This is a genomic window from Micromonospora sp. NPDC048839 (assembly GCF_040649915.1).
Taxonomy (GTDB): Bacteria; Actinomycetota; Actinomycetes; order Mycobacteriales; family Micromonosporaceae; genus Micromonospora.
The window spans coordinates 288204-344993 of the sequence record NZ_JBEZGL010000002.1; the positions used below are offsets into that span (position 1 = coordinate 288204).

Below are 56790 nucleotides of genomic sequence, written 5' to 3' on the forward strand. Positions count from 1 at the left end.
CATCCCGCCGCGCGCCCGGATCCGGTGAGCGCGGACGCGGACCTTCCGCGCCGACCCGTCACGCCCGCCGACCAGGACGCTGCCGGCGCCGACGACGGATCGCCGCCGGGGCCGGGACTGGTCCGACCGGCCGACCGGCAGGCGCACCTGCGCGCCGGGCAACTCCGCGACCTCGTGCCACTTCTCGTCGAGAGCCGCGCTCCGGCCCCGATCGCCCGCCCCGGCTGAGGCGGGTCGACCGACCCGGGTGGTTGGCCCGCGCGGCCGTCGCACCCTCCGGTCTGGTCGACCAGTGCCCGTGCCCGTCCGTCATACGGGTGCCACGGGCCATGCCTATCCGTCCGTCGCGCACGACCGCCCTGACCAAACCCGTGCATGTTCCGGGATCGGTGGCCGGTGTGACGCGTACCTGAGATCGGAGAAACGTGGTGATCCACGTTGTCGTCGCCGAGGACATGGGTTTGTTGCGCGGTGCGCTCTGCGCCGCGTTGTCAGGTGAGGAGGACATGAAGGTGGTGGCCGACGTCGACGGCGTCGGAGAACTGTTGACTGTGGTCCGGCGGTGCCAGCCCCAGGTGGTGGTGCTGGCGCTGACGCCGGAGTTGCCCGACCCGGTGGAGGTGGTGGCGCGGATCTGTGCCGATGTGCCGCGCACCGCCGTGCTGGCGATGAGCCCTCGGTGGAGCCCGACGCTTGTGGAGGCGGCGCTGGCGGCTGGCGCGCGCGGCCTGGTCGGGAAGGACAGCTCCCTCGCGGAGCTGGTACGGGCGATCCGTGCGCTGGCGGCCGGGGAACGGGCGATCGACCCGGCCGCGGCGGTGGCGGTGCTGAGCCCACCGGAGGTTCCGTTGACACCCCGGGAGATGGACGTGCTGCGGATGGCCGCCGAGGGGCTGCCCCTGAAGGAGATCGCGGCCCGCCTCTACCTGGCACACGGAACGGTGCGCAACTACCTGTCGGTGATCCTGCGCAAGACGGGGGCCCGCAACCGGTTGGAGGCAGTGTGGCACGCGCGGAATAACGGCTGGCTGTAGTCGTCGGGGCGGGTCCGGCGGAGAGGTCCGGGCCCGCCCCTCGCCGTGCGGACCCACCGGATGCGTGTTTGAATATTGACGTTGAGTGATCATCATCGGAGTGCGGGAAGGTCATCGTGATCCGTACCCTGCTCGCCTTGGACGGTGCCCTGGTGCTGGGCGCACTGTCGTTCGTCCTCGCCGCCGAGGACGACATCGATGTCGTGGCGGAGGTCGGCCGCGGCGACGCGGTCTCCGCGGCCGTCCACGCCCAACGCCCCGACGTGGTGGTGGCCGACCTCGACGTCGTCGAGGCGGTCGAGCCGAGCCGACTCGGCCTGTGCCCCGTCCTGGTGCTTGCCCATCCACAGCGGGCGCGGCGGCTGCGCGGCATGCTCTGCCCGACCCGGACGGTCGGCATCCTGCGCAGCGACGCCGGCCCGCAGCGGGTCATCGACGGGATCCGCCGGCTCGCCCGCCGCGAGCCGGTGCTCGACGCTGATCTCGTCGTCGCGGCGCTGCGCTCGGACGGCCCGCTGACCAGCCGTGAGACCGAGGTGTTGACGCTGACGGCGGCGGGGGCGCCGGTCGCGGAGGTAGCGGTGTCGCTCGGGCTCAGCCGTGGCACCGTCCGCAACCATCTGGGTCGGATCGCCCGCAAGGTGGGCGCGCGCACCCGGGTGGAGGCCGTGCGGATGGCCGGCGAGGCGGGCTGGATCTGAGCGGTGCCGTCGGCTCGGCCGGGGCCTCAGCCCCGCCGTGCCGGTGCCGTCCGCGGCGGCAGCACCGGATCGTCCCAGCAGCCGACGAGCGCCCGGTAGGTGGCCGAGCGAGCCAGCAACTCCCGGTGCGTCCCGAGCACGGGCTCGTCGCCGTCGAGGACCAGCACCCGGTCGGCCCGCAGCGCGGAACTGATCCGGTGCGCGATCACCACGAGGCTGCCGGGACGCCGGGCGAAGGCACTCTCGACCGTCGCCTCCAGCGCCGGGTCCAGGTGACCTGTCGCCTCGTCGAGGATCACCAGCGGGGCGGGTGCCAGCCAGGCCCGGACCGCCGCGATGAGCTGCTGCTCCCCGGCGGAGAGCACGGCCGGCGTGACCAGCCCGCCCAGCCCGCCCAGGCGGGTCGCCAGCGGACGCGCGCCGAGGGCGTCGAGAGTGACCTCCAGCGTCTGGTCGTCGACGTCCGGCCGCAGGTAGCGGAGGTTGTCGGCGAGACTGCCGGTGAAGACGTACGCCTCCTGGGGCACCAGCACCCGCAGGCCGGCCAGCACGTCCGGCTCAGCGTCGCGGACCGGCGCACCGGCCAGGTGGATGGTGCCGGTGTGCGGCGGCACCAGACCTGCCATCAGTGCGGCCAGTGTGGACTTGCCCGCGCCGCTCGGCCCCACCACGGCGAGGTGCTCCCCGTCGGCCACCGTCAGCGAGAAGTTGCGGACGACCGGGCGGGCGCGCGGGCCGTAGCCGAAGGTCAGCCCCTGGACCTCGACGGCCGGCCGGCGGCCGACCGGACCGGTTGTCGGGGAGCGGGGTGTCCGGGTGGCGGGGCCGGACCGACGGGGGCCGGCGGTTACCGGACCGGCGCGCAGGATGTTCTCCAGGGTGACCACGTACCGCAGCCCGCCGCCGCCGAGGCCCTGCACGAGGGTGTGCAGGGCGGGTTGCAGGCCGGTGGAGACGTAGATCAGCGCGCCCAGCACCGCGCCCGCGGTCAACCCGCGCTCGACCAGCCACGGAGCAGCCGCGAGCAGCACCACGAGCGGCAACCACCCGCCGATGCCGAGGCTGAGGCTGCGGATCGCGGCCATCCGGGCGAGGGTGCGTTCGGCCGCGGCCTGCACCGACACCAGGCGTTCCACGTCGGCCGTCACGCGTGTCTGGGCGCCGCAGGCCAGCACGTCGCGGTGCCCGGCCAGCGCCGTCGCGGCCGACTGGCCGAGCTGCTCGCCAGCGCGGACGTACGCGCGCTGGTGCGCGGCCATCGCCGGCAGCGCGGCGAGGAACACGGCCAGTCCGGCGACCATCGGCGCGGCGGCCAGCACCGCCACCACCGGTGCCAGGGCGAGGAGGCCGAGCAGGGCCGCGCCAGCGGAGAAGAGGAAGCCGCGGGTCACCATCAGCAGACCGGCGAAGGTGTCGCGGACGATTTCCATCTGGTGGGTCAGCCGGGTCACGGCTGCGCTGTCCGGGCGACCACCCACCCGGGTGGCGTCGCGCAACGATCCCCGGACCACCTGGGCGGCCACCTCGTCGCGGAACGGCTCGACCACGGCGCCCAGGCACCGGTACGTCCGACCGGTCGCCACCGCGCCGACCAACACGGCCACGGCGAGGGCCGCCAACCATGCCAGGCCGTCGAGGAGACGTCCGGCCAGGAAGCCGTCGTCGACGGCGCGGGCGACCAGGAGGCCGGCGAGCAGGGCGGGCAGGGCCTCGACAAGCGACCAGGCGCAGAGCCGGGCGACATCGCGCCGGCGGGCCCGCAGCGCGAGCCAGGTCACCCGCCGTACGCCGGGCCGGCTCACGAACCACCACCGGCCGGCTGGAAGACAGCCCGGTAGTCCGGGTCGGCCCAGAGCCGCAGGTGCGGCGCCAGTCCGCGCAGCCGACCGCCGTCCAGCCAGGCGACGAGGTCGGCCGCCGCGGCCACCGCCGGCCGGTGGGTGACCACCAGTCGGGTACGCGAGCCGACCCACCCGGTCACCGCCTCGGTGATCAGGTGTTCGGTCGCGGTGTCCAGGCTGGACGTCGCGTCGTCCAGGATGAGCAGCCGCTCCGCGGCGAACGCCCGAGCCAGGCCGAGGCGTTGCGCCTCGCCGCCGGAGAGCGGTGTGTCCACAAGCGGGGTGCGGTAACCGTCGGGCAGCCGTTCGATCACATCGGCGACCGCCGCCAGGTGGGCCGCCCGGAGGACCGCCGGTGTGGCCGGACTCCGGTCGGGCGCGGGCGCCGGGCCGACGGGCAGCGCCATCCCGATCGCGTCGTGGACTGTCGCGCCGACGAGTACCGGCCGGTCGAAGGCGTAGCCGACGGCTCGGCGCAGCGCCGACGGGTCGAGGTCGCGCAGCGGCACCCCGTCGAGTCGCACGTCACCGCCGTCGGGGTCGTGCAGTCGTCCCGCCACGGCGGCCAGTGTCGACTTGCCGGCGCCGGACGCGCCGACGACGGCGACCGTCGCGCCGGCCGGTACGTCCAGGTCGATGCCGTCCAGGATCGGTCGGCCGTCATCGGCGTACACGCGCACCCCGCGCAGTCTCAGGGCGCCGCCGCCGGGTGGAAGGGGCCGGTCGCCGGCCGGCGCGACGGGCTGTTGCAGCAGCTCGGCGACCCGGTGTGCCCCCGCACGGCTGCGCACCAGGTGGTTCAGGGTGGCGAGCACTCCGCCGAGCCCGGCGCCCATGGCCGCGTACCGGACGGCGGCGACCAGTTGGCCCGGGGTGAGCCAGCCGGCGGTCAGGGCGTACCCGCCGACCGCGACGACGCTCAGGTGCAGCAGCGGTGCCACGGCGGAGGTGCGCGCACTGGCCCGGGCCAGCAGGTCCCAACCGCGCCGGCCGTGGCGGCCCAGCTCCGGCAGGGCCGCGAGCACCCGGTCCTCCTCGCGGTGGGTGGTGGCGGCGGCGGCGATGGTCCGGGCACCGGTCAGCGACTCCAGCAGTCGGCCGGCGATGGTGCCGAGAACCCGTTGGTACCCGGCGGTCGCGGCCGAGGCGTCGGTCACGAAGGCGCGCATGAGGACGGCGAGCAGGACGAGACCGGCGAACAGGGTGATCCCGAGGACCGGTTCCATGATGGCGAGCGCGACGACGCTGCCGAGCGGTGGAAGCACCGCCACGACGGTCAGCACCATCGCGTTGCCGGCCTGCCCCGCGTCGGCGGCCTGGCCGACCAGCCGGCCGACGAGATCACCCACCGGGTGGCGGCGGGTGGCGCGGACGTCCAACGCGAACACGTGCCGCAGCAGGCGCCGGCGCAGCCCGGCGGTGGCGCGTGCCGCGCCGAATCCGCTGGCCACGTCCGTGAGGGTGTCGACGCCGATGAGGACGACAACCAGGCCACCGGCGGTCACCGCCCACCAGCCGGAGCCGCCGCCGAGGGCGGCGTCGACGGCGAGGCCGAGGACCGCGGGTAGCGCCAGTTCGGCAGCCGCGCCGAGCAGCGCGACCGCCGCGAGGGCGCCGGTCCAGCCGCCGCCGGCCCGGGCCGTCCGCCGGAGCAGTCGATCCCCCGAGGCGAACGTCGGCATCGGCCCTCCCCGGGGTACGCGGTTGCCCTGGGTGGGCACGTCTGCCCACCCAGGGCCTCGCTTGTGCGGCGGATCAGTTGCAGGTCGTGACGGAGAGCGAGCTGTCGCCGCAGAGCAGCAGGCTCGCCCGGCTACCGCCACCCGTGCGGTCGGCCGGAGCCATCTCCAGGCCCTGGAGGTCCAGAAGCGCCATGTCGTTCACCTCCCTTCCTTCCGTTCGCCGATCAGGTCGCCCCCGCTGTTGCGGGGGAGTCTCGTCGCGCCCGGTAGGGGCGCGAGGAAGGGCAGCACCGGCGGCCGGTCGTGCTGTGCGCAGGCCAGCGCGAAGAGCACGCCGGCGGTGCCGGTGCCGAAGTCCATGGAGAGCCGTAGCAACTGCTCACCGGGGAACGCGATCCCGTCCCGGTACGGCAGTGCGTGCCAGGTCAGCCGATCCAGTTGCGCGCCGAGTTCCCGACGGTCGGCGTCGTCGGTCGAGGCGGCGAGGTAGGTGATGATGCCGGCGCGGCCGGCGAAGAGCCCGGACTGCGCGTAGAACGGTGACCGCGCCGCGCGGCGGATCCCCGCGCTCGCCTCGGCGAACCGGTCGTCGGCGCGGTGCCGCAGGTACTGGTCGAGGACCAGCCCGATACCGACGCTGCCGTGCGCCAGGTACGGCATGGTCCGCCAGCCCTCGTTGACCTCCAGGGCACCGTCCGGGCGCAGCACACACCGGCGCAGGTCCTGGCGCAGCGCCGTGGCGGCGTGCTCCAGGAGTTCCTCGTCGCCGCTGAGTTCGTAGAGCCGCACCAGCATCAGGGCCGGTCCGGTCCGGCCGCGCAGCAACCCGGCATACGGATTGCGTCCGCCGCTGATGTCGGGTCCCGGGTCGTCGGCCAGTTGCCCGATCACCCGTTCGGCGACCCGCCACGCGGCGTCGCGCACCGACACCTCCCCGGTACGCGCGGCAGCCTCGGCCAGGTTGAGCGCGATCCCGGAGAGTCCGCTCGCCAGGCTGTGGTCGAGCCCGTCCAGGGGCTCGCGCAGGCAGATGTCGAGCACGTCCAGCGCGTCCTGCCGGCGTCCGAGGTGTTCGAGCGCGTAGGCGACGCCGTGCAGCCCGTCGTAGAAGCCGCAGCGGGTGCCGGACGGCGGCGCCGTCGCCCGCCGCACCAGCCAGTCCTCGTGCTCGGGCCACCTCCCGGCACCGCTGCCGTCGAGCGCGTACAGCACTCCTGCCGCCCCGTGGGCGAGGTTGAGGCCGCCACTGCGGAACTGTTCGATGTCACCGGGGAAGAGCCGGTCGTCGCGGGTCGGAGTGGCGCTGGCCAGGATGGCCGTCGCCAGCTTCTCCCGCGGGACGGACGCGTGGTGTTCGTCCGCGTCGCGGGGACCACCGGTGATCTCCTCCACCGCGGGGTCGAGGAAGGACCTCGGCACCGGGAAGTTCGCGGCGATGATGTCGGCCAGGTGCGTCACCTTCGCCGGTGCGAGCCGGACCAACTGGGTCAGGGGCAGGAAGAGCGCCAGCCGCAGGCATGCCAGGGCGTACCTGTCGACCGCCGGCCCGGTCCGGTCCCGGGGGGCCGCGAAGCCCTGGTTGCGCAGCCCGGGTCGGCGGTGCCCGGCGATCGGGGCGGCCACCTCGAAGTCGACGAGGGCGACCCGGTCGTCCGGCCGGATCATGATGTTGAACAGGTGCAGGTCGCCGTAGACCAGGCCGCGCTCGTGGATGGCCGCGACGACCGACTCGACCTGTTCGTAGGTCTGGCGGGCCCACTCGGCGTACGCGGCCCGGTCGTCGTCGGTCGCGTCGGCGTCGATGAGCGGGTACCTGTCGACGAGCACCTTGTTCAGCGGTCGACCCTCGATGAACTCGAGTGCGAGGAACCGGTGCTCGCCCAGGACGAACTCGTCGTGCACCCGGGGCACCTGCGGCAGGTCCGCGAGGTGCCGCAGGGCGTCCGCCTCGCGGGCCAGCCGGGCGACGGCGTCGGTGCCGTCCGCGTCCAGGCCGGCGTGCGGCCGAGCCTCCTTCAGCACCACCTCGGTGTCGGTACGCAGGTCCCGGCCCACGTACAGCCCACCGCCGTTGGAGAAGTGGATCACCCGCTCGATCCGGTACGGCACCTGGTCGGTGCTGGTGCCGCTGCGGGCCGCCAGGTGCGGGCCGAGGAAGTCGGGCAGGGTGATCCAGGACGGTACGTGGAAGACCGGGTCCCGGCGGTCCGGCACCAGCGTGCCGGACTCGTCCTCGATCGCCGGCACCACCTGACCGTCGGGTGAGTGGCAGTAGCGGGCGGCGAAGCCGCCGTAGCGCACGTGGACCGGGCCGTTGCCGTAGCGGAGGTCACTGAGGATGTACGGCCCGGTCTCGCCGGTGAGCAGTTCGTCGAGTTCCTTGCAGGTCAGCTCCAGCTCCGCGTCGTCGCGGGGGTAGACCGTGACGAACTTGCCACTGGCGGCCCGGGCGGCGTACTTGGAGTTGCGCAGCAGCAGCGTGCGGGGTCCACGCAGGAACTTGAAGGACAGACCCCGGGGGACGCAGTAGTCCCAGACGGTGTCCAGCACCCGCTCGGCGTTCGCCAGACCCGCCGACACGTGGATCTTCCAGCCCTGCTGCGGCAGCGAGCCGCCGTCCGGCGCGTAGATCAGCCAGTCGTCGAGCGGCTCGCGGCGCCAGCCGGTGGGCAGTGGCCGTTCGGCGGCCGGGAAGACGGGCTGCGCGACGGCGCTGCCGAGTGAGTCGTAGAACAGCGGATCCGCGGCGCAGTAGCTGTCGTAGCGTTCGTCCACTGTCCCCACCACCCCTTCGACTCGACCGGCTGATGTTCCGGCGTTGCATCGAGTCTCTTCCACGGGACGTGGTGGATCCCAGTGCGCATAGTCACGATGTTCGATGTGGGGTGCACGGGCGCTCAGTGACAATAGTCAGGGTCACCGGGACTACTTTGATCAGCGTCGTACGATGGGTGGATTGCGATACACCCGTTGCAAGGAGCTGCCGTGCCCCGCCCTCGTAGTGCCGTCCGGACCGTCGAGCACCCCGACGTGTCCGAGGTTTCCTTGCAGCAGGTCATGGAGGCGCTGGCGGACCCGGTGCGGCGAGCCGTGGTGTCCCAGTTGGCCGACCGGGGTGCGGACATGACCTGCGGGTCGTTCGAGACGCCCGTGTCGGTTTCGACCCTGACGCACCATTTCAACACCCTGCGCGAGGCCGGCGTGATCCGCCAGTACTACGTGGGGACGGCCAAGATGAACGCGCTGCGAGCGGACGAGATCGAGCGTCGTTTCCCCGGCCTGCTTGCCGCAGTGGTGGCCGCCGCCGGCACCGAGGCGCGGACAGACCCGGCCTGAGCCACGACACCTAATCCGACGATGGTCGAAGTTTGACCACCATCGAACCTTGGAGTAGCGTACGGGGGCCATCGAGGTGGCGTTTCCGTGACCCCTAGCGCTAGGACTCATGCACCGTGGCGAAACTCGTACAGTTCGACCGGCTCGGCGGTCCCGAGGTACTGACCCTGCGCGACGTCGAGGTGGCCGCTCCGGGCGCGGGCGAGGTCCGGATCCGCGTCGACGCCATCGGTCTGAACCGGGCCGAGATCATGTACCGCGAGGGCGTCTACTTCGACAAGCCCGCGCTCCCCTCCGCCCTCGGCTACGAGGCCGCCGGCGTGATCGAGGCGGTCGGCGCGGACGTGGACCACCTCGCCGAGGGCGACACGGTCGCGGTCGTACCGGCGTTCCTGCAGAGCAGGTACGGCACGTACGGCACCCACGTCATCGTCCCGGCCGCGGCTGTCGTGCCCCGCCCCGCCCACGTCGACCCGGTCCAGGCGGCGGCCACGTGGATGGCCTACATCACCGCCTACGGGTCCCTCGTCGAGTCCGGGAAGGTGCGTCCCGGCGACCACGTGCTGATCACCGCCGCCTCCAGCAGTGTCGGCCTGGCCGCCATCCAGATCACCCGCCATCTCGGTGCGATCCCGGTCGCCACCACGCGTCGCTCCGACAAGAAGCAGCGGCTGCTGGACGCCGGCGCGGCCGACGTCATCGTCACCGACGACGAGGACCTCCCCGCCCGACTCAAGGAGATCACCGGCGGCGAGGGCGTCCGCCTGGCCTTCGACCCGATCGCCGGCCCGGGCGTCGAGACCATCGCCCTGGGCATCGCCCCCGGCGGCTTCCTGGTGGTCTACGGAGCACTCGACCAGCGCCTCACTCCGCTGCCCAACGCACAGTCCTACCCGGCGCTGACCAGCAGCACCTACACCCTCTTCGAGATCACCATGAACCCGGAGCGCCTGCGTCGCGCCGTCGCGTTCGTCAACGCCGGGATCGCCTCGGGTTCCCTCACCCCGGTCGTCGACCGCACCTTCGACCTCACCGACATCGCCGAGGCCCACCGCTACCTGGAGGCCAACGGCCAGGTCGGCAAGGTCGTCGTCACCGTCACCCACGACGACGCGACCGGCTGAGCCCGCGCGCCCGCCGGCAAGCGAGAGTACGCGCCGCCGCGCCACCACCCGCCGAACCCGAGGATGCCCGTCCACCTCGTCGGCACCGGTGGCGCGGCGGCACTGTTCCATGCGACACGCAGAGTGGCCACCCGCTCACTGAGCTGCTCGTTCTTGACCCCTGGCGACGGCAGAACTTAGACTCCCGTGATTGTTAACGTTAACAGTTACGTCACTCGATCGTAATCGACAGGTCATCGCCACCGGGGTCCCCGTCAACCCCGATGGCGACGCGACAGACCGGTGCCGACCGGGCCGATGGGACCGCGAAGGCGCGTACCACCACCAGCCAGGAGGACGAGACATGACGCACGAGCAGATCGAGCCGGTGAGCGGCGAGCGGAAGTTGCTGAGCCGGCGAACCGTCCTGACGACGATGGGGGCCGTACCGGTCGCTGCGGCCGCCGCGGTCGCGGTGCCCACGGCGGCCTTCGCCGCACCGGCGAGCATCAATCCGTCCGCCACCCGGCAGACGATCCGGGGCTTCGGCGCCATGGCCCACGCCGCCTGGATCGGCGACCTGACGGCCGCCCAGCGGGACACGGCCTTCGGCACCGGCCAGGGCCAGTTGGGGTTCTCCCTGCTGCGGATCCCCGTCAACGAGAACCAGGCGGACTGGAGCGCCGATCTGGCGACGGCGCAACGCGCGGTCGCGCTCGGAGCGACGGTCTTCGCATCCCCGTGGAACCCCCCGGCCAGCATGATCGAGACGTTCACCCGCGGCAGCCAGACCAACGCCCGGCGCCTGCGGTACAGCTCGTACGCCGCCTACGCCACGCACCTGAACAACTTCACCACACACCTGCGCAACAACGGGGTGAACCTGTACGCCATCTCGGTCCAGAACGAGCCCGACTACGCGGCCGAGTGGACGTGGTGGACCAGCACCGAGATGCTCCGGTTCCTGCGGGAGAACGCCGGCTCGATCAGCACCAGGGTCATCGCGCCCGAGTCCTTCCAGTACGTGAAGTCCGTGTCGGACCCGATCCTCAACGACTCCACGGCGCTGGCCAACGTGGACATCATCGGGGCGCACCTCTACGGCACCTCGTACTCGAACTTCGCGTACCCCCTGTTCAAGCAGAGGGGCGCGGGCAAAGAACTCTGGATGACCGAGGTCTACTACCCGAACAGCAACACGAACTCGGGCGACGCCTGGCCCGAGGCGCTCGACGTGGGCGAGCACATCCACCGCGCCATGGTCGACGCCGAGTTCCAGGCGTACGTCTGGTGGTACCTCCGGCGCAGCTACGGCCCCATGCGCGAGGACGGCCAGATCAGCAAGCGCGGAGCCATGATGGCGCACTTCGCCAGGTTCGTCCGCCCCGGATACCAGCGGATCGACGCGACGGCGAACCCGACGTCGAACGTCTACGTCTCGGCGTACCGCGGCGGTAACACCGTCGTGATCGTCGCCGTCAACAAGAACACCTCGGCGGTGAGCCAGCAGTTCACCCTGTCCAACACCACCGCGACCGGCAGCGTCTCGAACTGGCTGACCGATGGGAGCAGGACTGTCGCGCCCCAGGGCGCGCTCACCATGTCGAACGGCTCGCTCACCGTCACGCTCCCCGCCCGCAGTGTGATGACCTTCGTGACCACCGTGAGCGGCGGCACGAACCCGGCGGGAGACACCTACAAGCTGGTGAACGTCGACACCGGTGTCGTCCTCGGCGTACAGAACATGTCCACCGCCGACGGTGGCCTGGCCGTGGTGTGGGGCGACACCGGCACCGCCGACCACAACTGGGTCCGGGTCACCGACGGCAACGCGTTCCGGTTCCGCAACGTCAACAGCGGCAAGGTCCTCGGTGTCGAGAACATGTCCACCGCCGACAACGCCCGGGTCATGCAGTGGAGCGACAACGGCACCGCCGACCACCGCTGGACCCTGGTGGCCAACAGCGACGGTTCCTACCGGATCCGCAACGCCAACAGCGGCAAGGTGCTCTCCATCCTCAACGGCTCCAGCACCTGGGGCGCCCAGGCCGTCCAGTACACCGACAACGGCAGCAGCAGGAACAACTGGCGGCTGGTCCAGGTCGGCTGACGGTCCACCGGTGCGGCTCCGGTGGGGATCAGACCGATCACCTGATCCCCACCGGGCCGGCCACCTCGGTCAGCCCAGGTACTTCTCCCACGGACCGGTGATGGCCAGGGTGAGGCCCGGGTCCTGCATGTTGACGAAGAGCACCCGGCCGTCGGCCGTGAAGGTCGGCCCGCAGAACTCCGAATCGTTGAGCTGGTTGCGGGCGATCGCGTACGTCGGCCCACCCGGGGTCGTGCTGAGCACGTGGGAGGCCCCGGTGCCGTCCTCGGCGAGCACCAGACTGCCCCATGGCGTGACGGAGACGTTGTCCGGGCCGTCGAAGGTGAGGTCGGTGTACTTGACCGGGGTGCCCTCCTCCGAGGCCGTCTGGTGCGGGAAGTACGTCACCAACTGGATGGTCTGGGCCTTGAAGTTGTAGAACCAGACCATGCCGTCGTGCGGCGCGGCGTCGGCCGGCAGGTCACCCTCGTCCCAGGCGTAGGAGTTGACCACGTACACGCCCTCGTCGGTGCTCCACACACCCTCGAACTTGCGTCCCCGGGTGACCTGTCCGTCGGCGAACTGCTCGCGCACGGACGTGTGCCGCGCGTCGCGGTCCGGCACCTCGATCCACCGTACGGGGAAGGGGCGGCCCAACTGGGCGGAGGTCAGGTAGGCGACGTCCGGCAGCACCGAGCCGTCGTCCAGGATGATCTGCATGGCGGCGAGGACGCCCGCGTTCGGTGCGAGGCGGGTGAGCACGCCGGGGCCGAGCTTGACGCCGCGGGGCGCCGACCAGCGGTAGAAGAGGCCGTTGGGCTCGTCGGCGTCCTCGGAGAGGTAGATGGCGGTGCGGTCCTTGTCGACCGCCAGGGCCTCGTGGGAGTAGCGACCCAGGCACTTGATCGGCTTCGGGTCCGCGCTGCCGTCGGCCCAGACCTCGAAGACGTACCCGTGGTCCTTCTGGTAGACGCCGGACCGGCCGCCCTCTTCCCACTCGTCGCCGGCCCGGTCCTCGGTCTCCTCACAGGTGAGCCAGGTGCCCCAGGGGGTCGGCCCGCCGGCACAGTTGGAGATGGTGCCGGAGAGGGCGACGAACTCACCCAGGTTACGGCCCGCGCGGTCCGTCTTGATCACGGTGCAGCCGCCGGCGTCGACGGCGCCCGCGTCGTACACCGTGCCCTTGACGTGCGGTACGCCGAACTCGGCGCCCGGGTCGATCTCGTGGTTCTGGATCAGGGTGTAACGGCCCTGGCCGGCGTCGTAGACGGCCATGCCGTCATGGTCCGACGGCGTCACGCCCTGACCACGGTCGAGCCGGGTGACGCCGGTCCGGGTCACCACGGTGTAGCTGAAGCCCTTCGGCAGGGCCAGGATCCCCTTCGGGTCGTCCACGAGCGGCGGGAAGGGCGTGGGACCGCCCAAGACCGGCGGGTGCGGTCGGCCGGGGCTGGCCTGCGCGAGGGATGGCAGCCCACCGGCGACGGCAAGGCCCACGCCGGCGGCGGCGCCGCCCGCGAGGAAGGTACGACGGGAGGAAGGCACTCGAATCAGCTCCTGGTCAGGGTACGTGCGACGGCTGACAGCACACTCCGGCGGGCAGTCACCGACACGTCGCCTGAGGGTTTGAGAGGTGACATCGGAGTGAAGAATCAGCGCCGCGCACCCGATCGACTGGTCGTTCCCGGACCTCGGTCCGGCGGCGCGGGCGGTGTGCCACGGCAGGAGCGTGTCCTGCCGTGGGAGGTCACCACACCGGCGGACATGGAGCGGTCGACGACGACGTGCCGGTGCGCCGCCGACCTGCCGGACGCCGAGCACATGCCGCCCGCTTCCACGGCGACCGGCGCTGGGGCTTAGAGGTATTGACGCCATTGATGTAGTTGGATAGAAACGGAACGTGGCTGTGGCTGGTGATCACCGTCGCTGACGATGGCACACCGAAGCCTGGGTCACGGCGACAGCGGTGGACCGGTGATCGCCTACGAGTCCGGCATCGGCTTCAGGGCGTTGGGCATCATCAGTGCCATCGCGACCGGGGACAATTTCGAGGGTCCATGCCAGGGCTACTCCCCCGCCGGACGGCTGTGCTCCTCGTACGCGCTGCACATCAACATCGGCAGCATCCTGTCGCAGTTCAATCTGACCATCGCCACCGGCTAGAACGGTGGCGCTCAGCCGCTGGGTCGCGCATCGACGTGGCCCAGCGGCTAATCCCGCAACTATGCTGGAACATGCCATGCGTATACAAAAAATTCTTCTTGTCGCGGCCAGCATCCTGGCGGCGACCGCAGGGTGCGCCCAACAACCCGCCGGCGACGCAGCGCAGCCAGCGCCGCCGGTCCCTACCACCACCCACTCCCGGCATCTGGCTACCGGGCCGGCCGCCGTCCCTGGTGACTCCCGGCGAGAGACGCTGATCCGCGACGCCGAACGCGCCTACCCCACCAACTCGTACGCCGGCCTGACCGTGGACGGCGTGACCTTTGTCGTCCACCGCGTGCCCCTGTCGCAGGTGGAGCAGATTGACGCAGCCCTGCGCAGCCGACACCCGGAACTCCAACTCACCTTCGCCGACGCGCGGCACGCACGTACCGTCCTCAACCAGGTCACCGAGAAAATCAAGAAGGACATCCCGTACTGGCGAGCCAACGGAGTGGCGGTCGCGGCGGTGGCACCTCGCGCCGACGGATCGGGGGTCACTGTGATGGTGCGACAAGCCCCCGCCGACCTGGCAGCGGCAATGCGGCAACGATACGAATTCCCGAACCTGGAGCTCAAGGAGGGTGAGATCATTCCTGCCTGACGCCCCGGCGTTTCAGCAGTCATGCGCTGCCCGGTTTCAGTCGGGGTCGGCGTGGTCGGGGTTGTCCGCAGGTCCAGCGGATGAGCACGCCAGGCCCGCCGGCCCCGAACGAACGGCCATCGCCACATCGGCAGGTGCAATCCGTCGGCACCGCTAATCGCGTGGAAGTCAATTCACCATTCGGCGAGGTGACCCTTCCACTCCTCGACCGGAGTGAGCGGAACTGGCGCGGGCCGCTACACCCCACTCGTCAGCTCGATACGGCCTTCGGCTGCCGACTGGAGCAGGGTGGTCTTCGTTGCGAGTACGTGCAGCGCGATACCCCCGCCAGCGCGGGGCCGACGTTGGTCGTCGGCCTGGATGAAGTCGATCAGACCGATGTGCCGGGAACCCTCGGCGTAACCGGACTGCGGTTCGAGAACGCGCCACTCGGTGCGGCCGAGCGCGAAGAGGCGGACCTCGTACAGGCCCACAAGGTTGGTGCTCTTCAGCTGCCGCATCCCGTTCTTGTCAATACAACACCAAGCTAGGCTGACCGTGTGACGCCCCGCCACCACGCCCAACTGCGCATCGCGGTTGATCTTGCGATCCTGACCGTTCGTGACGACGCGCTGCACGCGCTCGTCATCACCCGTGGCAACAAACCGTTCGCGGGCCAGTTCGCACTACCCGGCGGTTTCGTGCGCACGGACGAGGACCTCGACGCCGCCGCAGTACGCGAGTTGCGGGAGGAGACCGACCTCAACGGCGACAGTCTGCATCTTGAGCAGTTCAGAGTCTACGGCGAGCCGCACCGCGACCCTCGCGGTCGAGTGGTCAGCGTGGCCTACCTGGCCATCATGCCCGATCTCCCGCGGCCCGTGGCCGGATCGGACGCGAGCGATGCCGCATGGGTGCCGGTCGATCAGACAAGAGGGAAGCTTGCCTTCGACCATGACCGAATCCTCGACGACGCTGTGGAGCGAGCACGCCGACGGCTGGAGCTGACCACCTTGGCGACGGCCTTCTGTCCGTCCGAGTTCACCATCGGCGACCTGCGCTCGGTCTACGAGGTCGTCTGGGGTGAGACGTTGGACCCGCGCAACTTCAGCCGCAAGGTGATCAATACGGAGGGCTTCATCAAGCCCACCGGCAGAAAGCGCATCCCCACGACCGGCCGACCCGCCGCGCTCTACCGCGCCGGGAGCGTCACCACGCTCAATCCCCCGATCCTTCGCCCGCGCACCAACTCCTAGTTATTGTCATTGAGACATTAAGCCGGTACGCTCAGTGTGTTGGTGACACTGACCGTCTCCGAGGTGGTGCAGGATGTCTCGCGTACGTCAACTCGACCTGGTCATCACCGTCGCCGTGGCCATCGCCGTCGGCCTGCTCGGCGCCTTCGGCTTGGTCGGTCCGACAGTCACCGGCGGGGCCACGCTCACCACGCTGGGCCTCCTCGCGATCAGTTCCCTGCACGGCCGGTCGGCGCTGACCCGCCTCACCCGCTCCGTCAAGCAGCTCGGCTGGGAGATCGGAGACCGGGCCAGCGCCGACCGCCTCCTGGGCCTGTCGACACCCGGAGTGGGCTTCGATCTCCACTCAGCCGCCGACATCCGAATGACGGGAGTTACCCTCGCGCGGACCCTGCGCAATCACTACGCCGCCCTGCAGGCGCGGTTGGCGGCGGGCGCCACCGTACGAATAGCCCTCATCGCGCCGCACGAGGCCACCCTTGCCGAGGCGGCCCGACGCAGTACCGTCGCAAGCAACCCTGCGATGTTCGAGCACCGACTACACGCCACCCTCGACCTGATCGACGCCTTGGCCGAGCAGGCGGCTACTGGCACTGGCCGCCTCGAGGTCCGTCTTCTGGACTTCGTTCCGGCGTTCGGCCTGTTGGCCATCGACCCGAAGACCTCGAACGGCGAGGCCCAGGTCGATATCTATTCCCATCGATGCGGCGTTGCCGAGCCGACGCTGTCGCTGCACGCCGACCGCGACCCACGCTGGTTCGGCCACTTCCTTGCCGAGTTCGACCGCATCTGGGCCATCGGCAGACCCTACGAGCACGCCCGCCGCTGAAACGGGTCTACGGCTTTCCCACCGCGCCCTTCCGTCACGACCCGCCCCTGCCCGGACCAGTTCAGCCGACGGGCGCTTCGACGATCATTCATATCGACACGAGCAATGGACGGTCTGATGCCCCTGCAGACGCTCCACTCTCCCTCGCCAAACCTGGTGGCCGCTTCGCCCTCGCCCGTCGAAGCGACCTCCGCCACCCGCTACCTCAGCGCTGGCGCGTACCTCAACCCCATCTTCCGGGACCGCTGCCTGCGCGAGGTCTACTACCAGGAACGGCGCTTCACGGCGCCGTCCTACGGGTTCGACCTCGTCACCGTTCTCGAGCACTGCCTGCGGGCCCGCAATCTCGCAATGTGGCGAGACGGCTCGATCGTCCTCGTGCTCGTCGTGGGCGCCTACCTCAACTGGGTGTCCGCCGCATTGGTCGGCATCGCACTCGTCTGCCTTCGCGTGACAGCCGCCGCATGGCGGCTCATCCGCGCCTTCCTGGAACGGGTGCGCACCGGTACGGCGGTCGACACGACCAGAAGTCCGAGCCGGGGTCTGCTCCTCCTGCTCCGATGGGCAGCTGCGTGGATCGTCTTCATCATCCTGTCCGGCAAGGCCCTCTCGGCCGCTGCTGATTCCACCGGCCTGCGCGTGGGCTTGACGCTGCTGGTGGCACCTACCGCACTTCTGCTCCCCGTGGTCTTCGCGCTCTGGCGGCAGAAGCGGATCGAGGACTTCACCGTCTACGGCGAGCCACCGCCGATTCGTTGGAACAAGCGCAAGCAGGTGATCAGCGAGCAGCAGGGCGGCAACACCATCGTCTATGGCAACTTCGAGCCCTTCATCGGCGCCGGAGATGTCGTGTCGAGCTGGGCCTTCGCCCAGCGACTCGTCCGCAAGCAGCCCACCAGCCCGGCCGGCGCGTTCGGCGAGCCGACCGAGGGGCAGCGCGAGTTCGACGCGCCGCCCTTCAACGCCGACCAGATCGTCGGCTATGTCCGGCAGCACCTGAGAGAGCTGACCACGGAGGCGCTGCCGGAGATGTCCATCCCGGACCTGACTGTCGAGGATCGTGTCTTCCAGTCCGCCCGGGAGGACGGCCCGCGAACCACCCTCACCACCCCTGAGGAGATGGCCGAGATCATCCGAAATCCTACCAATCCGGCCCGGCACTACCTCGCGTGTCAGGTCGTCTCCTGGGGAGGTGACGTAGTTACCACCGTCTACGTCCACATCGCCCTGCAAGGCCGCTCGCTGTACCTGGAGGTCACCAGTACCACCATGGCGCCCTGCAACGAGCGCTACCGGCTCGTCGACGCCGACGGCGGCACCGGCGCCCGGGCCTGGCTCCGGACCGCGATCGACGGGGCCCGTCACACACCATGGACCATCGCCCACGCCCCGGGCAACCTGATCCGCGCGCTTGTCGACATGTCCGGGTACGGCAGCCGCACGCAGCGCGGGACGTCACGCCGCCGCAAGGACTACGGCGCCGTGGTCAGCGTCCGTGACATGGGCTCCCGCGACAAGCTCCGAAACTTCACCCAGCGCCAAGACATTCTCAAGTTCCGCCGGTTGATCGAGAGCAGAGTTTTCGCACATGTACTTGACTTCCTCGATGAGCACGACGTCGACACCTCCGAGGTACGCGCCCAACGGGCCACCATCCTCTACAACAGCGGCATCCTCGTGGGCGGTGACATGAGCGTGAATGACGGGAGCGTCAGCAACCAGGTATCCGAACCAGCACAGGGGTGAAGGGACTCGCATGAGCAACCGGGGCATCACGGTCGGCCGGGACATGAACGTGAACCACGGGCAGGTGACCAACATCGTCCAGACCGGAGGGCAGCCGCATCGACGGCACGACGTGGATGTGCTGGTCATCACCGCCTTGGTGGAGGAGTACGACGCGGTGAAGCAGGCGCTCGGGCGAGAGCGGTGGGAGGATCACGGCACCGGAGGATCGGCGCCCTTCGCCACCACCACAGCCGACGGCCTGTCCGTGGCGCTGGCTCGGCCGACCACGATGGGCGGACGAAGCACCGCCCCAATCGCCACCGCACTCACCGATCGGCTGCGACCCGCCTGCCTGGCGATGAGCGGAGTGTGCGCGGGCAAGCCCGGTGCCACCGCGCCTGGGGACGTCGTGGTCGCTTCTCCGGCGTACCAGTGGGACGAAGGCAAGTACGTCAAAGAACTGTTCCGCCCCGACCACCAACAGCTTCCCCTGGACAGCCGATGGCTTCGTGCGGTGCAGGCCTTCGAACCGTCGGGCCTGCCGAGTCACGGCACCGCCACCGAGGAGGAGGCAAAGGTGTGGTATCTGGAACGACTCCTCAAGGGCGAGAACCCTCGTACCCATCCCGCTCGGGACCGCTATTTTCCGCGCCCAACCTGGCCGGCGCGACTGGCGCAGTGGGAGTCGGAGGATCTGATCGCCTGGCGCGACAGCGCCCTGGCGCTGACCGAGACCGGCCGCAAGCTCATCCAACGCGCCCTGTACAACGATGTGGACGGCCCGGACCGCCTGCCCTTCAAGGTCGTCGCAGGGCCGATGGCCAGCGGCGGCGCGGTTATGGCGGATCCCGAGACGTGGAACCGCCTCGAGATCAACCAGCGCAAGATCCGGGCCCTGGACATGGAGGCCGCGACCATCGCCACTGTCGCGCACGAACGGGAGGTGCCGCATTGGCTTGTCGCCAAGGGCGTGATGGACCACGCGGATCTCGACAAGGACGACCGGTTCAAGGCGTTCGCCGCCCGGGCCTCGGCCGAGGTTCTCTTCGCCCTGCTCAGAGATCTACTGAGGCCCGTGGCGGCTTCAGCGCCCGCACCCCGGCAGGCCGCCGCCGTTCCCGAACTGGTCAAAGCCCAGGTCGTTCGCGAGCTCACCTATGACTGGCAGGATCTGGCCGATTACCTTGGGATCCCCTCTCATCAGGTACGCCGGTTTCGCGCTGGCGATGAGGCGTACGAGGTGTGGCTCTGGCTGCAGAGCCGGGGTCGTCTGGTCGAACTGCCGGACGCACTTGAGGAGATCGGCCGCGAAGACCTCGCCGGCCTGCTACGCCCACACCTCTGACGACCTCACGTCCGGGCGCGGAGCATGACCTCCTCGTCGGTCAGCGGACTGCTCGGGTGGTGACTCAGAGACATCGGAGTACGAGCCTTGTGCGGTGCCTCGCCCTCGAGTGCGACATAGAACTCGCCCGCAGTCAGGTTGCCGATATCCGGCACGTCGCCCCCCTTTGCCTTTGCCATCTCCCGTGCGGCCTCGATTTGTGCGGGCACGCCGAGCCGGCCGAAGAAATGCGTTGCGGCATTGCCTGGGATGCGGTTGTGCAAGTTCTTCGGCGCCTGCGTCGCGAAGATCAACCCTAGGCCGTACTTGCGGGCCTGCGAGGCCAGTGCGAGCGTGCTTTGCGTGCAGCCAGTCATCGCTCCGGAAGGTGCGAAGGTTTGCGCTTCGTCCATGACCAGCAGACCCAGCAGCGGGCGATCCCTGGCCGGATTTTGCTTGATCCAGCTGAAAAGCCCCATCTGCAGCTGGTTCACGAAGCTCTGCCGCGCTTCATCTCCAGGCAGCCCGATGAAACTGATGACGGAGATGCGAGCCCGCTTGCCTGGCGACGGAGTCAGCAGCGTTCCTGGGTCGGCCGGGGTGCCGACGCCGGCGAACAGCGGATCATTGTCCATCGAGGCCGTCAGGGTCCGTGCCAGACCCGAGGCGATCTTGGCCGCGCCGGCGAGCTCGCTGACCCCGTCGGGCAAATCCGACAGGAGCGCGATCAGGGTGCGAAGGTCCTTGCCACCCTGCCGACCGAAGTGCTCGATGGTGCGCCGGAGCACAGCCTTTCCCAGATGCGACTTCTCGGTACGGCCGGTGAGATTGGCTTGCGGAGCGATGGTGGTTACCGCTGCTTCGACCGCTGCGGCGAACTCATCAGGATCGTCCCGGACGCTCTCGAAATCTGGCAGCGGCTGGAAGCTCAACGGTCGGCCTGTCTCACGTCGCGGTGTCCACGTGACGACTTCGGTCTCGGCCAGGTACCGGGCCGCACGGTCGGGATCATCCGGTGCCCAACTACTGGGCGGAGTTGGCCACGCATCGCCCAACCGCGCCAGGTCATTGTTGGGATCCAGCACAATCGCCGACACGCCCTGCAACGCGCATTCCTCGACGAGGCGGCGCAGCAGCACGGTCTTGCCGGAGCCGGAAGCGGCGAAGATGGCCGTGTGCTTGCGCAGCGCTTCAAGCGAGAGGGAGACGGGCAAACCGTCCTCGATGCCCGCGCCGATGGCGAAGCCGGCAGTGCGTTCGTGGAACGGCGGAGCGTCCGGTTGGACGTCACCGGTCCAGAGGTCAGCGTCAGCCAGCGCCTCCTTGAAGAGCCTGATCTGCTCGGTGGGCCGATAACGGACCAGCCACGCCTGCAAAATGGCCGGGTTCTCGTTCCGCAGACCGTGCAGGGCGGCGAGGGTCCGCAGGTCCGACTCGTCGACCGTCAGCGTCACTCCGCCATCGCGCTTGAGTTGCTCGATGACCTCCTGCGTCTTGGCCGACTGACTCCATTCGGCGTTGCGCAGCAGGAAGAGTTTCCGCTTGGCGATCTCCGAGGTGAGCCCGGCTGCCGTGCGGGCGCGGCGAATCCGGTGCAGGGCGGCGACACCGTGGTGGGTGTCACTGATCGCCCGGAAGGCCCAATGCACCTGGTCCTCGGTACGAGACTGGTCGGGCGAGTGTTCCCGCTCGTCCTCCGAACGCTCATCGAGGTCGCGCCGGAGGCGGGCGTGCAGGTCCGGCCTGGAACTAGGTGGTGCGTCGATGCTGAACCGCTGGCCACCATCGCCCCGTTCGGCGATCCACGCCTGCAGACCCGCGGCGAGTAGGGCGGGAAACGTGCTGTCCTCCGTGTCGCGTTCAAGGGGGGAGGTGACGTCGGCGTCGCGCTTTAGCTCCTCGAAGCGGGTCTCGATCCGTGCCAGCTCGTCGTCGGCGACGCTAGGCACCGTCAGGGCGGGCGCGCTGGTCAGCTCCTCTTCGCTGGGGACGTCGCCCAGATGCTCAAGCTCGCGCACCTCGCCGCGGATCAGACAGGCCCGTATGTGCCGGTCGACATCCATAATCAGTTTGCGGGGTGTGTAGCGGTGAGCTCCTTGGAAAGCCCCTTCGCGGACGGGCCAGGTCGGATAGGGCGGCGTATAACGGATTTCGGCAAAGCGTGGGGCGAAGCGCCTTGCGATGATCTCGCGGGCGACAGTGGCGTCCCGGATTCCCTCAAGCGTCGGACAGCGGCGGAACCGAGGCGCGAACGACGCCGGTGCCTTCTCCACCAGACGCTTCCACGTGGTCGAGAGTGTTGCCACCACCGTGAGCGTCCGCCGGGTCGTGTCCCGCAGGTCGGTCAGGCCGTGGGCGAGGCTGGCGAGCAGGATCGCCTGCCGCGCGTCCACCACACCGGAGGAGGAAGTCGTCAGGTCTTCGTGCAGCGCTGCCTGGGCGACCGCCGTGTCGATCTGGTCGAACGCCATAACCGAGGGACCGGTAATCGCGAGAAGCCAGGAGATCTCCCGAACAAGTTCCTGAGAGGTGCGAGGTCGGGGACGAATCCCCCACTCGCGCCGCTCCTCGGTGGCCCCCTCACGGCCGGCGTCGAAGAAGTCGGCCGCGATGTCCTGGTGCTCCTCATTGTCCGAGGCGCGCAGGGCGAGTGCGCGCAGGGTGTCGCGGCACTCATGGGCGACATGGCTGTCGTACCCGCGCAGCCCGCTGACGAAGGAGTCGAGTGCGGGACGGGCCAGCTCGCTCTCGCCGATCACCGCACGCCGGTCCGCCCGCGGTGCCCCGATCCGGGATGCCAGGCGGCGCAGGAGCAACCGCAGTTGGGTTTCGCCGTCCGGCATCTCCCGCGCCAGGCCGTCGAGCAGGAAGACCAACATTCCGTCCCAGAAGTGGCGGCCGTCTAGCAGACCGATCAGGAAGAAGTAGCCCCCCTTCTGTTGCACCCGTTCCCGTACCCAGCCGAGCAGATGCGTCTTGCCGGTGCCGTGCCGGCCGTCCAGCACCAGGCCTATCGGACTCGAGTCCGCGCTCGCCTCGGCCTCGGCGATACCGTCTCGCACGTCCCGCACCACGGCCTGGTGAAGCCCCTCGACGTGGTAGGGCGATGGCCGCCACACGTCGTCGGGCGCCTGGACCCAGCTGAGCCGGAGTGCGGCGAGCACGGTGCGCTGCTCTTCGTTCATCATTGGCCGATCGCCAGCTTGTGCCGATCCTCACCGCCGATGTGGATGGCAGCATTCCGCTCTCGGACACCAATCCGGTGGCCGAACGGCTCCGGTTCGAGGCTGACGTCCGGCGAGTCCAACATGGCCTCCAAGACCTTGTCGAGCGCGGACTTCGACACGTCGGCGAGCAGGACACGAAGGTCAGCAAGCTCGACCCAGTCCCCAGGCGCGCCCGCCAGTTTCCCGTACGCGGCGCGCACCCGGCCAGGGAGATCCGTTGGCTCGGGGCGGTCGACCCCGCTCGCCGATCGCTGAAAAAGCTTCTGCTGCGCCAGAATGGCGGCCCAGTACAACTCTCGCTCTTTGGCCGAGCGCTTCTCCCCCTCCGGCACGCGGCCCTGCTCCAGCGTCAGTGGCTCGAGGAGAGCCTTGACACCCTTGTCGGTAATCGAGTGCCGGTAAGGGCTCGGCTTGGTTCTGGAGATGATGTAACCGTCCGCGTTGAGCTTCGCGTAGTCCGGGCTCTTCAGCCGGACACCGTAGATTTCGGCCATCTCGCTGTTCGAGATCTCCCGGCCCTCGGCTCGAAGGATGATCAAATACGCGTACTCCGCGGAGGTCAGGTCGGAAGCCATCAAGGGTCCTCTCATTCACGACTAATGATCTGGCCATTCGCGTCCAGCCCGAAGGCCCGCAGCCGGATCAGCGACGGATGGTCCTGCGCTGTGTACAGGCCCAGGAGCCGCTCGGCCGCACCTGCCGTTCCGGCGTCCAACTCGGCACGAAGGTTCACCTCGTCACGCAGGTCGAACAGGAGCGAGCAGAGCTTCCCCGGGGCCTCGGGATCCCCCTCGTCGACTGCTTTCCTCAGCGCGTCGATCTCGTACGAGGCGTCGGCGCTCCGATCGGCGTCGCGTTCGAGCTTCGCTAACCGAAGCTCGGCGGCCCGGTCCCCCTCCTCGGCGCGTGCCCGTAACAGCTCGACCTCTCCCCATCCGGCGTAGAGGTCGGCCAATGCCTCCGCAGACCGCAAGTCACCCTGCTCGGCCCGTCCTCGCAGCTCGCGCAGGCAACCGCGTTCCAACAGGATCTCCACCAGCCGGTCGGCAGCCATCGCGTCACCGGCTGCGGCTTCCTGTCGCAGGCCGTCGCAAACGCCGCCATCGGCAAGGATCTCGGCGATCTCGGCAGGTATCTGCCGCGTCCGGCGCCCGCCTCGCGGCCTGACATGATCCGTCCTGCTCCGAAGCTCCTGCAATCGGGACAGTTTCTTGACAGCCAGCCGGTCCTCCGGGTGAGCTGCCACTCGCTCGGTGAGCATCTGCTGTGCTTCTGCGAGCCGGTCCTGCCGAACGAGAAGATCGATCAGTTCCGCGGCGGCACGGCCGTCGTCGAACTCCGCCACGAGCCTGCTCAACGCGATTTCGGCATACCGATAGCGGAGCCGGCAGGAGGCGCCGTCGGCCAGCCGTCGCAGATCCTCCGGCCGGCGCAGCATTGTCGCGAGGGCGTGCCACGCCTCGTGCGGGATTGGTTCGGTGCGTCGTTTACTCCGCACGTGCTGGGCGAGATAGTCCGCAATCGTGTAGCCGGCGAGCGTGCCCGGACGCCCATCGTCCGCCGGGAGCAACGGCGAAACGTCCCCGTAGAGGGGCCCGGTCGCGTGCGGCAGTGCCTGGGTCAACCAATTTCGCGTCGGCTGCACGCGGTGGCGCGGCCGGAGATAGCCGAACATGGCATTCGCCAGCAGTTCCTCGCTGAGCGGAGATTGCACACCGAGGCGGTGTGCGTCGGCTGCGGCGGTGATCATCGCCCTGACGTAGGCGTTGGCCGGCTGCTCCCAACACATCACCAACCTCGGGCCGCCGGCGAGGACCTGTGTCATGCCCACCTCTTCGGACTTCAGCGCGTCGCGGATCCGGCTGTCCTGGCGGGCGACCTCCTCGGCTTTTGCCCGCTCGCTGGGGTTCAGCGAATCGGGAACGGGCACCACGAATGCCCCTTTCACCAGGGCGTGGACGTCCCCGCGGCCGGCCGTCCAGTGGGCGTACTGATCCGGCCACAGCGTTCCAACCACTAAATTTCCGTGCCGCACCAGGGCGCGAACACACTCGGAGGTGAGCGGTGGATGACCCCCCAGATACTGGTGCAACTCGTCGAGCCAGAAGACCATGCCACGTGGCGGTGCATTCTTCCACTTCAGCAGATCGGACGCCTCGGCCGGCTGAATGAGGCACCAGTCCGGAACCAGTTCGTACACCGCTTCGTACAGGGACCTGGTCTTTCCGGTTGAGGAGCCACCCACCATGACGACAAAGTTCCCGCGGTCGGGCAGCTTCGCGGCCAGTGCGGTCCTCAGCAAGAAATCGAAATCACGCGTCACATAGGACGGCAAGTCGTCGTCACCGGATGCGGTCGGAATCGCACTGTGAATGCCAAGCTCCCGAGGAATCGCCATATCGACGCGTGGCCGGTCCAGCAATCCCCTTCACCGCCCCTTGATCGGTGGCCGACGATCGAACCGAGGCTATCTCACCAGAGCGAAGATCACCATAAGTGAATTGCTTGACCACGGACCGCAGCACCGGTGCGCCACAACGGCCAGGCCGGTGGCCTCCCCGGCCCTGTCTGACACCATTCAGTGTCCGTGCGCCTCGCACGCCTTCCAGTCCTCGACCAGGGTGAGTGGAACAGGTGTGGGCCGCTGCACCGCCGTCGTCAGCTCGATCCGGCGGCCCTCGGCTGCCGACCGGAGCAGGGCGGTCATCGTCTCCAGCACGTGCAGTGCCATGTCGCCGCCGGCCCGCGCCGGACGCTTCCCGTCGGCCGTGATCAGGTCGATCAGGCCGATGCCCCGGGACGACTCCACGTAACCGGCCCGCGATGGGAGGACGCGCCAGTCATCGTCGCCGAGCGCACGGAGGCGGACCTCTCCGTCGAAGTAGTTCGGATCGGGTACGGCGAGGGTGCCGGTCTCCCCCCGTACCTCGATCGGGGCGGCAGTCGTCGCGACCCCGTCGAAGCTCGTGGTGATGGTGGATAGAGCACCGTCGGCGTGTTCGAGCACGCCTGTCACGTGGGTGTCCACCTCCACCGGGATCCGCTGGCCGGTCCGCGGACCCGAGCCGATCACGCGGTCGGCGCGCAGGCGGCTGGCGGCTCCGACCACCGCGCGCACCGGTCCGAGCAGGTGGATGAGCGCCGAGAGGTAGTACGGACCCATGTCGAACAACGGTCCGCCGCCCGGGGCGTAGTAGAAGTCGGGGTTGGGATGCCACCGCTCGTGCCCCGCGGTGACCATGACGGCCGACGCGGACATCGGGCGTCCGATGAGCCCGTCGTCGATCGCCGCCCGCGCCGTCTGCGTGCCCGTGCCCAGGACGGTGTCCGGCGCGCACCCGACCCGCACGCCTGCCGACGCGGCCCGTTCGATGATCGTGCGGCCGTCCGGGAACGTCACGGCGAGCGGCTTCTCGACGTAGACGTTCTTGCCGGCGTCGATCGCGCCCAGCGAGATGTCGGCGTGCGCCGCGGGGATCGTCAGGTTGAGCACCGTCCGCACGTCCGGGTGGGCGAGCAGTCGTTCGACGCTCATCGCCTCGGCCCCGGGGATCGTGGCGGCCACCGCGGCCGACCGGGAGGCGTCGAGGTCGGCAAGCGCGGCGATCCGCACCGCGGGGTGGTTGGCGAGGGTGTCCAGGTAGGCGCGGGAGATCACCCCGAGACCTACGATGCCGACGCCGTGCGGGTCGCCCACACCATCCCCCTCTCGATGACGGTACGCACGCTCGCGTGCTCCAGCACGTCCAGGCTGTGTCCCGGGGTCGTCACGACAACGCGCCCGGCACCCCAGCGCCGGGTCCAGATCGCCGGTGACGTGACCGGTCGGTGCCACGGATGCCACGCCTGCGTGGGGTGGGTCGTGACGGCCAGGACGTCGATCAGGTCGTCGTGCAGCACCCAGTACTGTTCGGTGACCAGGTCGAAGTCCTCGACACCCGCGGTGATCGGATGCTCCCGGCCGAGGTCGGTGACGCGCACCGTGTGCGGCAGGAAGTTGTCCTCCGCGCCGCCGTGCCGCTCGCACGGCTCCTTGCCCGGATGGGTCGCGAACTGGCCACCCACCAGGTGCAGGTATTCCGAGGACGCGCGGAACGAGTCCACGATGCCACCGTGCCAGCCGGTGAGACCCGTACCGGCGCTGACCGCCGCGCTCAGGCCCGTCGCCTCGGCCGAGGTGATCTGCGACATCGTCATGCACTGTACGACGAGGTCGGTGTCGGCCATCTCGGCGGCATCGGCGTAGATCTCCGTCGACTCCTCGACCCGTACGGCATAGCCGCTACGGTCGAGGAAGGGGATGAACAACTCGGTCGCCTCGACCGGCTGGTGTCCCTCCCACCCGCCCCGAACCACAAGTGCTCTCCGCTGCCCCACCCTCGCTCCCTCCCACGGTCCGCCGCCACCGGGCTGGCCGGTCCCGGCCCCGGCGACGTACCGCCGATACCCGTGCTTGTCGGGCACCGAAACCGTACTCCTGGTGGAGTCTACGGATTGACAGGTGACGAACCGTCCTATCACGACCGTGGAAGCGAGGGCCTGCCGTGATCAGTCCGGGGCGGCGGCTGGCCTGGTCGCGACGTAGTGGATGCCCGTGGCCCGGATCGCGTCGGCGTTGATGGCCGCCTGCTCGTCGGCTTCGCTGACGGGGTGCAGGTCGGGGAAGAAGTACGGTGCGTGGGTGAGCAGCCTGGTGTGGAAGCGGGCTTGGAGCGCCTGGCAGATCGCGTCGCCGCGGTGCAGGCCCTCTCGCCCGGCCCAGCCGTTCAGGTAGTCGTCCCAGGGTTGCCCGGAGGTGAGCCACTGCTCGTGGTGGCTGTGCAGCCAGCCGTGCTCGCCGCCGTCGGGCAGCCGGTCGAAGCTCCAGCGCGCGGTCGCCTCGTCGAACCTCTCGTAGGCCCACTCGACGACGATGAGTACGCCGCCCGGCGTGAGCGCCTCGGCGGCCCGACCCAGGACCTCGTCCACGTCGGTGACGTGGTGCAGCGAGGTACCGGCGACAATCACGTCGACGGGCTCGCTCAGCTGGTGCTTCTCGAATTCTGTCCGGTGGTATTCGGGTTCGGACGGTGCCACTGGGTCCACGCCCACGGCGTCGAAGCCGTGCTCCCGCATCGCCGGGACGAAGCCACCTTCCGGGCCGCATCCGATCTCCAGCACACGGGCTGGTGCCGGTGGCAGGTGGGCGCGCACGAACGCCCAGCGGGCATCGAGCCAACGCTGCTTGGCGGTCATCGGGTCAGCCGTCCTCGGCGATCAGCTCGCCCTGTTCCGCGGTGACATCGCGGGCGACGGCGAAGGCGGCGGCGGCCTCTGGCAGGTGTGGCGCGCCGGCCAGGGCCGCGCTCAGGATTTCCGGCGAGTCCCACCGCCACATGTCCACCCAGGTCCGCTCATCGACGCGGATCAGCCTGGTCTCGGTCGGGCCGCCGTACTGCGCTCTGATCGCCGCGATGAGCTGGCCGCGCCGTTCCAGCACGAGGTCGGCGTCCGCGGCGTCGGCGGTGAACCGGGTGGTCCGGATGAGAGACATTGCTGCGCTCCCTCGATAGAGTTCGTCATTAGAGTTTAACTCTAGTGATACAGTGCAGTTATGCCACTGGTCAAGAGCGCCGGCAAAAAGGGCGAGAAGTCCCGGCAGACTCGGCGACGCATCCTGCAGGCTGCGTACGAGCTGTTCGTCGATCAGGGCTACGGGGCCACCACGCTGCAGGGCATCGCGGAGCGGGCCGGTGTCGCCGTGCAGACCATCTACTTCGCGTTCGGCAACAAGCCGTCGCTGCTCAAGGAGCTGGTCGACGTCACCATCGCCGGTGACGACGAGCCGATTCCCACGATGCAGCGGGCCTGGTTCCGCGACGCTCTGGCGGCTGACACCGCCGAGGCGCAGTTGCGGGCACATGTGAGCGGCACCTGCGAGGTGCTTCAGCGGGTGGCACCGATCATGGATGTGCTGCGCGCTGCCGGAGCACAGGACCCAAGCCTGGCCGGGATGTGGCAGCAGGACACCGATCCGCGCCTCGAAGTCCAAACCGCAGCCGCGCGCAGCCTCATCGCCAAGCCCGGCGCCACGGCGGACCTGACCGTCGAACACGCCGCCGACCTGCTCTACGGCCTGCTGAGCCCACAGCTGTACCTGCTGTTCATCCGCGACCGAGGCTGGACCCCGGACCGCTGGGAGCAGTGGGTGTACGACACCCTGCACGCGCAGGTCTGCCGTTAGCGCGGCAGCGGAGGCACCACGCGGTGTCTACTCCCGCCAGCCGGTCAGCTCCACGCCCTTGGCCAACTCCACCCGGAAGCCGATGGTGATCTCACCACTGTCGCCCGGCGCGAGCGACAGCCGCCAGGCCAGCTCCCCCAGCTCCGTACGCTCCGCCGGCGGCGGCACCAGGTTCGTCTCCCGCACCACCACCGCCTCGTCTCGGGACACCGGCAGCTGGTCGCGTACCTCGACCGTCGCCGTCCGCGGCGTGTGGTTGGCGACGGTGATCCGGTAGTCCACCTCCCGCCGCCGCGTCGACCCGAGCGTGGCCTTGGTCTCCGAGCGCCGGTGCAGCTTGCGCTCCACCCGCAGCCGGTCGTCGACCCCGAGCCCCAGCTCGATCTCCTCGCCCGGCGCCCACATCGGCAGCGGGGTGGCCGAGACGAAATCGGCACCGTGGAACACCGCCGCCGCACCGGGCAGCATCGTGTGTTCGGAGGTGTTGCGTACCGTGGCCCGCAGGTGCGCCTCGGCGACGCGGACCGGCACGGTCACGTGGTCCAGCCGGGCGGGCATTTCCAGCACAGCGATGGTGGCCCGGTGCGCACTGCCGTCTGCCGGCACCGCGGCCGGCCGGGCCGGCCGATAGGTGGCCGCGCTGACGCCCTGCTCGACCTGGGCGACGCTCTCCTTCAGGCGGGGCGGCAGCGCACCGGGCCGGGCCGGCCGCCCGCCGGGGACCGGGACCGGCATCCCGACCGGCGCCGGGGGCGGCGCCCCGACCGGTCCGGCCGCCGTCACGGGCCAGGCTGGCGCCGGCTGGAGCCGGTCGAGATACCAGGGCGACAGTTCGGGTACGGCTGTCATCGCGGCGGGCCGGGCGGTCGAGAGCTGGAGCTCGCACTCCGGCCAGTCCTCTCCGGTGCTCTGGCTGACCAACCCGAACCAGGTGACGGTCACCGTGTCCTCGACCAGCCGCAGGTCGTAGGAGGACCGCCACACCGCACCGTCGACCAGGTAGGTCAGCTCCAACTCCAACTCCGCGTCGTCGGCCGTCACCAGGACCGTCACCTCGGCGGCCAACCGGTCCGGCGTCCGCTTGCCGCGCGCGCCGGTCAGGTCGCGCTCGACCGCGGCCACCTCCGCGGCCAGGTCGGTGCGCCGCCGGGACAGCCCGCGCCGCCGGCCGCGTGACTCGGCGAGCTGACCGGCGACCGAGTCGGTGAAGGCCGCCACGTCGGTCGGCGCCGCGTCGCCGGAGGCCAACGCCCGGGCGTACGTGCCACCGGCGCGCTCGGCCAACCGGGTGAGGAACTCCCCACGCTGCTCTTCGATGCCGGCAGCGTCCTCGACCTCGGCCAACTGGTCGGTCAACTCGCGCTGTCGTTGTTCGAGGGTGACGATCTGCGCGTCGGCGCTGCGGGCCTGCCGCCAGGTTTTCAGGTCCACACCGAGTACCGTGGCCGCACCCCGACCACTGACCCGAATGGAGTCGCGCCGCAGGCCGATTGGGAGTGGCGCGACGCGTACGCGGTGCTCTCCGGCGGTCAGCCGAAGGCTGCCCCGGCGGGTGACCCGGGCCCGGTCCGGGTAGACGGTGACGCCGACGATGGGTGCGTCGATCTCGGTGCTCTCCACGTCGCGAGGGTAGTCCACGCGGCCCGCATCAACGTCGAATGGTGAAGGGCGAAGTGATGACGCAGGACGATGTGGCGGAGTGCGGTCCGGCGGTGTGGCGGCCGGTGCGGGCCACCGACACGGGCCTGAATGGACGTGCAGCGCGCCTCCTGACCAGTGAGCCGACCGACGATGCGGGATGGCCGGCCGACCTGCCGGCAGGTGTGACGGAAGTGGTCATCGTCGAGGACACTCCCAGCCCGACAGCCACCCTGAAGGTGCAGACCAGCGGGGACGCCGCGCCGATGGACGCGCGGGTCAGGTTCGACCAGCTCGCCGTACGCGCCACACCCGCGGATCGGTGACCGCGACGCCGACGCGGCCCGTACACCTCGTGTGCCGAGGTGTACGGGCCGCACCGTGGGTTCGTGGCTACGTCGGGGCGACCGTCAGACGGCCGTGCGCGACCACTGCTGGTTGGCGCCGGTGTTGCACGTGTACTGCTTGAGGACCACGCCGTCGGCGGTCGACGCGGCCGGTACGTCCACGCACTTGTTGCTGTGTCGGGCCCGGAGCTGGAAGTAGCTGCCGTTGGTGACCATCTGGAACTGCTGGTTGGTGCCGCTGCCGCAGGTGTACTGGACGAGTTCGGCGCCGTCGGCGGTCGATGCGCTCACGACATCGAGACACTTGCCGCTGTTCCGGCTGACGATGCGCCAGTAGCCGCTGCCGGCGTCCTGGAACTGCCACTGCTGCCAGGCGTTGCCGCCGTAGGTGTACTGGGCGACGCGCGCGCCGTTGTCGGTGTTCGGTGCCTGGACGTCCATGGCCTTGCCGCTGTGCCGCACGTTGACCCGGTAGAACGTGCCCGTCGACGGCGGAGGTGTCGTCGGGTCGCCGCCGCCGATGGTGTCGCCCCACGAGTACCGGATCCGGTCCGCGCCGGAGGGGTTGCGGACGGTCAGGTTGAGGTCGGTGCCGCTGCCGCTGAGCGCGAACATCGAGTACCAGTCGTAGCCGATGGTGCCGGTCTTGCCACCGAGGGCGGGCCAGTAGGTGCCGCCCATCTGGTTGTCCCGCATGACCTGGGCCATGGCCCGGATGTAGCGCACGAAGTTGTCGGTGCTGCCCGCGTCGGCGTAGTTGCGACCGTCGTTCATGGGTCCGCCGAACTCGGTCGCGACCGCGCGGGAGGCGCAGTTGCCGAGGCGGGTCTGGATGTGGCTACGGAAGGCGTCGTAGGTCATCGCGCCGTAGAAGAAGGCGTAGTAGTGGAAGGACAGCAGCGTCGAGTTGAACCGGCTGTCGTTGCAGATGTCGCGCAGGTCCTGGCTGAAGCCGGTGCCACCGATCAGCACCCGGCCGGGCACCGCCGAGGTGTGGTAGCTGAGCCAGTTCGCGGCGACGTTGCGCCACTCCGTCGAGCTGTAGCCGTGCGGCTCGTTCATCGGCTCGAAGTAGACGTTGGTGTTCGAGCCGTACGTGTTGGTCACCGTGGACCACATGGTGTTCCACGCGGCGAGATTCGTGATTCTGCCGCCGGAGGCGGCGCCGTCCTCCCAGTAGGCGAGGATGACCTTGAACCCGCGGGCGGTGGCGGCGTCGATGGCGCCCCGGTAGGCCTCCCACCAGGCAGTACCCACCGTGTGGGTGTTGATGGGCAGCCGGATGGTGTTGACCCCCATGGTGGACGCCATGTCGTCGTAGAGGGCGTTGGCCTTGGCCCGTACGGTCGCGTTGCTGTCGGACATGCTCAGACCCTGCACGACGAGCGGGCTGGTCTTGAAGTTGTCACCCAACATGGCCCAGTTCATGCCTCGGAACTGGTTGGTGGCGGCGGCCGCGGGCGACGACGCGACGACGACCACGCCGCCGACCATCGCCGTTACCGCCGCCACCAGGGCGATCAACGTCCGGCGCAACGACCGGCTGATCCGTTCCATGCGATGTCCTATCACTAGATCCTGCCTCTCCGGGTTCGAAGTGCAGAGAGTTCAGCTGGTCACGCGGAAGGTCGCGTCGGCACGGCTCTGCGCGTCGGTGACCGGATCGAGCCGGAGCAGGTAGCTGTAGTGCCGGAGGTAGCGGTCCGGGTGGCTGTAGGACTGGAACGACGTCCACGAGGAGTTGGCCAGACCGGCGACCTGCCGGAAGGTGGCGTCGGCGGCGAAGGTGGCGGTGCCGTCGTTGGCTTCCAGCCGGAAGTCGAACCCGTAGTGGCGCAGGTAGTAGCCCGGGTAGTTGACCGACTGGATGGAGACCGTGCCGGAGCCGGCCAGGCCGGGCACCACTCGCCACTGGCCGTCCTGGGCCGGGCTGACGTTCGGGTCGATGCGGACGTCGTAGTCGTAGTGCCGCACGTACCGGTCCTGGAAGTTGTACGACTGGATCCGGTTGACCGCGGTGACGGGCCAACGCGCGAGCACCCGGTTCTGTTCGGCGGCGGTCAGGTTGAGGATCGTGCCGTGCCGCTTCTTGGTGCCACCCATGGCGTACGAGCCGGACGCGGGCAGCCGGTAACTGCTCGGGCTCGACGGGTTGGTGGTCAGGACGGGCAGGTAGCCGCGCCCGGAGGAGTACTGGTCGAGGTAGAGCACCCACTCGTCGCGGTTGTTGTACTTCAGCCACATCGGGCCCTCGACCTGGGCGCCGGTCAGCCCGATGCCGGACAGGTTCCCGAGGTTCGTCCAGGTGCCGAGGATGGAGTTGCTGCCCTCGATGGCGATCTGGCCGTCCCGGGAGGCCCGCACGTACCGGTACGCGCCGACGCCGGCTGGCACCTCGACGATCTGGGTGTCGATGATCTCCTGGTTGCCGGGTCGGTTGATGTAGAGCTGCGGCGTGGTGATGCTGCGGAAGTTCGTCGTGCGCGCGGCGTAGATGCGGTGCTTGGTCGCCCCGTTGAGTGGGACGTTCGTCGCCCAGTAGAGGACGTAGTCGCCCGTGTCCGGGTTCCAGATCGCCTCCGGCGCCCAGGCGTTACGTCCGTCCGGGATCGCGCCGGCGACGTTCAGCAACCACGGCGCGGACCAGTTGACCAGGTCGGTGGACTCCCACACGACGAGGTTGCGGCTGCCGTTGTTGATCGCGGCCGACCAGTCCTGGCCGCAGCCGATGCACAGGTCCGTGGCGATGATCCAGTACCGGTCACCGTTCGGCGAGCGGACCAGGGCGGGATCGCGGACGCCGCGGGTGCCGACTGTGGACCGCAGGACGAGCCCGCCGTTGTTGAGGTCGGTCCAGCGCAGGCCGTCGCTGCTGTGGGCGAGGTAGATCTGCTGGGCGGTCGACGACTCGCCGGTGAAGTGCGCCATCAGGTAACCGACGGTCGGGTCGAGTGCGGACGCCTCCTTCGGTGTGGCCGCCGACCAGGTGGTGAACAGCAGGCACGCGGCCACCGCGACCGCGCCGAGCCGCGCGAGGACTCTCGACATGTGTCTTTCTCCTTCGCGAAGGGGCATCCGGGTCAGCTAGAGGGTCGGTACGACGGGACGGATGGTGCCGTCGGCGTTGAACTCCATCCGGTCGATGGCGGTCTCCCGGTTGGTGCCGTTGCCAGCCGGCACGGCGAACCGGTGGTAGGCGATGTGCCAGGTGTCGCTGCCGGGCGCCCGGACCACCGAGTGGTGGCCGGTGCCTTTGATGCCGACGTCGAGCCGCTTCTGCAACACCACGCCGCGCCTGGTCCACGGCCCGAGGGGCGACGGGCCGGTGGCGTACGCGACCCGGTAGTCCGCACTGCGCGTGTCGTTCTCCGACCACATGAAGTAGTACTGGCCGTTGCGCTTGAACACGAACGGCGCCTCGTTGTAGCCCGACGGCGTGTTGACCCGTACCTGCGCGGCGTCGAAGGAGGTCATGTCCGTGTTCAGCCGCACGGCCCGCGCGACGCCCTGACCCCAGTACAGGTAGGACTGCCCGTCGTCGTCGGTGAACACCATCGGGTCGATCGCCTGCCCACCGGAGAACTGGTCGCTGCGGACGAGTGGCCGGCCCAGCGCGTCGCGGAACGGCCCGGTGGGGCTGTCGGCCACGGCCACACCGAGGTGTTTGGCGGTGTTTCCGCTGGCCGCGCCGCCGCTGAAGTACAGGTAGTAGCGGCCGTTGGCGCTGGCCACCGCCGGCGCCCAGGCCGAGTTGTCCGCCCAGGACACGTCCGGGCCGTGGTCGAGGACGACCCCGTGGTCGGTCCAGTTGACCAGGTCGGTGGAGGAGAACGCCTTGTAGTAGGTGCCGGCCCAGCTCGCGTAGCCGTCGGTGGTCGGGTAGAGGTAGTAGCGGCCGTTGAGGACGGCGAGGTGCGGGTCGGCGAAGAGGCCCGGGAGCACCGGTCCTCTGGTGGTCCTGGGAGCCCACGGTGCGACGAGGCGGAAGGAACTGTCCGCCCGGAACGCGGCCGTGTCCTGGTAGGCATCGAGCCAGAGCGCGAAGTCGCGGTGCCGGATCCGCCGGTTCGGATAGTTGTACGAGGCGAGCGCCACCGAGCCGGAGACCGAGCCGTCGACCGCGCAGAAGGTGGCGTCGGCCCGGAACCCCGCGTCACCGGCGTTGGGGTCGATCCGGAGACGGTAGTCGCGATGCCGCAGGAACATGCCCGCCTTGGTCTGGAACGAGTAGCAGGCAGGCGATGCCAGACCGTTGACCACGGTGAAGGTGGCATCGAGCTTGACCTGGTTGGCACTGCTGGAGGTCACCGGATCGAGCTGCCCGAGGTAGTCGATGTGCCGTACGTACCGTCCGGTCTGGTTGACCGCCTCCAGCGAGACGGCGCCGGTCGGCAGCGTGGCGGCCTGCGCCGGTCCGTCGACGACCACCACGAGAGCGGCGGCGGCCACGGCGGAGAGGGCCAGGATCCGGATGCGGACGTAGCCGTTGGCCCCGTAGCGCAGCCGCCACCGGTGGTCGGCCCTGCCGGTGTCGGCCCAGCGCGGGGTGGCCGCGCCGTCCGGTGACGGCTCGCTGGTCGATGCCGCTGACGTTCGCCTGGGAATCACGGTGACGACTCCTCCTCCGGGCGGCCATCGATGTTAGCGTTAACAAGATCAAACCGTGCGTGGCTCGGGGTCTTCACGGTTTTGCGCGGCGGGCATCCTGCCGCACGGGACAACTCTGGTGCGCCACGCGATACAGGCACAATGTTTTCTGCTCGTTAAGGTCGCGTTGCGGACCAGTGTTAGCGATCGCATCAACAGGTGTCAAGGATCGAAGAAGCTCGTTCAGCTTGAACGTGCCGCCCTGGCCGGCGCTATCGTTCTGGCATGGTGCTCACGTCATCCGATGCCATCGGTGCCGCCTTCCTCGCCGACGAGCCGGCCCACGGCGTCGACCTCAGCCTGTTCGGACAGTTCACCGGCTCCTGGGCGCTGGACTGCACGGAGTACGACCCCGACGGGTCCTCCACGGTTCGACGAGGCGAGTGGCACTTCGGGTACGCCTTGGGCGGTCGGGCCACCACCGATGTCTGGATCCTGCCGGGTGTCGAACACGGCGTCAGCGTGCGATTCCCCGATCCCGCCGCCGGCGCGGGGGTCTGGCGCTCGACGTGGGTGGGGCCGGGACGGCGGCGGACGCACACCTTCCTGGCATCTCGCGTCGACGAGCGGATCGTGCTGGACGGCGGCGACCTCCGCTGGACCTTCTCGGACATCGAGGTCGACGAGTTCCGCTGGCGCAACGAGGCACGACAGCCCGATGGCACCTGGCGACTCGAGCAGACGTTCCGGGTGTGGCGGTGCCGCGACAGCCGAGCGGGAAGCTAGATCGTCCCGTCGGCGCCCCAGAGTGCCGTGAGCTGCTCGCGTGCCGCGGTCAGTCGTCCGTGTCCTCGTTCTCGTCGTCGCCGGGCGTGGTCAGATCCTGCTCGTCGAGGAAGCCCCACCACTCGTCGTTGTCGGAGCCGACCTCGCCGTACCCGGCGCCGAAGACGTAGTAGGCGAGGAACGAGTCGAGGTCCGGCGCGACCTCGAAGAACGCCTCACGCATGAACCACTCGTCGGTGGTCTCCGCCGGCATGTACCAGACCGAGCCGGTATCGCGTCGGATCAGCAGCGGCTCGTCGCTCAGCGTGCCGAAGACCAGCCACTCGGCCGGTTCGTCCGCGACGCCGGTGAACTCGGGCATCAGCTCGATGTAGTACTGGGCGCCGCCGAGTAGGTTAGTTCCGCGAAGGTCGAACGAGCCGGCCCGGAGGCCGTTGGTGGTCTCCAACAGCTCCCGGACCTGCTGCGGCAGACCGGCGGGAATCTGGTCGGCCGAAGCGCCGTCGTAGATCTGGGCCCACACCAGCGTCGCCGGCTGGTCCGCCTCCAGGTCGGTGCGCAGCTCCGCGATGAGCTCCCGCAGGTCGGGGTTCAAACCACTACCTCTATTCCGATCGATGCGTCAGGGCGCCAATTTGATCTGCTGCCAGCTTCGCCGGCGAACCGACATCCCAGGTACCTCAGCGCGAGCGTAGTCAAACCGACATCCGGTGTGGACACCCGAGGCAGCCGGCCATCCAACGCACCCGAAGGGGCGTCCCGGGCGGACGGACGATTACGGCACCTGGGGAAGGATGCCCGCGTGGAATCAAACACCGTGCACTGGGCATCGCGGCGCTACCTCAAGGAGCGATACGAGGGGCTGCGGAGTGGTTACCGTCAACTGCCCAATAACGGCCGCCAAGCCGATGGGTTCCACTACACCACCGAGGCGAAGCGGATCTTTCCCCGCTACAACGTGGTGGAAGCGATCCTCATCGAGGTCGAGCGCCTCGATCCGGACCACCTCCCCGGCATCGACGCGGTGACCCACACGCTCCTCGCCGCCGCCGAGAGCGCGAACTCTCCGTTCACCACGTCACCGCGGGACGAGGTTGAGGCTGACGCCATCGCCGATGAGCGTCGGCTGTTCGTCGCGAACGTGCAGCGCTGGGTGGCGCAGCCCAACCTCGGCATCGACCCGCTTCCGTACCGCCGCGTGCTGAGGCCCGCGGAATCATCAGCCTGGCGCACGTCGTCGCAGCACCGATGGGGTGTGCGGAACGGCTGGTGGCACCCCATGCTGAGCAGTTCGGTTCCGCACGACGTGCTGGTGCTGACCGAGGAGTCGATGTGGGAGGACGACGGCGTCGACCAGGTCCGCCGGGTGCTGCGGGAGCTGGGCCGCCGTCGCGTGGTCGAGTTGAGCGAGTACGGCCCCGACTACCTGCTGGATATCGGGATCTTTGCCCCGAGGTACACCGGGGCCGAAGCTATCTGGAGCGACGAGCGGCACGACTGGATCGCCTACGCGTCCCACGAAGGGACCGTGGCCTTCGGCGGCGCGCTCTCCACCGGTCTCGCGACGAACTGGCCAGACGTCCACAGTTGGCGATGGCCCGGATGGCAGGAATTGGGCCACGACGAACGTCCGTGATTCTGGGTCAAGGCCGCAGCCTTCTCGGCTCCCCGGGTCATCCGAGGTGCGAGCGGACGGCTACGGTGCTGCCGTGGCGGTGTGGGAGCTGTGGCGGCAGGATGACAACGGTAACCGGGTCCAGATAAGCGCTTTCGCTGATCGGGTCGAGGCGCTGGCCAACGCCCTGGCGCTGGAGTCCGGGGTGGTGCACAAGCAGACCTACTGGGTCGACGGGCCACCCGAGCCGGTCTGCCGCACGAACCGCGACCTCTACCGACGGCTTGTCCGAGAGGGCGAGCAGATGAACGCCGCCGGACACAGTTTGGACAGGTTCCTGCGCGGCTGGTGGCAGGTTGCCCGGCTACTGTCAGGTCAGGTCCGGCTGGACCTGGACACGGTTGCCGCGATGGTCACGGCGGCCGGCATTGTCGAGCCGGCGCCGTTGCAAGCCTCCTGGCGATCCGCTGAGTTCCGCTCCACACACGAGCCGACCACGTATGCCCACTGGGAAGCCATCGTCCTGTCCCAGATCGCCGACCTGGCCGACTTCGCCGACCAGGGTCCCCTCGACAAGTACGCCTATTTCGGCATCTACGCGCCCCGTCCCGCCGGATGTGTACGAGCCCTGAGCACCACCTGGTACAACTTCGATCCGAAGGGTTACCTGGAATGCGGGATGGCCGGGGCGCTGGGCGGCTGGAGCGAGGACGACGGCATACGACAGCCGCTTCCCGGCCCACACGCGGAGTTGGTGGACGAACGGGAGCCAGGCGATCAGGCCATCGATTTCCTCGGCTGGGACGATCTGGCCGAGCTGGCCCGGTGTGGGCAGCTGTACGAATAGCGGACCACCTCAGGCGGTGGCCAGCCGGACCATGAACTGGCAGCCGTCCGGGGTGTTGCGCACCTCGACCCGACCCCCGTGCGCCTCCACCAGGCCGTGCACGATGGCCAGGCCGAGCCCTCCGGACGCCCCACCGTCGCCGGGGCCAGGCGTGCGGGCCGGTTCGCCACGGAACGCGATGTCGAACAGTCGGGGAAGGTCGGCCGGCGGGATGCCACCGCAGGTGTCGGCGACCGACAGCCAGGCGTGGTCCTCGTCGTGGCCGGCCTCGATGCGTACGGTGCCGTCCTCCGGGGTGTAGCGGACGGCGTTGAGCAGCAGGTTGGCGACGACCCGGGCCAACTCCGGCTCGCTCGCGGCCACCGTCGGCCAGCCCGACTCGCTGGCGATCAGCTTGATCCGGCGGGCGTCGGCCAACGGGGTGGTGCTGGCCAGCGCGTCCGACACCACCTCGCCGAGCGGCACCGCGGTCAGCGACAACCGCAGCGCCCCGGCGTTGATCCGGGACAACTCGAACAGGTCGTCGACGAGTCGGGTCATCCGGTCGGTCTCCAGGCGGATCCGGCGGTGGTACTCGTCGACGGTGTCCGGATCGCGGACCACCCGGTCCTCCAGTGCCTCCGCCATGGCCCGCAGCCCGGCGAGCGGGGTACGCAGGTCGTGGGAGACCCAGGCGACCAGGTCGCGTCGACCCTTCTCCAGTTGCCGTTCCCGTTCCCGCGCCTGGTCGCGCCAGACCGCCGCGCGGGCCAGTCGACGGCCGAAGTGGCCGCCGACGGCGAGGCTGACCACCCCTGCCGCCGAGACGGTGATCAGCACCACCTCGAGGTCGTGTGCGGAGAGGAACATCGCTTCCGCGACCGCCAGCACCCCCACGGCGACGGCGACCACCGTGGTGGCGAGCAGCACGCTGAGGTGCACGGTGATCGAGCTGCGCCGAAGCGCGCGCAGCAGCAGCGCGCCGGCGAGCCCGATGCCCAGTGCCGCGCCGAGGGCGATCGCGAAGATCAGCAGTAGGTCACGCATCGGCTGGCTCGTACCGGTAGCCGACGCCCCAGACGGTCACGATCCGTCGCGGATCGGCGGGGTTGTCCTCGATCTTCTCGCGCAGCCGGCGCACGTGCACGGTCACGGTGGAGTGGTCCCCGAAGTTCCAGCCCCAGACCTGCTCCAGGAGTTCGGCCCGGCTGAACACCCGGGACGGATGCCGCATGAGGTGGACGAGCAGGTCGAATTCGCGCAACGTCAGCACCAGGTCGGCATCGGCGAGACGGGCGGTCCGGGAGGTGGTCTGCACCACCAGGCTGCCGTCGAGGAGCGCCTCCGGCCGCTCGGGTGGCGGCCCGCTGGCGGCGCGACGGAGCACCGAACGGACCCGGAGCACCAACTCCCGGGGGGAGAAGGGCTTGGTCAGGTAGTCGTCCGCGCCGAGTTGCAGCCCGAGGATCCGGTCGGACTCGTCACCCCGCGCGGTCAGCATGATGATCGGGATGCCGTCCGGCCGGGCCCGCAGCTCCCGGCACACCTGTAGGCCGTTGATCCGGGGCAGCATCAGGTCGAGCACGACCAGGTGCGGCGCCTGACGCGCCACCGCCGCCAGCGCCTCCGCCCCGTCCCCGGCGTGGCTGACCTGGAAGCCATCGTGTTCGAGGTATCGACAGATGACGTCACTGACGGTCTGGTCGTCGTCGACCACCAGCACCCGCTGTGTCACGAACGTCCCCCGCTCCGGCCCGTCGACCTGTCCATCCGCCCAGCGTAGCCAGCCAGTGGCCGCCGACCGAACCGGCGAAACCTAACGAGGTTCTTACGGCTGCGCGGAGCAGCCGGTGTGGGCGTACGCGGGGTCCTACGGTGACCGGAATGCGGATACTTGTCACCGGTGCTGCCGGGTTCATCGGCTCCCACGTCGCCGACCTGCTCGGCGAGGAGGGGCACGAGGTGGTGGCCGTCGACGCGCTCCTGCCGGAGGCGCACGGTGCGACGGCACCGCCCTGGGCGCAGCGACACGACCTCGTGGTCGGCGACGTGCGCGACCGTGAGCTGCTGACCCGGCTGCTCGCCGGGGTCGACGCGGTCTGCCATCAGGCGGCCATGGTCGGCCACGGCGTCGACCCGGCCGACGCCCCCCGCTACGCCGCCCACAACGACCTCGGCACGGCCACCCTCCTCGCGGCGATGCACGCCACCGGCGTACGCCGGCTGGTGTTGGCCAGCTCGATGGTGGTCTACGGCGAGGGCCGCTACCACTGCCCGGTCCACGGAATCGTCCGGCCGGCCGGCCGCCGTGCCGCCGACCTGGCCGAGGGCCGGTACGAGCCGACCTGCCCCCGGTGCGACCTGACGCTCTCCCCCGGTCTCGTGCCCGAGGACGCGCCGCTGGAACCGCACAGCACGTACGCCGCCACGAAGCTGGCCCAGGAACACCTCGCCGGCGCCTGGGCCCGGCAGACCGGCGGATCGGTCTGGGCGCTGCGATACCACAACGTCTACGGGCCGCGGATGCCCCGCGACACCCCGTACGCCGGGGTGGCGTCGATCTTCCGGTCGGCGCTGGCCGCCGGGCAGTCGCCGCGGGTCCTGGAGGACGGTCGGCAGCGGCGCGACTTCGTCCACGTGACCGACGTCGCCGCGGCCAACCTGCTGGCCCTGACGACACCGGCGCCGGAGCCTCTGGTCCCGGTCAACGTCTGCTCGGGTGAACCGCACACCGTCGGTGAGCTGGCCCACGAGCTGGCTTCGGCGATGGGCGGACCCCTGCCGGTCATCGTCGGCGGCGGGCGGGTGGCCGACGTCCGGCACGTCGTGGCCGATCCGGCCCGCGCCGCCCGGATGCTGGGTTTCACCGCCCGAGTCGGCTTCGCCGCCGGCGTCGCCGACTTCACCACCGCGGTGATGCGGGAGCCGGCCTCGGTCAGGACACCGTCCACAGTAGGTGGTTGACGGCGAGAGCCGTGCCGGCCTGGGCCGCCAGCCACCACCGTCGGTGCGCGGTGGGCAGGTGCGCGGTGGCGACCAGCAGCCAGACCGCGAACGGTAGCCAGATCCGCTCCACCTCGGCCTTGCTGAGCCCGGACAGGTCCGCCGCGAGCACGGCCACCGCCGCCGCGACGGGCAACCACACGGTGGGTCCGGCACTGACGATCCGCTGGCGCAGGGCCGTCGGGAGCGGTGGTCGGATCGACACGGCGGCCACCGCCCGACGCAGCGCCGGCCCGAGCACCGGCCCGGCCGAGAGCAGCAGGGCGGCGAGGTTGGCCCAGATCCAGTAGCCGTACGGGCGTTCCGCCGCCCAGCCCTGGTAGTAACGACGTGCCACCAGGTGGTAGCCGTCCAGCCACCAGAAACCGGCGACGCTGAACCCGGCGACAACGACCGCGACCGCCGTCGCCGCGACCAGGAGCACGCCGAGGCGGTCCCGCGCCCGCAGCAGCACCACGGTCACCACGAGGACCCCGACCAGGACGAACCCGTACGACAGGTAGAGCGCGAGGCCGAGCAGCAGCCCGCCGAGTACGGCCCCGGGTCGGCCACCCACCACCAGCAGCGCCAGCCCGGCGGCGATCACCGCCGCGAAGATCCCGTCCGCGGACGCGCCCACCCAGACCGCCCCCGGGAAGAGGACCAGGAACGGCCACACCGCGCGAGCGGCATCCTCGGCCCCGAGCGCCCGCAGCGTCACCGGCACCGACACGGCGACCGTGGCGCCGAGCAGCACACACGCGAGGCCGGCGGCCGTCCCGCCGCCCAGGCCGATCCGCTCCAGGACGACGAAGAACAGCAACGCTCCCGGTGGATGACCGGCGGCGTGGGTGGACCACGAGTCGGGTTGGAAATCGAGGATCCGATCGGCGTAGCCGGCCACCATCGCGCCGACATCCGTCACCCGGGGCACCTCGTGCAGGTACTCGGCCTGCACGGTGAGCCGCTCGGTCAACCCGGCGGACCAACCGTCCACCAGTGCCAGCGACAGCGTCCAGAGCACCGCGCCGAGGTAGCCGCCGACCAGCAGCAGTGGCCACCGCGCGGTGGCCCCCCAGCGCGTGCCTCGCCAGACGAAGACCGCCGCGACGAGGAGCGCGGCGGGAGTGCCGGGACCCAGATGCGGTTGCCACGCGGCGTAGAGCGGGGCGGCGTCCGCATGCAGCCGCACGCCCCGATGGTTGAGCAGTGCGCCGACGGCGACGGCGGCGACGAGCAGAGCCACCTCGGCGCCGAGGACGATCAGGTCGGCGGACCGGGGTCGCCCCGGCCGAGTCATCATGGTCATGGTGACGGCCGACGATACGACCTCCGACCAGGGATCCGACAGCGCGACGGCGCGACGTCAGGGACTCGTAAGATCCCTTGCCGCGTAAGCGATTCGTAAGGAGCGACGGCGGTCCGGACGGACCGTGGCGGGCCTAGCGTCGCCGGTATGCACACAACGATCGACGTGGTGCTGCCCTGCCTGGACGAGGCGGCCGCACTGCCTGCCGTCCTGAGCGGGCTGCCACCCGGCTACCGGGCCATCGTGGTCGACAACGGCTCCACCGACGGTTCGCCTGCCGTCGCGGCCGAGTACGGGGCGCGCGTCGTCCACGAGCCGCAACGCGGGTACGGCGCGGCGGTGCACACCGGCCTGCTGGCGGCGGACGCGGAACTGGTCTGCGTCCTCGACGCGGACGGCTCGTTCGACCCGGCCGAGTTGCCCAGGCTCGTCGCGGCGGTGCTCGACGGGCGGGCGGATCTCGCCGTCGGGAGACGTCGGCCGGTCTCGGCGCAGGCCTGGCCGTGGCACGCCCGGATGGGAAACGCGCTGGTGGCCGCGCTGCTGCGGCGTCGCGGCGTGCCGGTGTACGACATCAGCCCGATCCGGGTGGCCCGGCACGCGGCGCTCCTGGGACTCGGCGTCCAGGACCGCGCGTTCGGTTACCCCCTGGAGTTGCTGCTCCGCGCGGCAGAGGCGGGCTGGCGGATCACCGAGCTGGACGTCGCGTACGCGCCCCGGGCCGCGGGCACCAGGTCGAAGGTCTCCGGGTCGGTCCGGGGCACGGCGCGGGCGACCCGGGATTTCGCCGGAGTCCTGCGCGCCGGTGTCGGCGGTGGCCGGTGAACGTTCTGCTCCTGGTCGCGAAGGCACCGGTCGCGGGCCTGGCCAAGACGCGCCTGTGTCCTCCGGCGAGTCCCGCCCAGGCGGCCCGGGTCGCGGCGGCGGCGCTGTTGGACACCCTCGCGGCGGTACGCGCCACCGCCGCGACGATTCCCGTGCTGGCCCACACCGGTCGGTTCGCCGACGCCGAGTGCGGCGCGGAACTGACCGCCGCGCTGGCGGGCTGGCACCTCGTCGCACAGCGCGGCGCCACGTTCGCCGACCGTCTCGCGAACGCGCACGCCGACACCGCCGCGGCCTTCCCGGGCCGACCGGTGCTGCAGATCGGCATGGACACACCGCAGGTCCGGCCGGCCCTGCTCACCAGCGCCCTGGAGTTGCTCGCCGCGCACGGAGCCGTGTTCGGGCCGGCGCTCGACGGCGGCTGGTGGGCACTCGGATTACGCGACCCGGCGTACGCGGGTGTGTTGCGCGACGTGCCCATGTCCACCGACGACACCGGTCGCCGTACCCTCGCCGCTCTCCGGGAGCACGGCGTACGCCCGGCGATCCTGCCTGGGCAGCAGGATGTCGACGACTGGCCCAGCGCGCTGGCGGTCGCGGCCGACCTGCCCGGCACGCGGTTCGCGGCTGCCGTCGAGTCGGTGGGCGGCCACCTGGTGAACGGACGCCTGCGGTGAGTTCGACGATGATCCTCGACGGCTTCGCCGTGGCGCTGGGCGGGCTCGACGGGTGGTCCGCCGAGCAGGACGCCCGCGGTACGCCGGTCGCCCCGATGCCTCCGGCCCGGTCCGAGCACTGGCTGGTGCACACCGACGGGCGACGTGACCTGTTGCCGGTACGGCGCTGGCACGGCCCTCCCGAACCGGCGATCGAGTCGCTCGCCGCGCGCTGCGACGGGCCGACGATCGATCTCGGCTGCGGCCCCGGCCGACTGACCAGGGCACTCGCCCAGCGCGGTCTCGTCGCCCTGGGGGTGGACATCTCCGCCGAGGCGGTACGGCTGACCCAGGGCCGGGGTGTGGTCGCCCTGCGACGCGACGTCTTCGACCCCCTTCCCGGCGAGGGACGGTGGGCACACGCCCTGCTCGTCGACGGCAACATCGGCATCGGCGGTGACCCGGTCCGGCTGCTGCGTCGGTGCGCCGCCCTGCTCGCGGCCGACGGGACGCTGCTGGTCGAGGTGGAACCCCCGGGAGCCGGGCTGTGGCAGGGACAGGCGTACGTGCTGTCCGGGGCGTCCGACGACGGGGTACGCCAGGGGCCGACGTTCCCCTGGGCGCGGGTCGGTGCGGACGTGCTGGCCGGTACCGCCGCCGCTGCCGGACTACGGGTGGCGGACCGTCTCCGGTTCGGCACACGCTGGTTCGCCGAGTTGGTCCGCCAATGATCCGCCGGCCCCGCGTCCCCGCCCCCGAGGACTTCGCCGCGCCGTCGCACTCACCGCTGGTCGCCGCCCGGCTCGGTCTCTGGCTCGGGGTGGCGTTCGGGCTGTGTTTCGGCACCGGGCTGCTCAGCCACTACCTCCAGCACCCGCCGGGCTGGTTCACCTGGCCGACCCGACCGGTCAACCTCTACCGGATCACCCAGGGCGTCCACGTGCTCTCCGGCGTCGCGGCGATCCCGTTGCTGCTGGCCAAACTGTGGAGCGTCTACCCCCGGCTGTTCGTCCGGCCGCCCCTGCGCCAGCCGATCCGGTTGACCGCCCACGCCCTCGAACGGATCTCCGTCCTCGTCCTGGTCTGCGCGGCGTTCTTCGAACTGGTCACCGGCCTGTTCAACGTCGCCCAGTCGTACCCCTGGGGCTTCTTCTTCCCGACCGCGCACTACGCGGTCGCCTGGCTGGTGCTGGGCGCGTTGCTGCTGCACGTCGCGGTGAAGCTCCCGGTCGCCCGCGCGGCACTGGGCACGCCGCTGCGGCGCAGCGCCGGTGGGCGAGACGACCGGGACTCGGCCGGACGTCGGGCGTTCCTGCGCACCTCGGCGGGTGTCGCCGGAATCGCCGTGCTGGCCACCGCCGGTGTCACCGTCCCGTGGTTGCGTCGGGTGTCCCCGCTGGCGTGGCGGTCCGCGTCCGGACCGCAGGGCGTGCCGATCAACCGGACGGCCGCCGCCGCGCGCATCGCCGTTCCACCCGACTGGCGGCTGGAGGTCGTCTGGCCGGGCGGGCGGTACGCCCTGTCCCTGGCCGACCTGGCGGCCCTGCCGCAGCGCACGGCCGAACTGCCGATCGCCTGCGTCGAGGGCTGGAGCGCCTCCGCCCACTGGACCGGTGTGCCCGTCGTTCACCTGCTCCGTCGGGCCGGCGCACCCACCGGCCGACCGGTTCGCGTCACCTCCCTGGAGACCGACGGCCTGTACGCCGCGAGCACCCTCCCCGCGGCCCACGCCGGCGACCCGCTGACCCTGCTCGCACTGCGGATCAACGGCGAGGAGCTGTCACCGGACCACGGGTACCCCTGCCGCCTCATCGCGCCGAGCCGACCGGGTGTGCTCCAGACCAAGTGGGTGGCCCGGCTGGAGGTGCTGCGGTGAGGACCGTCCGACTGCTGCTGCTCGTGCTCGGCGCCGCCGCGACGGCGTACGGCGGTTGGCTGCTCCTCCCCCAGCTCAGCACCACCCTGCCGTGGCTGCTCGGCGGTCCGCTGCTGCACGACGTCCTGGTGGCCCCGCTCGTCGGACTTGTCGGGCTGGCGCTGGGCCGACTGGTGACGAACCGGTTCCGCCGGGCCTGGATCGGCGCGGGCCTGCTGGCCAGCGCCACCTTGCTGCTGCTCGCGGTGCCCCTGCTGTGGCGACCGCCCTCGGCGCCTCCGAACCCCGGCCTGCCGGACCGTGACTACCCGCTGGGGCTCGTGGCCGGGCTGGCCGTCGTCTGGGCCGTCATCGTGCTCGTGCTGGTCGTCAGCACGATCGTCGGCCGGCGCGGCGCGGACCGTTCCTGAGTCGCCCCCACCCGCCTCCGAGGAGAAGTGCACATGTCAGAAGGCAACGCCCGCCCGCCGATCGGCGTGATCGGCGGATCGGGTTTCTACGAGTTCCTCGACGACGTCAACGAGGTCACGGTCGACACACCGCACGGACCGCCGAGCGACTCCCTGTCCGTCGGGAGCGTCGCCGGGCGACCCGTGGTTTTCCTGCCCCGCCACGGTCGTCGGCACAGCCTCCCCCCGCACCGCATCAACTACCGGGCCAACCTGTGGGCGCTGCGGGCAGCGGGCGTCCGCCAGGTGCTCGCGCCGGGGGCCGTGGGCGGTCTGCGACCGGATCTGGGTGCCGGCACCCTCGTCGTGCCGGACCAACTGGTCGACCGGACCGCCGGCCGCGAGCAGACCTACTACGACGGGCGGCCCCGCGCGGACGGGCAACTCCCCGGGGTCGTCCACGTGCCGTTCGCCGACCCCTACTGTCCGGTGGGGCGCGCCACCGTCCTCGACGCCGCCCGCCACGCCGATTGGCAGCCTGTCGACGGCGGCACCATGGTCGTCATCGAGGGGCCGCGCTTCTCCACCCGCGCCGAATCACAGTGGTACGGCCAGCAGGGCTGGTCGGTCGTCGGCATGACCGGTCACCCCGAAGCGGTGCTGGCCCGCGAACTGGCCCTGTGTTACACCGCGCTGTCGCTGGTGACCGACCTCGACTCGGGCGTCGAGGTCGGGCACGGCGTCACCCAACAGGAGGTGTTCACGGTCTTCGCGCAAAACGTCGAACGCCTGCGCGTCCTGCTCGGCGACGCGGTCCAGGCGTTGCCACCGGACCAGGGTGACTGCCCCTGCGCCCAGGCCCTGATCGGCACGGACACCGGCATCACGCTCCCCTGACCTCCGGGGCGGGGTGTCGACGGTGGCCGGTCGTAAGGGTTCCGCAAGGGTTTGCGACCGGTTCGACGGCTGCCGCGGCCGTACGCTGCGGAGGTGGGAAAATCGATCTTCCGGTCGCCGGTGGCCTGGGCCGCTCTCGCCTCAGTTGTCGTCGTGACGGCCCTGGCCCTCTTCTGGTTTCAGCCGTGGAAGCTGTTCACCGACACCTACGTCGACGAGGCGCTCCCCGGCGCGGGGACGACGTCGGCCGCCCCCGCGCCGACCTCCGCGACCCCGACCCCCACGACCCCGACCATCACGACCCTGGCCCCCGCGACCCCGGCCCCCGCGTCGAAGGCCACACCGGCGGCTAACGAGATCCTGGCCGCCGGTACGTTCGTCACCCACGAGCACCAGACGACCGGCAGTGCCGAGATCCACCGGCTCGCCAACGGGCGCCACCAGCTCGTCCTTCGCAACCTGAAGACGTCGAACGGGCCGGATCTGCGGGTGTGGCTGACCGACCAACAGGTGATCCGGGGCACGGCCGGCTGGCACGTGTTCGATGACGGCGAATGGGTCGAGCTGGCAAAGCTCAAAGGCAACAAGGGCAACCAGGTGTACGACCTACCGGCCTCGGTGGACCCCCGTGACTTCCGGAGCGTCTCCATCTGGTGCAAACGGTTCTCGGTCTCCTTCGGCGCGGCCGATCTCAAGAGCACCTGATCCGGCCGCACTCGGCCTGCCCCACCGATGGGGCAGCTCTACAGCCCGCCGGGAACACCGACCCCGCGCGGATCGCTCACGCCGACGGCAGGCCCCTCACGGGCGTGCCGCCGAGCGGAACCCCGTCCAGCGCAGCTCACCCGAGAGGTGGCTCTGGTCGTTGAACATCACCAGCGTGGGCGACAGGCCGGCCCGGTATTCGAGCACGGTGAGACCCGTGTTCGCGCTGTCCAGGCCGAGCCACCGGGTGGGCGGGGCCGCCAGCGCGTGCCGCACCAGCCACGCGATCGGGTACGCGTGGGTGATGAGCACCTCGTGCGAGTCCGGCTCGTCGCGTTCCGGGGCCGTGGTGAACCGTGTCACCAGGGCCTCCGCGATGCGCGTGCCGGCCGCCGCCTCGGCCTCGTCGTAGCCGTCGAAGAAGCCGGCCCAGGAGCGGGGCATCTCGTCCGCGTTCGGCACGTACGGCACGTGGTCGACGAGTTCGGCCGCCACGGCGACCGGCACGTCCGGCAGGTGCTTGGCGATCTCCCGCGCGCTCGCGGCGGCACGCGGCAGCATCGAGTGCCACACCGCGTCGATCGGTAGGCCGGCGAGACGTCGACCGAGCAGGTCGGCCTGCCGATGGCCCACGTCGGTGAGCTGGCCGAAGGCGTCCGCCGCACCGTGTCGTGCCAGGTAGAGATGTCGGACAGCCACGGCGGACACCTACCGGCCTTCCTGGTCGGCGCCACGAGCGATCCCGAGCGTCGACAGGAGATCCTCGTGCAGTTCCATCCACACGGCGTGGCACGACGCGACCCCGACCCCGGTCACCCACTGCCCGTCGCCCGCGCGAGCACGCGTGAGCGCCGCGTCGAACCGGTCGGCGTAACCGTCGAACCGCCCCAGCACACTGACGAGTACGCCGATCAGCCGGGTCAACTCCGCGCCGATCGCGGTGAGCTCGTCCAGCACCCGGCCGTCCCACTGCTTGTCGCTGTGGTCGTTGGACGTCAGCCGATCACCCCCGACCGACCGCAACTGCCAGTCGGTGCAGGCCCGGACCAGTCGCCCGTTGAGGGTCTCGAACTCCTTGTGGGCCCGCTCGACGGTGGTCCGCGCCCCAGTCTGGTCCAGTTCCTCGCCCAGCTTCCGCGAATCCTGCTCGCGGCCGCGCTCGGTGAGCGTCCACCCGCCGGTGCCGGCGAACTCGACGCGAGTCACCCACCCGTACGCCTCGAAGTCCTGCAACAGCTCGGAGGCCGTGTCCAGGTCGATGCCGGTGCGGCGGGAGACGGCCGCGTCGTTGGCCACCCCGGCCACCCGCACAGCGTGCAGAACCGACAGTTCCGGTGCTGAGGCATGCGTCATGGTGATCAGCATTCCGACTCCCGCATCGGACGTCAACGTGGCGCTTCGGGTCCGGGTAGGCTCGCCCAGCAGTTGAAGGGGGGGCCTGTTGCTGATCGACCTGAGCGACGCCGAACCGGCTACGTCCGGCGGCAAGGCCGCCGCGCTCGCCCGGCTCCTCCGTGCGGGTATGCCGGTCCCTCCTGGGTTCGTGGTGCCCACCACCGCCCACCGGATCACCGACGACGGCCTCCCCGCCGAGCTGATCGACGCGATCACCCAGGCGCTGCCACGGATCGGGGACGGCTACCTCGCCGTGCGGTCGTCGGCGACGAGCGAGGACACCGCCCACGCCAGCGCGGCGGGGCAGCACGACACGTTCCTGGGTGTGCGCGGCCCCGACCAGGTGGCGGACGCCGTCCGCGGGTGCTGGTCGTCGGTGTGGTCCGAGCGCGCCGTGGAATATCGGCGCCGGCAGGGAGACGACACGTCGCCGTCGATCGCCGTGCTGATGCAGCGCCTGGTGGACGCGGACGTCGCCGGGGTGATGTTCACCGGCGACGACATCCGGATCGAGGCGTCCTGGGGGTTGGGGGAGAGCGTGGTCGGCGGCCACGTCACCCCGGATTCGTGGACGCTGTCCGGCGGCGACATCACCCGTCGGTCACTCGGCACGAAGACGACCCGGGTCGACCGCACGGGCACCCGCGAGGTGCCACCGGCCGACCGGGAGCGCTTCTGTCTCACCGACGACGAGCTCACCCGGCTCGCGCAACTCGGTCGGCGGGCAGCCGATCTGCTGGGCGGCCCGCAGGATGTCGAGTGGGCGATCGCCGACTCCCGGATCTGGATCCTCCAGTCGCGCCCGGTCACCAGCGCCCTCCCTCCCGCGCCCACGGCCGGCGGCGACGCAAGCCAGGCCCACACCGGTACGCCCGGCAGCCCCGGCCGCGCCACCGGGCCGGTGTGCGTCGTGCGTGGCCCCGCCGATTTCGCTCGGGTCCGGCCCGGCGACGTCCTCGTGTGCCGCACCACGGATCCGGCGTGGACCCCACTGTTCGGCATCGTCGCCGCGGTCGTCACCGAGATCGGCGGCCTCCTCTCGCACGCCGCGATCGTCGCCCGCGAGCTGGGCCTGCCGGCCGTCCTCGCGGTCCGGGACGCGACGACGGCCCTGCCCGACGGCGCGCCCGTGCGGGTGGACGGGAGCACCGGCCGGGTCGCACTCCTCGATCCCTGATCGCGATTGGCGCCCGGCAGCACGCTGCGGCGACCACGACGCTAACCAGCCGAGACGGAGACGTGTGCGGTGACGATCCGCCAGCCGACGGGCAGGCGTACCCAGGTCTGGGTCTGCCGCCCGGCGGCGGCGGTGCCGGCGTACCCGAATCGGGTCGTCACGACCGCCAGGTCCGGGCCGAACGTGGTGACCACCGGATCGACCAGCCGGCGGCCGGCCGGCAGTGGTGGCTGGGCGGCCCGCCACTTGCGTTGCTCGTCCAACCCGTACTGATGGTCGGCGAGGCCGAAACGCACGGTCTGGTCGGAGTCCCAGAAGTACCCGCAGATCTCCTCGGCGTCGCCGTCGGCCAGCGCCCGCTCGTAGTCGGCGAAGGCCGCCGTCACCTCGGCGACCACGTCCGTCCGGTCGATCTCCATGCGGTACGTCCCTTCGATCCGGTGGGTCGGGAACAGGCCGGCGCGGTCGGCGGCCGTGACACCTCCGACCGCGCCTGCCGGCTCAGCCGCTCAGTGCCGACGTCCGCCGCTCGCCGTCGGCCCGATCGGCGTCGAGGTCAGCCGGACCGTGCTCCCGGTCCAGTGCGGCCTCCTCCGGGTCGGGCTCGCGGGGAGTGGGGCGACCCAGCGCGAAGATCACGCAGATCACCGCGACGAAGAGGTAGCCGAGTGCCACCTGGCCGTTGGCGTTCCATTCGACGCGCTCGCCGTGGATCAGCCCGATGAACGACAGCGCAGCGCCGGTGCCGGCGAAGATCGCGGCCCGGACGAACCGCTTGTCGATGATGAAGACCACCACCGCGCCGAGTACCAGGCCGGCGAGGATCGCGCCCTGACCGAGCACCAGCAGCCCGTCGTAGACCACACCCGCGCCGTTGAGCGCATCGTCGCCGACCGCCGCGGCGGTGGTGCCGGCCGCCGCCAACGCGTTGTCGATCTGCCCGGTCGCCCAGGCCGCGATGTTCGGGATCAGCGCGGCAACCACCGCGGCGGCGTGCGCCCGAGGGGTCGCCTGGAACGCCTGTGCGCCGATCAGCAGTCCGATGTAGAGCAGGATCGGCACGATTGCCGCCGTCGGGAAGATCGCGCCGAGCAGCCCGAACATGCCGAGGAAGCACAGCACGGCGATCACCACCCCGGTCGCCATCGAGTAGCCGCTGCGCCCACCGGCCGCCTTCCAACCCGGGTGCCCGACATAGACGGCCGGCGGGAAGGGCGAGCCGAGCGCGGCCCCGATCACCGCGCCCGCGCCGTCGGCCAGCAGCACACTGCGCAGGTTGTAGTTGTCCCCCGCGGTGGCGGCGCTCTCCACGTTCGTCATGCCCTCGGTGAAGTTGTAGACGCCGAGCGGGATCGCCGTCGCCAGCAGCGGCGCCATGTCGGCCAGCCCGGTGAAGAGCAGGTCCAGCTTGAACGAGGGTACGGCGATCGCGATGTCCCGGGCCGCGGCCGTGACGTCCGGCACCGACATCGCGCCGCCGGCCCAGCCGATCGCGGTGCCGAGCAGCAGCGCGGCGAGGCCGATCGGGAAGTTGAACGGCAGCTTCACGTCGGTGAGCAGGCCGATCAGCAGCAACGCGAAGACCGGTAGGGCCACCCAGGCCATCCGCCACATCTGCCCGGCCGGATTCATCGAGATGAACGTGATGGAGATGCCCGCGAGGGTGCCGAGCAGCGCGGCCCGGGGCGCGTACCGGCGGATGTACGGCCCGACGAACGCGCCGATCAGCACGATCACGCCGATGATGAAGGCCCACGCCAGCCCGGCCTCCCAGGCCCGCACCGGGTCCTGGGTGCGCAGGTAGATCGGCAGCATGATGACGAAGATGACGATGAACATGTGCGGCACGCTCGGCCCGTACGGCAGGGCCGTCACGTCGGTGCGGTTCTCCCGTCGCGCCAGCCGGCGGGCCAGGTAGGTGTAGTAGATGTTTCCGGCGACCAGGGCGATGCCCAGCGCCGGCAGGATGGTGCCGAACACCTCCCCCTCGGGAAGGTTCACCACGGCGACGCAGAGCCCGGTCAGGGTGAGCACGTTGACCAGGACGTTGACGCCGAAGCCGAAGAACGCGTTGGTGTCGCCGCGCACCCAGTACGGGAGCGGGGCGACGGTGGGCTTGGTCGAGACCATGGCTGCTCCCGGTCAGGAAGAGGGTTGCAACACGGTGGTGGTGGGCAGCGCGGCGCGGACCTGCGCCGAGTCGGCGACCCACCCGAAGATCCCGCCCTGGGCGGCGATCATGTCGAGCCCGACCCGCTGGAACTCGGGGAAGTAGGACCCGACGCAGTCGGCGAGTACGAGGCACTCGTACCCGCGGTCGTTGGCCTCCCGGACGGTCGTGTGCACGCACACCTCGGTGGTGACCCCGGTGACCAGGAGACTGCGGACGCCCCGCTCGGCGAGTAGGCCGTCCAGTTCGGTGGCGTAGAAGGCGCCCTTGCCGGGCTTGTCGATGACCGGCTCGTCAGGCAGCGGTGCCAGCTCGTCGATGATGTCGTGGCCGTACTCGCCGCGGACCAGGATCCGGCCCTTGGGTCCGAGGTCACCGATCCGCATGCTGGGCGCTCCGCGGCTGAGTTTGGCCGGCGGACAGTCGGACAGGTCGGGCAGGTGCCCCTCGCGGGTGTGCACGATGGTCAGGCCGACGGTGCGGGCGTCGGCGAGCAGCGCCGCGAGTGGCGGGATGGTGCGGCGCAACTGGCCGACGTCGTTGCCCAGGCTCGCACCGAACCCACCGGGTTCCAGGAAGTCGCGCTGCATGTCGATGACGAGCAGCGCCGTGGTCGAGAGGTCGAAGGTGTACGGGCCGGGCCGTGCGGCGGGGATGGTCAACATGGGCGCACCTCACTGGGCCGTGGCGGCGATGACGTCGTCGGACGTGGTGACGCAGCCGAAGACGCCGCCCTGCATGGTGACCATGTGCAGTGCCGCGTCGTGGTTGGCCTTGTCAGTGGCGCCGGTGCAGTCGGAGAGGATCAGGCACTCGTACCCCCGGTCGTTCGCCTCGCGCATCGTGGTGTGCACGCAGACGTCGGTGGTGATGCCGGTGAGGATCAGGTGGGTGATGCCCCGGGTGCGCAGCACCAGGTCGAGGTTCGTGGCGTAGAAGGCGCCCTTGCCGGGCTTGTCGATGATCACCTCGCCGGTCATCGGGGCGACCTCGGGCACGATCTCCCAGCCCGGCTCACCCCTGATCAGGATCCGGCCGGCCGGGCCGGGCGTGCCGATCTCGGCGCCGATGCGCGCCGAGCGCCACCGCTTGTTCGCCGGCAGGTCCGACAGTTGCGGGTCGTGCCCCTCCCTGGTGTGGACGACAAGCATTCCGAGTGATCGGGCGTGCTCCAGCAGCCGGGCGGTGGCCGGCAGGCCGGCCCGGGTGAGGCCGATGTCGTAACCCATCGCGTCGACGTAGCCGCCCGGCCCGCAGAAGTCGGTCTGCCAGTCGATACAGAGCAGTGCTGTTCGCGCGGTGTCCGCCGCGCCGTCGTACGGCCACGGGTAGGGGTTGGCCGGTACCGGCCCGATGCTGCCCATCCTCTCGCCTCCTGTCGTCGTCGCTGCTGCCTGTCCGCGCTAGCGCCGGGTGGCGGCGCGACGGTAGGCCCGCCACCCTCCGGTGGCGCTGATGTCCTCGGCCGGCGGGCCGGCGGCGTACGCCTCGCAGAGGAAACCGAGCACGTCGCGCCCGTCGTCGAGCCGGACCCAGCCGAGCGAGAGTGGGGCCGGGACCCCGGCCAGCAGAGCGCCGACCGCGGAGCCGGGCAGTCGCCACAGCTCGACCTCGATGGGATGGCCAGCTGGCCCGTCGGGTGACACGCGGACCAGGCCGGGCAGTCCCTCGCCGTCGGGCGTGTCCATCCGGACGAGCCGGTAGAGCGGCGCGGTGCGGGCGGTGTCGACGAGTGCGGCACCGTGCCCGACCAGCTCACCGTTGCGGGACTCGCCCGTCAGGTGCCGGCCCACCACGGCGATCAGGAGTTCCGCCGGACGCTGGGCCGGTGGGGAGCTGACCTCGACCGTTCGGGCTGGTGGACCGCCGTCGGTGAGGGTGGCGGCCAGTCGCGCCAGGGTGGTGTCGCTGAACGCCGGGCCGACCAGGGTCAGGCTCGCCGGGCGGCCGGTGCTGGTGAACCCGTTGGGTACGGTCACCGCGGCCAGGTCGAGCAGGTTCGCGAACTGGGTGTAACGGCCGAGCATGGCGTTGCGCCCGATCGGATCCTCGGCGATCTCGTCGAGCGTGAACGTGGTGCCGACGGTCGGTACGACCAGCACGTCGATGTCCTGCCAGAGCTGGTCGACCTGCGCCCGCAGCTCGCGCAGGCGGTGCTGGCCCCGGAAGGCGTCGATGGCGTCGTAGCGCCGCCCGGTCTCCAGCACGGTCCGGGTGACCGCGAGCACCGACTCGGGATGCGACCGCAGGAAGCCGTCCAGCGCGACGAGCCGCTCGGCGACCCAGGGTCCTCGGTAGAGCAGGTCGCCCGCCTCGAAGAAGTCGCCGAGCGGCACGGACCGAGGGGTCCCGACGAAGGTGCGCAGCCGTTGCACTCCCGCGAAGAACCGGGCCTCCTGCCCGGCGTCGCCGAAGAACTCGAGGTCCTCTGCCCGGGGCACTCCGAGGCGTAGCGTCCCCGGCATGCGGGCAACCACCCGCTCCGCCGGCAGCGGACGCCCCCAGGGGTCGGCCGCCGTAATGCCACGGGCCGCGTGCAACACCTCGACGGCGCCGGCGACATCCGCGGCGAAGACCGACACGCAGTCCAGCGAGCGGCAGGCCGGCACGACACCGGCCGCGCTGAGCAGACCCCTGGTGGGTTTGAGGCCGACGATCCCGTTCAGCGCCGCCGGCACCCGACCGGAGCCGGCGGTGTCCGTACCCAGGGCGAAGCTGACCTGGCCGGCGGCGACCGCGACCGCGGAGCCGGAGCTGGAGCCGCCGGAGATCAGCCCGCCACCGAAGACGCTCTCGCAGCTGCCGTACGGCGAGCGGGCGCCGGTCAGGCCGGTGGCGAACTGGTCGAGGTTGGTCTTTCCGACGAGCATCGCGCCGGCGTCGAGCAGTCGGCGCACCACCGGCGCGTCCTCGTCGGCCCGGTACCCGAAGTCGGGGCAGCCGGCGGTGGTGACCATGCCGGCCACGTCGATGTTGTCCTTGACCGCGAACGGGATGCCGTGCAGCGGCAGCGCGGGATCACCGTGGCGGGTCAGCGACTCGGCGCGCTCGCGCAGGCGGTCGGCCGGGACGGTGCTGATCCAGACCGGCCCGCCGTCGCGTCCGGTGAGCCCGTCCAGGACGCGCTCGGCCTGGCCCGCCGGGGTCAAATCGCCATCGCGGTACGCCGACCGAAGCTCCGAAATGGACTTTGCTGGCTCTGGCATACAGTCGATTGTCGACCGAACTGTTACGGGAACCAGCGCGCTGTGTAACGACGACATGACGGCACCCGGGCCGCGCCGCGGCTAACCGAGATACGAGCGCGCCCCGTGCCCCGCAAGCACGGTGAGCACCTCCTCCGGGTCTCCCCCGGCGACCGCCTCGAACAGCCGCTCGTGCCGGTGGACCCCGTCCAGCGGCTGCGCCAGCTCGGCCTCCCGGCGCAGGTTGATCGCCATGTAGAGCTGCAA

General features: G+C 70.5%; 55 protein-coding genes (2 of these 55 running past the window's edge). 26 read left to right on the forward strand and 29 right to left on the reverse strand.

Annotated features, from left to right (window positions below):
• From AB0C25_RS04455 to AB0C25_RS04465, 3 genes are all read left to right on the forward strand, one after another.
• On the forward strand, positions 1 to 228 hold the final stretch of the coding sequence (locus tag AB0C25_RS04455; RefSeq protein ID WP_357369535.1) for a hypothetical protein. 1023 nt of this gene lie to the left of the window's left edge; 228 of the gene's 1251 nt are visible here — the last part of the coding sequence; its start codon lies off the left edge, out of view; the stop codon is at positions 226 to 228.
• Between the two features lie 200 nt (positions 229 to 428).
• Positions 429 to 1034, forward strand: coding sequence for a response regulator transcription factor (locus tag AB0C25_RS04460; RefSeq protein WP_357369537.1), 606 nt, complete (start codon positions 429 to 431; stop codon positions 1032 to 1034).
• A 116-nt stretch (positions 1035 to 1150) separates the two neighbouring features.
• Positions 1151 to 1735 (forward strand): LuxR C-terminal-related transcriptional regulator, encoded by a 585-nt coding sequence (locus AB0C25_RS04465; RefSeq protein ID WP_357369539.1) that lies wholly within the window; start codon positions 1151 to 1153, stop codon positions 1733 to 1735.
• Positions 1736 to 1761: 26 nt separating this feature from the next.
• Here AB0C25_RS04465 and AB0C25_RS04470 read toward each other — a convergent pair whose 3' ends face one another.
• The 4 genes from AB0C25_RS04470 to lanKC all read right to left on the reverse strand — a co-directional run bounded on the left by AB0C25_RS04470 (position 1762) and on the right by lanKC (position 8033).
• Positions 1762 to 3537: an ATP-binding cassette domain-containing protein gene (locus AB0C25_RS04470; protein ID WP_357369541.1), complete on the reverse strand. Its 1776-nt coding sequence runs from the start codon at positions 3535 to 3537 to the stop codon at positions 1762 to 1764.
• The gene (locus AB0C25_RS04475) at positions 3534 to 5258 is read right to left on the reverse strand and encodes an ABC transporter ATP-binding protein (RefSeq protein WP_357369543.1); all 1725 of its coding nucleotides are present in this window, start codon (positions 5256 to 5258) and stop codon (positions 3534 to 3536) included. Before AB0C25_RS04475 ends, AB0C25_RS04470 begins: the two co-directional genes overlap by 4 nt.
• Positions 5259 to 5331: 73 nt before the next feature.
• Complete coding sequence (locus tag AB0C25_RS04480) at positions 5332 to 5451, reverse strand: SapB/AmfS family lanthipeptide (protein ID WP_013734295.1); 120 nt, start codon at positions 5449 to 5451, stop codon at positions 5332 to 5334.
• Between the two features lie 5 nt (positions 5452 to 5456).
• Positions 5457 to 8033 carry a class III lanthionine synthetase LanKC gene (gene lanKC, locus AB0C25_RS04485; RefSeq protein WP_357369545.1) on the reverse strand — a complete coding sequence of 859 codons (2577 nt, stop codon included), beginning with the start codon at positions 8031 to 8033 and terminating at the stop codon, positions 5457 to 5459.
• Positions 8034 to 8243: 210 nt separating this feature from the next.
• Between lanKC and AB0C25_RS04490 the strand changes: the two genes are divergently transcribed.
• The 3 genes from AB0C25_RS04490 to AB0C25_RS04500 all read left to right on the forward strand — a co-directional run bounded on the left by AB0C25_RS04490 (position 8244) and on the right by AB0C25_RS04500 (position 11807).
• Positions 8244 to 8594 (forward strand): helix-turn-helix domain-containing protein, encoded by a 351-nt coding sequence (locus AB0C25_RS04490; protein ID WP_357369547.1) that lies wholly within the window; start codon positions 8244 to 8246, stop codon positions 8592 to 8594.
• 116 nt (positions 8595 to 8710) lie between these two features.
• Positions 8711 to 9718: a zinc-dependent alcohol dehydrogenase family protein gene (locus AB0C25_RS04495; protein ID WP_357369549.1), complete on the forward strand. Its 1008-nt coding sequence runs from the start codon at positions 8711 to 8713 to the stop codon at positions 9716 to 9718.
• 343 nt (positions 9719 to 10061) lie between these two features.
• Positions 10062 to 11807, forward strand: coding sequence for an RICIN domain-containing protein (locus AB0C25_RS04500; protein ID WP_357369551.1), 1746 nt, complete (start codon positions 10062 to 10064; stop codon positions 11805 to 11807).
• Positions 11808 to 11876: 69 nt separating this feature from the next.
• On the opposite strand, the gene AB0C25_RS04505 is transcribed toward AB0C25_RS04500, so the two are convergent.
• The gene (locus tag AB0C25_RS04505; RefSeq protein ID WP_357369553.1) at positions 11877 to 13331 is read right to left on the reverse strand and encodes an alkaline phosphatase PhoX; all 1455 of its coding nucleotides are present in this window, start codon (positions 13329 to 13331) and stop codon (positions 11877 to 11879) included.
• Between the two features lie 387 nt (positions 13332 to 13718).
• Between AB0C25_RS04505 and AB0C25_RS04510 the strand changes: the two genes are divergently transcribed.
• On the forward strand, positions 13719 to 13949 hold the full coding sequence (locus AB0C25_RS04510) for a hypothetical protein (protein ID WP_357369556.1): 231 nt from the start codon (positions 13719 to 13721) through the stop codon (positions 13947 to 13949).
• Between the two features lie 61 nt (positions 13950 to 14010).
• Entirely contained in the window at positions 14011 to 14592 is a 582-nt protein-coding gene (locus tag AB0C25_RS04515; protein WP_357369558.1) for a hypothetical protein, read from the forward strand.
• 236 nt (positions 14593 to 14828) lie between these two features.
• Here the strand turns inward: AB0C25_RS04515 and AB0C25_RS04520 are convergent, their stop codons facing one another.
• The gene (locus AB0C25_RS04520; RefSeq protein ID WP_357369559.1) at positions 14829 to 15092 is read right to left on the reverse strand and encodes a hypothetical protein; all 264 of its coding nucleotides are present in this window, start codon (positions 15090 to 15092) and stop codon (positions 14829 to 14831) included.
• Positions 15093 to 15131: 39 nt separating this feature from the next.
• On the opposite strand from AB0C25_RS04520, the gene AB0C25_RS04525 reads away from it, so the two are divergent.
• From AB0C25_RS04525 to AB0C25_RS04540, 4 genes are all read left to right on the forward strand, one after another.
• The gene (locus AB0C25_RS04525; protein WP_357369561.1) at positions 15132 to 15827 is read left to right on the forward strand and encodes an NUDIX domain-containing protein; all 696 of its coding nucleotides are present in this window, start codon (positions 15132 to 15134) and stop codon (positions 15825 to 15827) included.
• Positions 15828 to 15942: 115 nt separating this feature from the next.
• Positions 15943 to 16656, forward strand: coding sequence for a hypothetical protein (locus AB0C25_RS04530; RefSeq protein ID WP_357369563.1), 714 nt, complete (start codon positions 15943 to 15945; stop codon positions 16654 to 16656).
• Between the two features lie 117 nt (positions 16657 to 16773).
• Positions 16774 to 18402, forward strand: coding sequence for a hypothetical protein (locus AB0C25_RS04535; protein WP_357369565.1), 1629 nt, complete (start codon positions 16774 to 16776; stop codon positions 18400 to 18402).
• Between the two features lie 10 nt (positions 18403 to 18412).
• A complete protein-coding gene (locus AB0C25_RS04540) occupies positions 18413 to 19729 on the forward strand; it encodes a hypothetical protein (protein WP_357369567.1) in 1317 nt (438 codons plus the stop codon).
• 5 nt (positions 19730 to 19734) lie between these two features.
• On the opposite strand, the gene AB0C25_RS04545 is transcribed toward AB0C25_RS04540, so the two are convergent.
• From AB0C25_RS04545 to AB0C25_RS04575, 7 genes are all read right to left on the reverse strand, one after another.
• A complete protein-coding gene (locus tag AB0C25_RS04545; RefSeq protein WP_357369569.1) occupies positions 19735 to 22896 on the reverse strand; it encodes a DUF87 domain-containing protein in 3162 nt (1053 codons plus the stop codon).
• Positions 22893 to 23510, reverse strand: coding sequence for a hypothetical protein (locus AB0C25_RS04550; protein ID WP_357369571.1), 618 nt, complete (start codon positions 23508 to 23510; stop codon positions 22893 to 22895). Before AB0C25_RS04550 ends, AB0C25_RS04545 begins: the two co-directional genes overlap by 4 nt.
• An 11-nt stretch (positions 23511 to 23521) precedes the next feature.
• Positions 23522 to 25357 (reverse strand): hypothetical protein, encoded by a 1836-nt coding sequence (locus tag AB0C25_RS04555; RefSeq protein ID WP_357369573.1) that lies wholly within the window; start codon positions 25355 to 25357, stop codon positions 23522 to 23524.
• 156 nt (positions 25358 to 25513) lie between these two features.
• The gene (locus AB0C25_RS04560; protein WP_357369575.1) at positions 25514 to 26632 is read right to left on the reverse strand and encodes a Gfo/Idh/MocA family oxidoreductase; all 1119 of its coding nucleotides are present in this window, start codon (positions 26630 to 26632) and stop codon (positions 25514 to 25516) included.
• The gene (locus AB0C25_RS04565; protein WP_357369578.1) at positions 26602 to 27312 is read right to left on the reverse strand and encodes a ThuA domain-containing protein; all 711 of its coding nucleotides are present in this window, start codon (positions 27310 to 27312) and stop codon (positions 26602 to 26604) included. The genes AB0C25_RS04560 and AB0C25_RS04565 overlap by 31 nt, the downstream gene beginning before the upstream one ends.
• Before the next feature lie 171 nt (positions 27313 to 27483).
• Positions 27484 to 28170: a class I SAM-dependent methyltransferase gene (locus AB0C25_RS04570; protein WP_357369580.1), complete on the reverse strand. Its 687-nt coding sequence runs from the start codon at positions 28168 to 28170 to the stop codon at positions 27484 to 27486.
• A 4-nt stretch (positions 28171 to 28174) separates the two neighbouring features.
• Positions 28175 to 28468 (reverse strand): hypothetical protein, encoded by a 294-nt coding sequence (locus tag AB0C25_RS04575; RefSeq protein ID WP_357369582.1) that lies wholly within the window; start codon positions 28466 to 28468, stop codon positions 28175 to 28177.
• Between the two features lie 60 nt (positions 28469 to 28528).
• Here AB0C25_RS04575 and AB0C25_RS04580 point away from each other — a divergent pair, with 60 nt between their 5' ends.
• Entirely contained in the window at positions 28529 to 29158 is a 630-nt protein-coding gene (locus AB0C25_RS04580) for a TetR/AcrR family transcriptional regulator (protein ID WP_357369584.1), read from the forward strand.
• A gap of 27 nt (positions 29159 to 29185) precedes the next feature.
• Here AB0C25_RS04580 and AB0C25_RS04585 read toward each other — a convergent pair whose 3' ends face one another.
• Positions 29186 to 30778, reverse strand: coding sequence for a mucoidy inhibitor MuiA family protein (locus AB0C25_RS04585; protein WP_357369586.1), 1593 nt, complete (start codon positions 30776 to 30778; stop codon positions 29186 to 29188).
• Between the two features lie 56 nt (positions 30779 to 30834).
• Here AB0C25_RS04585 and AB0C25_RS04590 point away from each other — a divergent pair, with 56 nt between their 5' ends.
• The gene (locus AB0C25_RS04590) at positions 30835 to 31122 is read left to right on the forward strand and encodes a hypothetical protein (protein WP_357369588.1); all 288 of its coding nucleotides are present in this window, start codon (positions 30835 to 30837) and stop codon (positions 31120 to 31122) included.
• 84 nt (positions 31123 to 31206) lie between these two features.
• On the opposite strand, the gene AB0C25_RS04595 is transcribed toward AB0C25_RS04590, so the two are convergent.
• From AB0C25_RS04595 to AB0C25_RS04605, 3 genes are read right to left on the reverse strand one after another with little or no spacing between them, the layout of a single operon-like run.
• Entirely contained in the window at positions 31207 to 32700 is a 1494-nt protein-coding gene (locus AB0C25_RS04595; RefSeq protein ID WP_357369590.1) for an RICIN domain-containing protein, read from the reverse strand.
• Between the two features lie 51 nt (positions 32701 to 32751).
• Positions 32752 to 34191, reverse strand: a complete 1440-nt coding sequence (locus AB0C25_RS04600) for a glycoside hydrolase family 43 protein (protein WP_357369592.1) — start codon at positions 34189 to 34191, stop codon at positions 32752 to 32754.
• Between the two features lie 36 nt (positions 34192 to 34227).
• Positions 34228 to 35751 (reverse strand): family 43 glycosylhydrolase, encoded by a 1524-nt coding sequence (locus AB0C25_RS04605; protein ID WP_357369594.1) that lies wholly within the window; start codon positions 35749 to 35751, stop codon positions 34228 to 34230.
• 264 nt (positions 35752 to 36015) lie between these two features.
• Here AB0C25_RS04605 and AB0C25_RS04610 point away from each other — a divergent pair, with 264 nt between their 5' ends.
• On the forward strand, positions 36016 to 36516 hold the full coding sequence (locus AB0C25_RS04610; protein ID WP_357369596.1) for a hypothetical protein: 501 nt from the start codon (positions 36016 to 36018) through the stop codon (positions 36514 to 36516).
• A gap of 49 nt (positions 36517 to 36565) precedes the next feature.
• Here AB0C25_RS04610 and AB0C25_RS04615 read toward each other — a convergent pair whose 3' ends face one another.
• Positions 36566 to 37111 carry a hypothetical protein gene (locus AB0C25_RS04615; protein ID WP_357369598.1) on the reverse strand — a complete coding sequence of 182 codons (546 nt, stop codon included), beginning with the start codon at positions 37109 to 37111 and terminating at the stop codon, positions 36566 to 36568.
• Between the two features lie 117 nt (positions 37112 to 37228).
• Here AB0C25_RS04615 and AB0C25_RS04620 point away from each other — a divergent pair, with 117 nt between their 5' ends.
• Both AB0C25_RS04620 and AB0C25_RS04625 read left to right on the forward strand, forming a co-directional pair.
• Complete coding sequence (locus AB0C25_RS04620) at positions 37229 to 38152, forward strand: hypothetical protein (RefSeq protein ID WP_357369600.1); 924 nt, start codon at positions 37229 to 37231, stop codon at positions 38150 to 38152.
• A 73-nt stretch (positions 38153 to 38225) separates the two neighbouring features.
• Entirely contained in the window at positions 38226 to 38978 is a 753-nt protein-coding gene (locus AB0C25_RS04625) for a hypothetical protein (RefSeq protein ID WP_357369602.1), read from the forward strand.
• 9 nt (positions 38979 to 38987) lie between these two features.
• Here AB0C25_RS04625 and AB0C25_RS04630 read toward each other — a convergent pair whose 3' ends face one another.
• Entirely contained in the window at positions 38988 to 40004 is a 1017-nt protein-coding gene (locus AB0C25_RS04630) for an ATP-binding protein (RefSeq protein WP_357369604.1), read from the reverse strand.
• Positions 39997 to 40692, reverse strand: a complete 696-nt coding sequence (locus AB0C25_RS04635; protein WP_357369606.1) for a response regulator transcription factor — start codon at positions 40690 to 40692, stop codon at positions 39997 to 39999. Before AB0C25_RS04635 ends, AB0C25_RS04630 begins: the two co-directional genes overlap by 8 nt.
• Before the next feature lie 149 nt (positions 40693 to 40841).
• Between AB0C25_RS04635 and AB0C25_RS04640 the strand changes: the two genes are divergently transcribed.
• On the forward strand, positions 40842 to 41921 hold the full coding sequence (locus tag AB0C25_RS04640) for an NAD-dependent epimerase/dehydratase family protein (RefSeq protein WP_357369608.1): 1080 nt from the start codon (positions 40842 to 40844) through the stop codon (positions 41919 to 41921).
• Here the strand turns inward: AB0C25_RS04640 and AB0C25_RS04645 are convergent.
• Entirely contained in the window at positions 41893 to 43248 is a 1356-nt protein-coding gene (locus AB0C25_RS04645) for a hypothetical protein (protein WP_357369610.1), read from the reverse strand. The two genes, AB0C25_RS04640 and AB0C25_RS04645, sit on opposite strands and share 29 nt — an antisense overlap.
• 147 nt (positions 43249 to 43395) lie before the next feature.
• Between AB0C25_RS04645 and AB0C25_RS04650 the strand changes: the two genes are divergently transcribed.
• The 7 genes from AB0C25_RS04650 to AB0C25_RS04680 all read left to right on the forward strand — a co-directional run bounded on the left by AB0C25_RS04650 (position 43396) and on the right by AB0C25_RS04680 (position 48596).
• A complete protein-coding gene (locus AB0C25_RS04650) occupies positions 43396 to 44073 on the forward strand; it encodes a glycosyltransferase family 2 protein (RefSeq protein ID WP_357369612.1) in 678 nt (225 codons plus the stop codon).
• Positions 44070 to 44750: a DUF2064 domain-containing protein gene (locus AB0C25_RS04655; protein WP_357369614.1), complete on the forward strand. Its 681-nt coding sequence runs from the start codon at positions 44070 to 44072 to the stop codon at positions 44748 to 44750. The genes AB0C25_RS04650 and AB0C25_RS04655 overlap by 4 nt, the downstream gene beginning before the upstream one ends.
• 95 nt (positions 44751 to 44845) lie before the next feature.
• Positions 44846 to 45460 carry a methyltransferase domain-containing protein gene (locus tag AB0C25_RS04660; protein WP_357370126.1) on the forward strand — a complete coding sequence of 205 codons (615 nt, stop codon included), beginning with the start codon at positions 44846 to 44848 and terminating at the stop codon, positions 45458 to 45460.
• Positions 45457 to 46605 (forward strand): molybdopterin-dependent oxidoreductase, encoded by a 1149-nt coding sequence (locus tag AB0C25_RS04665; protein ID WP_357369616.1) that lies wholly within the window; start codon positions 45457 to 45459, stop codon positions 46603 to 46605. Before AB0C25_RS04660 ends, AB0C25_RS04665 begins: the two co-directional genes overlap by 4 nt.
• Entirely contained in the window at positions 46602 to 47015 is a 414-nt protein-coding gene (locus AB0C25_RS04670; RefSeq protein WP_357369618.1) for a hypothetical protein, read from the forward strand. Before AB0C25_RS04665 ends, AB0C25_RS04670 begins: the two co-directional genes overlap by 4 nt.
• Positions 47016 to 47048: 33 nt before the next feature.
• Positions 47049 to 47891 (forward strand): S-methyl-5'-thioadenosine phosphorylase, encoded by an 843-nt coding sequence (locus AB0C25_RS04675; protein ID WP_357369620.1) that lies wholly within the window; start codon positions 47049 to 47051, stop codon positions 47889 to 47891.
• Between the two features lie 120 nt (positions 47892 to 48011).
• Positions 48012 to 48596, forward strand: a complete 585-nt coding sequence (locus AB0C25_RS04680) for a DM13 domain-containing protein (RefSeq protein ID WP_357370127.1) — start codon at positions 48012 to 48014, stop codon at positions 48594 to 48596.
• A gap of 96 nt (positions 48597 to 48692) precedes the next feature.
• Here the strand turns inward: AB0C25_RS04680 and AB0C25_RS04685 are convergent, their stop codons facing one another.
• Together AB0C25_RS04685 and AB0C25_RS04690 are read right to left on the reverse strand one after the other, a co-directional pair.
• Positions 48693 to 49295 carry a histidine phosphatase family protein gene (locus AB0C25_RS04685; protein ID WP_357369622.1) on the reverse strand — a complete coding sequence of 201 codons (603 nt, stop codon included), beginning with the start codon at positions 49293 to 49295 and terminating at the stop codon, positions 48693 to 48695.
• A 9-nt stretch (positions 49296 to 49304) separates the two neighbouring features.
• Positions 49305 to 49949, reverse strand: a complete 645-nt coding sequence (locus AB0C25_RS04690) for a transcriptional regulator (protein WP_357369624.1) — start codon at positions 49947 to 49949, stop codon at positions 49305 to 49307.
• Between the two features lie 88 nt (positions 49950 to 50037).
• Between AB0C25_RS04690 and AB0C25_RS04695 the strand changes: the two genes are divergently transcribed.
• Positions 50038 to 51168 carry a PEP/pyruvate-binding domain-containing protein gene (locus AB0C25_RS04695; RefSeq protein WP_357369626.1) on the forward strand — a complete coding sequence of 377 codons (1131 nt, stop codon included), beginning with the start codon at positions 50038 to 50040 and terminating at the stop codon, positions 51166 to 51168.
• A gap of 41 nt (positions 51169 to 51209) precedes the next feature.
• Here the strand turns inward: AB0C25_RS04695 and AB0C25_RS04700 are convergent, their stop codons facing one another.
• The 6 genes from AB0C25_RS04700 to AB0C25_RS04725 all read right to left on the reverse strand — a co-directional run.
• On the reverse strand, positions 51210 to 51587 hold the full coding sequence (locus tag AB0C25_RS04700) for an AtzH-like domain-containing protein (RefSeq protein WP_357369628.1): 378 nt from the start codon (positions 51585 to 51587) through the stop codon (positions 51210 to 51212).
• 82 nt (positions 51588 to 51669) lie between these two features.
• Positions 51670 to 53298, reverse strand: a complete 1629-nt coding sequence (locus AB0C25_RS04705) for a regulator (RefSeq protein WP_357369630.1) — start codon at positions 53296 to 53298, stop codon at positions 51670 to 51672.
• A gap of 12 nt (positions 53299 to 53310) precedes the next feature.
• The gene (locus tag AB0C25_RS04710) at positions 53311 to 54003 is read right to left on the reverse strand and encodes a cysteine hydrolase (RefSeq protein WP_357369632.1); all 693 of its coding nucleotides are present in this window, start codon (positions 54001 to 54003) and stop codon (positions 53311 to 53313) included.
• A gap of 9 nt (positions 54004 to 54012) precedes the next feature.
• On the reverse strand, positions 54013 to 54702 hold the full coding sequence (locus tag AB0C25_RS04715) for an isochorismatase family cysteine hydrolase (protein ID WP_357369634.1): 690 nt from the start codon (positions 54700 to 54702) through the stop codon (positions 54013 to 54015).
• A 39-nt stretch (positions 54703 to 54741) separates the two neighbouring features.
• The gene (gene atzF, locus AB0C25_RS04720; protein ID WP_357369636.1) at positions 54742 to 56544 is read right to left on the reverse strand and encodes an allophanate hydrolase; all 1803 of its coding nucleotides are present in this window, start codon (positions 56542 to 56544) and stop codon (positions 54742 to 54744) included.
• Positions 56545 to 56625: 81 nt separating this feature from the next.
• On the reverse strand, positions 56626 to 56790 hold the end of the coding sequence (locus AB0C25_RS04725; RefSeq protein ID WP_357369639.1) for a GntR family transcriptional regulator. Its footprint extends 501 nt past the window's final position; the window shows 165 of its 666 coding nt (coding positions 502–666); the start codon falls outside the window, past its right edge — the gene reads right to left on this strand; its stop codon occupies positions 56626 to 56628.

Excerpts from the sequence above, each read along its gene's own strand:
- AB0C25_RS04475 (WP_357369543.1), bottom strand. The coding sequence starts at position 5,258 with ATGCCGACGTTCGCCTCGGGGGATCGACTGCTCCGGCGGACGGCCCGG.
- AB0C25_RS04480 (WP_013734295.1), bottom strand. The coding sequence starts at position 5,451 with ATGGCGCTTCTGGACCTCCAGGGCCTGGAGATGGCTCCGGCCGACCGC.
- AB0C25_RS04500 (WP_357369551.1), top strand. The coding sequence starts at position 10,062 with ATGACGCACGAGCAGATCGAGCCGGTGAGCGGCGAGCGGAAGTTGCTG.
- AB0C25_RS04510 (WP_357369556.1), top strand. The coding sequence starts at position 13,719 with ATGGCACACCGAAGCCTGGGTCACGGCGACAGCGGTGGACCGGTGATC.
- AB0C25_RS04515 (WP_357369558.1), top strand. The coding sequence starts at position 14,011 with ATGCTGGAACATGCCATGCGTATACAAAAAATTCTTCTTGTCGCGGCC.
- AB0C25_RS04520 (WP_357369559.1), bottom strand. The coding sequence starts at position 15,092 with ATGCGGCAGCTGAAGAGCACCAACCTTGTGGGCCTGTACGAGGTCCGC.
- AB0C25_RS04535 (WP_357369565.1), top strand. The coding sequence starts at position 16,774 with ATGCCCCTGCAGACGCTCCACTCTCCCTCGCCAAACCTGGTGGCCGCT.
- AB0C25_RS04540 (WP_357369567.1), top strand. The coding sequence starts at position 18,413 with ATGAGCAACCGGGGCATCACGGTCGGCCGGGACATGAACGTGAACCAC.
- AB0C25_RS04545 (WP_357369569.1), bottom strand. The coding sequence starts at position 22,896 with ATGATGAACGAAGAGCAGCGCACCGTGCTCGCCGCACTCCGGCTCAGC.
- AB0C25_RS04550 (WP_357369571.1), bottom strand. The coding sequence starts at position 23,510 with ATGGCTTCCGACCTGACCTCCGCGGAGTACGCGTATTTGATCATCCTT.
- AB0C25_RS04570 (WP_357369580.1), bottom strand. The coding sequence starts at position 28,170 with ATGACCGCCAAGCAGCGTTGGCTCGATGCCCGCTGGGCGTTCGTGCGC.
- AB0C25_RS04575 (WP_357369582.1), bottom strand. The coding sequence starts at position 28,468 with ATGTCTCTCATCCGGACCACCCGGTTCACCGCCGACGCCGCGGACGCC.
- AB0C25_RS04580 (WP_357369584.1), top strand. The coding sequence starts at position 28,529 with ATGCCACTGGTCAAGAGCGCCGGCAAAAAGGGCGAGAAGTCCCGGCAG.
- AB0C25_RS04590 (WP_357369588.1), top strand. The coding sequence starts at position 30,835 with ATGACGCAGGACGATGTGGCGGAGTGCGGTCCGGCGGTGTGGCGGCCG.
- AB0C25_RS04595 (WP_357369590.1), bottom strand. The coding sequence starts at position 32,700 with ATGGAACGGATCAGCCGGTCGTTGCGCCGGACGTTGATCGCCCTGGTG.
- AB0C25_RS04600 (WP_357369592.1), bottom strand. The coding sequence starts at position 34,191 with ATGTCGAGAGTCCTCGCGCGGCTCGGCGCGGTCGCGGTGGCCGCGTGC.
- AB0C25_RS04610 (WP_357369596.1), top strand. The coding sequence starts at position 36,016 with ATGGTGCTCACGTCATCCGATGCCATCGGTGCCGCCTTCCTCGCCGAC.
- AB0C25_RS04630 (WP_357369604.1), bottom strand. The coding sequence starts at position 40,004 with ATGCGTGACCTACTGCTGATCTTCGCGATCGCCCTCGGCGCGGCACTG.
- AB0C25_RS04640 (WP_357369608.1), top strand. The coding sequence starts at position 40,842 with ATGCGGATACTTGTCACCGGTGCTGCCGGGTTCATCGGCTCCCACGTC.
- AB0C25_RS04645 (WP_357369610.1), bottom strand. The coding sequence starts at position 43,248 with ATGACCATGATGACTCGGCCGGGGCGACCCCGGTCCGCCGACCTGATC.
- AB0C25_RS04650 (WP_357369612.1), top strand. The coding sequence starts at position 43,396 with ATGCACACAACGATCGACGTGGTGCTGCCCTGCCTGGACGAGGCGGCC.
- AB0C25_RS04660 (WP_357370126.1), top strand. The coding sequence starts at position 44,846 with ATGCCTCCGGCCCGGTCCGAGCACTGGCTGGTGCACACCGACGGGCGA.
- AB0C25_RS04665 (WP_357369616.1), top strand. The coding sequence starts at position 45,457 with ATGATCCGCCGGCCCCGCGTCCCCGCCCCCGAGGACTTCGCCGCGCCG.
- AB0C25_RS04675 (WP_357369620.1), top strand. The coding sequence starts at position 47,049 with ATGTCAGAAGGCAACGCCCGCCCGCCGATCGGCGTGATCGGCGGATCG.
- AB0C25_RS04690 (WP_357369624.1), bottom strand. The coding sequence starts at position 49,949 with ATGACGCATGCCTCAGCACCGGAACTGTCGGTTCTGCACGCTGTGCGG.
- AB0C25_RS04700 (WP_357369628.1), bottom strand. The coding sequence starts at position 51,587 with ATGGAGATCGACCGGACGGACGTGGTCGCCGAGGTGACGGCGGCCTTC.
- AB0C25_RS04705 (WP_357369630.1), bottom strand. The coding sequence starts at position 53,298 with ATGGTCTCGACCAAGCCCACCGTCGCCCCGCTCCCGTACTGGGTGCGC.
- AB0C25_RS04710 (WP_357369632.1), bottom strand. The coding sequence starts at position 54,003 with ATGTTGACCATCCCCGCCGCACGGCCCGGCCCGTACACCTTCGACCTC.
- AB0C25_RS04715 (WP_357369634.1), bottom strand. The coding sequence starts at position 54,702 with ATGGGCAGCATCGGGCCGGTACCGGCCAACCCCTACCCGTGGCCGTAC.
- atzF (WP_357369636.1), bottom strand. The coding sequence starts at position 56,544 with ATGCCAGAGCCAGCAAAGTCCATTTCGGAGCTTCGGTCGGCGTACCGC.